The sequence below is a fragment of the Fodinicola feengrottensis genome, assembly GCF_010993775.1.
Lineage (GTDB): Bacteria > Actinomycetota > Actinomycetes > Mycobacteriales > HKI-0501 > Fodinicola > Fodinicola feengrottensis.
This window is the reverse complement of sequence record NZ_WOTO01000015.1, coordinates 55,662-109,266: the sequence shown is the minus strand read 5'-3', so window position 1 is coordinate 109,266 and position 53,605 is coordinate 55,662. Positions and strand designations below refer to the sequence as shown.

The following is a 53,605-nucleotide window of genomic DNA, read 5'->3' as shown; positions in this document are numbered from 1 at the left end:
GGCAATGGATCACCCTTGAAGCCAACGCCAACGGGGTCTGGGGCTGGCTGGCCGAAGAATGCGACCTCCCCATCGCAGACGCGATCGCCGACTGCCTCACCGCAACAAATCTGAATGGTGACAGCAAAACATGAGCACATCAGAAAACGACACCACAGCCGGCGGCGACAATGGCGCGTGGAAGAAGCACGCTGCGGCCTTGGCGGCCGTGTTGGAGGCTGAGGGCGTGGTGCCAGACCCCCCAGCTGGAAACACGCATTCGCCAGCATTCCCCGGCACCTGTTCACCCCGCACGTGTTGACCGGAGACAGTTCGGGATTCATCGAGTTGCCGACCGGCACCCCGAGCTGGTGGGCGGAGGTGTACTCCGACAACGCGCTGCTGACCCAAACCGCGTCAACCGGTGCCGGGACCGCGCGGCAGGACCTGCCGACCTCCTCGTCCAGCCAGCCATCGGTCATGGCGGTCATGCTGGACCGCCTCAACATCAGCGCCGCCGCCCCCCCCGACACCGCGACCGGACACCAGGGGTGCCGGGTGTTGGAGATCGGTACCGGCACCGGATACAACACCGCGTTGTTGGCGCACCGCCTTGGCGACGCGAACGTCGTATCCGTCGACATCGACCCGGCGCTGGTCGAAGCCGCACGCGCCCGGCTCGCCGGTCTTGGTCTGCACCCGGCGTTAAGGGCGGGAGACGGTGCGCTGGGCTGGCAGGCAGGACCAGGCTGGGTGTGAAGTTGGTCCAGCAGATCGGGCAGCTTCGGGTTTCGTTGTCGTTGTTAGGAAGCATGAGCGTTGACTGCCTTGCGGAGGGTGTCGGCGGTGTGTTGGTGGTGGCGGAGTCGGTAGCTGGGTCCGTCGATTCCGATGACGGTGGCGCGGTGTAGCAGCCGGTCGAGCATGGCCGCGGCGACGGTCGCGTCACCGAAGGCGGTTGCCCAGTCGGCGATTCCGACGTTGGTGGTCAGGATGGTGCTGGATTTGAGGTATCTTTGGTTTATTACTTGGAAAAGGGCGCTGGCGCCGTCGCCGGGAAGCGGCAGATAGCCCAGTTCGTCGATGACCAGGAGTCGGGGTCCGGCGAAGAACCGCATGCAGGTCGCCCAGCGCCCTTCCAGGGCTGCTTTGTGGCAGCGGGCGGCGAGGTCGGCGGCGGTGGTGAAGTGGACCCGGTGACCGGCTTCGGCGGCGGCGCGCGCCAACGCGGTGGCCAGCATGGTCTTGCCGACCCCTGGAGGGCCTACCAGCAGCGCGTTGGCCGCGTCGTCAACGAACCGTAAGGTCGCAAGGTCGCGGACCAGAGGCTCGTCGACGCCGGGTTGGGCGGAGAAGTCGAAATCGGCCAGGGTGTGCGGATTGGGCAGGCAGGCGAACCGGAGCCGGGAGGCCAGCCGGCGGGCTTCGGTGGCGTTGACCTCGATCTCCAGCAGCCGTTCCAGCGCGGCGGTCACCGAGAGGTTTTCCGCGCGGGCGGCGTCCAGGATCCGCGGTAACGCATCGGCCGCGTCGGCCAGTTTCAGGTAGGACAGGTGGGCTTTGAGCTGCTGGTAGCGGCGCGCTTCGCTCATCTGCGGCGCGTTGAGTGTGCTCACGATCGAGTTTCCTTTCTCTGGTCAGGAATTTCCTTGTTTCTTCTGGCCGGCGCGGGTCGCGAGCCGGTCAGCGGCATTGACGTAAACGGAGAAATCGATCACCACCTTCGATGCCGGGTCAGGGGTCGAATGGCCGCGTAGGCGATCAGCTTCGGCTAGCGCGGCGGCCGACGGTGGTCGGCGGGTTTTGTGTTTGCAGGGCGGCTTATCGGTGAACCCGGCCAGGACCTTCTTCTCTAAGGCCGCCACGTGGCCGTCGTCTCGGACCACCCGCCCCGCGCCGTCCAGGGCGCGCGTGTGCGCGGCCACGACCGCGCCGGTGGGGGTGGCGATGCGCACCAGTTCGGTGCCCAACCGGTGCGTGAGCAGCACCCTGGCACCGGTCAGGCCTGGCGGCACCGAGTAGGAGTTTCCACGCCAGGACACCAATCCTTGCGCGGTCACGGTCCGCTCATCGGACAGCTCGGCCGGGAACACCACCCCCGGCGGGGGACGCAAAGGTTCAGCGTCAGCCAGCGCGCCGACCGTGGTCGGCGCCCCGTCGAGCATCCGCTTGCGGGTGTCCAACCGGGCGGTGAGTCGATCCAGCAACGCCTGAGCCTGGGCCGGCGTGGTCTCGTCCGGTAATGTTCGCCACCATCGTTGCGCGGCGGAATGATTCGCCTTTTCGACAACGCCTTTGCGGTTTCCCCGCCTCGGTGGGCAAATAACGACGGTGACTCCGTAATGTTTCGCCACTTCACCGAAACTGGGCAGTACCGCACCGGTCGGTGGATAGCAAACGGTGGACATCCGGTCGAACCGCCACACCTTGGTCAGCCCACCCAGGCGCGCCACGACAGCGTCCATCGCCTCGACCAGATGCGGGAAATCCTCACTGGTAGCCAAAACTCCGCGCCACCGCGAGGAATGCGCGAGAGCGCCGACCAGTAGATGCGCGTGCTTTCCCAGGCCCCACGCCGATGGTGGATCAGGAAGTTCCAACCAATCCCATTGCGTCTCCGCGCCCGCCGGGTGCGCGATCACCGCGGTGTCACGGCCCTTGGACCGGTCACACGCCTCGCAATGCGGACGCAGCCCCAGATCGCGGATCGCCGCGGTCAGCGACGGATACGAACCAGTGAACCCCAACGCGACGACCTCGTCGAACAACGTCGACGCCCACAAATGCGGATCATCAACCAGCCGCTGCCGGCAATACGGCACGAACTCCGCGATCACCACCGGCTCAGACCGGACCCGCTTACCAGGCTCCCGAGCGCCACTCAAATACGCGCGGATCTTATGCCGAACAACTCGTTATGCCGCGTGCGTCCGCGCGGACAATGAAAAAATCCGGGTGCGCGGACAGTTGAGTCCGGGTTGGTGGACATGATTCTTCCGGGTGTATGGACACGAGATTTCCGGGAATCGCCCAGGTTTTGTTGATCGCCGCGTGGGATCCCTCCGGCCGGTTTGGCTCTGGTTGCCGATCAGTGCCAGCGACCGTCCGGAGGGATCTGTGGCTAAGTCTGACAGGGACGTTATGGAGATCTTGGAAGCGTTCGATTTGACCCGTTGTGCGCATTCAGCGGCGAAGCTTGCAGGATGTGATGAGAAGACTGTTTCGCGGTATGTCGCGTTGCGGGACGCCGGTCTGGACCCGGTGGCGCGGACCAGGCGGAGTCGCGCGGTGGACGAGTTCGTGGAGAAAATCGAGGAACTGGTGGAAAAGTCCAGCGGCAAGGTTCGCGCGGACGTGGTGCACCAGCGGCTGGTGGCGATGGGGTTCACCGGCACCGACCGGTCGACCCGCCGTGCGGTCGCAGAGGCCAAGCAGGCGTGGCGAGCCGGCAACCGGCGGGCGTATCGGCCGTGGGTGCCCGAGCCAGGTATGTGGCTGCAATTTGACTGGGGCGAGGGGCCGCGGATCGGCGGGCGACGCACGCAGTTGTTCTGCGCGTGGCTGTCGTGGTCCCGGTTCCGGGTTGTTTTGCCGGCCTGGGACCAAACCCTACCGACATTGATCGCTTGTGTCGATGCCACGTTGCGGATACTGGGCGGCGCGCCGACGTATTTGTTGACTGATAACCCCAAAACTGTCACGGTCGACCGGATCGCCGGCGTCCCGGTCCGGCATCCCGACGTGGTCGCGCTGGGCCGGCACTATGGCTGCAAGGTGGAAACGTGTCAGCCGTTCGACCCGGAGTCCAAGGGCGGCGCGGAGCACACGGTCAAGAGATCGCCAAGGCCGACCTGGTGCCCACCACCGCGAACCTGGCATCCGCCTACGCCTCGTTCGCCGAGCTCGCGGACGCGTGTTTTGACTGGCGCGAAAGGATAAACGCCCGTCCGCACCGGGAGACCAAGGCCGCCCCGGTCGACCGGCTGGCGACTGAGCGCGCGGTTCTGCACGCACTGCCGACCGAACCGCACACCACCGCGCTCGGTGAGGAACGCCTGGTCGATGACGACCAGACGATTCGGTTCTCCTCGGTCCGGTACTCCACCCCGCCCGGACATGTGGGCACCCGGGTGTGGTGCCGGGTGGTCGGCGACGAGCTGGTGATCACCGGCATGACCAGCACCGGGCTGACCGAGATCGCCCGGCATGCCCTGTCCACGCCCGGAAACCCGCGCATCGACGACGAGCACTACCCGAACCACCCCGGCGGCAACGAACCCCGCCCACCGCGGGTCCGGCCGCGCAGCGAGGCCGAGGTCGCGTTCTGCGGCATCGGTGAAGGAGCGCACCGGTGGCTGATCGAGGCCAGCGCCACCGGAGCGCAGCGGATCCGGTCCAAGATGGCCCGCGCGGTCGAACTGGCCACCATTCTGGGCGCGGAGAAGGTCGACACCGCCCTCGGGCTGGCCGCGATGGCCGGCCGGTTCGGTGACACCGACCTGGCCGCCATCCTGGACCACCTCGCACTGTCCGGCGCGCCCAGCGACGTCGTCTACGCCGACGAGACGCATTCGGCGCAACCGGGCACCAGCGGCTGGGAAGGGTTCGGCGCATGAACACACCCACCGCACCCGCCCTGCCCGTCGATCTGGAGCAGCTGCTGCGCCGGATGCGGCTGCCCTACCTGCGCAAAGCAGCCCCAGACGTGCTGGCCACCGCCCGCGCGCAACGCTGGGACCCCGCCGAAGTCCTGCGGGTGCTGATCACCGAGGAAGTCACCGGCCGCGACTCCGCGACCCGCCGGATGCGCCGCAGGACCGCGAATTTCCCCAACCGGTAAGACATTCTCTACCTGGCGGGCCGAGGAGTCCTCGATCTCCGAGGCCACCCAGAACTCACTGTCCACACTGGAGTGGATCAGTCGCGGGGAGAATCTGGCGGTGGCCGGCCCGTCCGGCACAGGCAAGAGCCACTTCGTCGAAGCGCTCGCTCACGCCGCGATCGAGCAGGACCTGCGGGTCGCCTGGTTCACCCTGGAAACCCTCACCCAGACCATCAGCAAGTCCAAGGTCGACGCCTCGATCGCCCGCACCGTCGCCCGGATCTGCCGCTGCGACCTGATCGTGGTCGATGACATCGGCATGCTGCCCGCCGGCCAGGACGCCGCCGAGGCGTTCTACCGGATCGTCGACGCCGCATACGAGCGCCGCTCGATCGCGGTCACCAGCAACATCCATCCGTCAGGATTCGACACAATAATGCCAAAAACTCTGGCCACAGCCACCGTCGACCGGCTACTTCACCACGCGCACCTCGTCCAAACCACCGGCGAATCGCACCGACTCGCCGAAGCCCTCGCAGGGAAAGGAGTCACACCCCTGAAACAACCCTAAACAACCGGACCCCCGTGTCCACCCCCCCGGAGAAAACCAGTCCACCAACCCGGAGAAGAAAAGACCGCCAAACCGGAGGCACAAGTGTCCGTTGACACGGCGCACCACCGATAAAAATACAGTCCCCGATGGGAATCCTGCGGTGGATTGAGCGTCCGTGGTGACCCTCTTGGTGGGTGCGTTGGTGTACTCGCGGCAGAGGGGGAGCCGCGGAGCCCACATTGACACCCACCCAAGTGAAGAAATACGAATCTACCCGGGCTACCAGCCTTGTGGTGTCTGGCTACCGACTCGGTGTATAGGCCAGTACCACCGCGCCGTTGCCGATGTCGGTCACGCCCGTGAGGTTCATGGGGGTCGTGCTGATGCCCGACAGCAGCGAATCACCGGAACCCGCGACAAAGGGGGAGATGCTCAGATGCAGTTCGTCCAGCAGACCCGCGTCCAGGAGTGCCCGGCTGAAAGGGCCGTTGCCGTACTTCACCAACGTCCCGTCGCCGGATTCTTTGAGCTTGGCGATGGCGTCGATGGCGTTGCCGGTGAGCACCTCGGCGTTCCAGGTGGTCTCGGTCAGGGTGCTGGAAGCGACGTGCTTTGGCAGGGAGTTGATCTTGTCGGCGAGGTCGCCGGTCATGGTTGGCCATGTTGCTGCGAAGACTTCGTAGGTCACCCGTCCGAGCACGAGACCAGCTGCTTGTTCCAACAGTCGGAGCTGATAGTCGAAGTGTTTGTCGTTGGGGGCGACCTTCATCTGTCCGGCGGAGAAGGCGTCGCCGGTGAACCTCCCGTCGATCGAGAGGTGGTTGTATTCGATCAGTTTTCGCATCCCCGGAGACAACCAGTCCGATGATCGACCGTCTTGTATCGAACCGAATCCTGCCGGCTCCGAGGTGCTGCCCAAGCGGGTGAAGGCAGCTCAGCAGGTCGGTCCAGGGGATCAGAACGCGAGGAACGAGGTGGCCGACCTCAACTCGCCCGGGGTGTGGCCGGTGGCCCATCGCATCGCCCGCGCGAGCTGCGGCTGGTCGTAGTAGCCACCGACGATGACCGCCTCGGCGATCGATCCGCCAGCCGCGAGGAACTGCGCGGCGCGCTGTGCCTGCTCGATGCTGACGAGCTGCGAGCGCGGCGTGATACTCCAACGGCCCGGCGGAACCGGATTTGCGCTATCCGTTCCGACATGGCTCGTGGTCGTTCGCCGTGACGGATCTCCTCGACGAGTGGATCGAAGATCAACAGTCCTGCACGTACAAGCCTGTTGACGAAGACGTCGACGTTCTGCTTGGTTGGCATCTCCCAGTCTCGGTTGTCCAGCAAGATCCGGTCCCCTGACAGGGTCGGTAACAGAGCATCGTTCAGGTTGGCCAGACCCGACGGCGGGAACAGCGGCAGATAGGCACCGACGAACTGCAGCTCGACGCCGAAAAACTCCCAGCCCTCTGGACAGGTCAGGTGTGTGGCCCTGGTCTCCGGTCCACGTACATGCACCGTCCACTTGTCACCATTGCGCGCAAACGCGATCATGGAGGAGCCTTTGACCGTCGAGGTGAAACCGGTCGTGGCGTCACAGCTTGCCGACCACACTCGTTGCATCAGTGGGAGTTCGCCAGCAACAGCGTCGAAGTTGAACCCCATAACCACCGAGTCTAGGTGGCTGGTGCCGAATGGGCTGTTTGTGGGTCTGGAGGGCCGTTCTGTACGGGTCCTCCCTGTCGTTGAGGGGATGGGTTCGTGGTCATTTGTCAGAGGCTAGCGAGCCCCGATTAGCCGCCGGTAATTCGCGGTACGCGCCAGGTAAATCTGGCCTGGATGGCGAGACCAGCATGTGAGGAGGGTCGATGAACTCTCCTGCAGCAGGTCGATGTTCAGCAGCCGGTGGAGACCGAGGCGTCACGTGACCTGTACGCCAGTGTCAAGCCGAATCTTGGTGCGCAAGCGGCGGCACCGGCGCTTGCGCGGGGTCGAGAACATGGTGATGTCATTGTCCGCGATGGGATTGACCCTGGGGATTTCTCCGCGTATCTGGCCGAGCTGTAGTGCGTCGAGGTATGCAAGGCCGCGATCGCTGTCCCGGTCGTGGAGAGCTGGGGCGGGTGGCGAGAACCGACTTTGCGAGTCCGGGGGCGGATTCCATTGCTGGGTCGATTGTCAGGACCCCGCCGTGAGGTCGGTGTCGGTGAGTCGGGGGGGCCCGGCACGGTGACTGGTACGGGCAGTGCGAATATACTGAGGTTTGTCATTGAAAATTGTGACATCTGTCCATTGTCGGCGTTGTTGTCAGATGATCTACTCTCGAATAGGTCGAATTCGAGCCATCCCTGCGCAATGTCCGCGTGGGACCCATACGTGCGCCCAGCGCGTGCAGAGATCCTCGCGGATAGTCGTGTGAGCTGTTAAAGACAGGTACCCGGTTGCCCTTCAAAAGGGGTCGAGACTCTCGGAGTTTTTATGACGCTGGGTGGGCAGGTTGGTTCGACCGCCACGGCGGTCGCCCGTACTCTCACGGGGCCGGCTTTGCGGTCTGTGGTTGACCGGCTGCAACCGGATCTCGCATTGTTGTGCGGCTATCATTTCGGTTGGAGCGGGCCGCACGGTGAGAGCCTTCCCGATGGTTCGGTGCCGGCGGGAAAGAGCACCCGGTCAGCGTTGTTGTTCGCGGCAGCGCGGGGAGTGGGTGGCTCCGAGGAGATCGCCCTTCCTGGGGCGGTGGCCGTGGAGCTGGTGCATAACTGGACTCTTCTGCATGACGACATCATTGACCGGGACACTGAGCGTCGGGGCCGGGAGACGGCTTGGTCGGTGTTCGGTTCGGGATTGGCCATGCTCGCCGGCGATGCGCTGCTCTCGGCCGCGTACACGACCCTTGCTGCGGCCAGGCCTGTGAGTCAACACGCACTCCAGCTGCTCTGCGACGCCGTTGACCGGCTGATCGCCGCGAGCCGCGGAACTGTCGCTCATTACCCGGCCGGGCGCCGGCGTGGATGACTATCTCGCTGTCGCCAGGGGGAAAGCCAGCGCGCTGGTGGAATGCGCGCTCGGACTGGGAGTGGCGCTCAACGCAGGGTCGGCCAAGGCGATCGAGGCGCTGAGTGTGGCCGGTGGTTATCTCGGTATTGCTTGGCAGGCCGCGAACGATGTCGAGGACATCTGGGGTTGTCCCAGCATTACCGGCAAAGCCGCCCGCGGAGACCTTCGCGAGGGCATCCGGACGTTGCCGGTGCTGGCGGCGCTGGCGTCCGACACAGCGGCCGGCCGACAGCTGGCGGCGGAATGGGGTGTCGGTCGCCCGGACGACGCCTTCCTTGACCGGGCGAGCGTACTTATTGAAGAGGCAGGTGGGAAGGCGACGGCTGAACGTGTTTCCACGGAGTATCTCGACCGTGCCGTACGGGCGTTGTCGAAGGCGGGCTTGTCCGCTGCATGTCAGGACGAGAGATCGGCCAGCTTTTCCGACTGATTGTCATCAGAGACTCGAGGAGCATCGCTTGATCGACCTGCAGAACATCATCCGCAACGACTACGAGCGTCTTCTGAAGATCGAGTGGGACGAGAAGACCGACGACCAGATCAACCTGCTGCTCGGAAAAGAGGACGGGCTGGTCCATCACCACTATGCCGTCGGTGACTACGATCACGGCATTCTCGACCTGCCGCCCAGCGTCCGGGAACAGGCGATCCTCGACGAGATGCACCGCATGGAGAACGAGCAGGTTGGCTTGGTGCTGGACGGTCTTGTCGGACTGCCGCGCGGATCGCGGGTTCTCGATGCCGGTTCGGGTCGAGGCGGCACCAGCATCGTAGTCAGCAAGGAACTCGACGCGGAGGTTGTCGGGGTGAACATCTGCCGGCACCATATCGACTTCGCCGAGAAAGCGGCGCACGACCACGGCGTGGGAGAGAAAGTCAGCTTCCATTACGCGAACATGGCTGACACAAGGCTGCCGGAAAAATCCTTCGACGCCGTCGTCACCAACGAAACGACTATCTATGTCGATCTGGACGAGGCGTTTGGTGAGTTCGCCCGACTGCTGAAACCAGGCGGTCGGTACGTCATCGTGACCTGGTGTGGCAACGACATCGTCGGTGGACGCGACGAAATCGAGGCAATCGACGCACACTACGTCTGCCACATTCACAACCGGTCGCACTACTTCCAGATGTTGGCGAAACACAACTTCGTCCCGATCCGGGTGTCGAACCACACCGTCGACGCTATTCCGTATTTCGACCTTCGGTCGTACTCGAACCTCGCGGCCGGCGTGGAGAAGCCCTTCCTGGATGCCTATCGGGCGAACAAGATGAACTACATCGTTATTGTGGCGGAGTTCGGCGGCCGTGAGGGCGCTGGGCGATGATGTGCACTTCTTTCGATGCGCGCCGGGAAAGGCGTGACTGTGGACGGCGGTGAGCTGATCCGTGCTCTGCGTACTCTCCAGGGGGACGCGCCGACCCGTACCCGCTTTACGCCCAGCTGAGGAAATTGGCACCGGTGTGGGCCGAGCAGACCAACGACTGGGCGGTGGCCACCGGATATGCTGCCTGCGGCCAGGTTCTGCGCAGCCCCGACTTCGGGGTGGATGACCGAGCCGAGTTCGACCGTTCGGATCCGAACTGGCGCGAGTCGCCGGTGCTGCGCCGGGCTGCCAACTCGCTGCTGCATTTCATGAACTCCCCGGACCACGAACGGGTACGCAGGTTGGTCGCCGGTACGTTCACTCCGCGCCGAATCGGCGACATGCGGGTGGCGATCGAGACCGCGGCGAGCCGGCTGATCGACCGGCTCGCCGAACGCGGAGCCGACGGGGCTCCGGTTGACTTCATCAGCGGTTTCGCCTTCGAGCTCCCCATCACGGTGATTTGCGACCTGGTCGGGGTTTCGCCCGCCGACCGGCATTGGTTCCACCAGCGGGTGAACGCGATCGTCGCCGCCCCCCGCGCCCACCGCTGCGCACCGGACGCGCCCTGCTGGAGTCCGACGACAAGCCGCGGTCGCTCGCTGCCGTGGATCAGACAACAGTGGAGCTGCGGGACTATTTCGCCGCGCTGGTGGCCGAACGCCGCGAGTCACCGCAGTCGGATCTCACCAGCGCACTGGCCGCCGCACACGACGCGGAGGGCACAATCAGCGAAGAGGAGCTGTTGGCGAGCCTGGCATTGGTGATCGCCGCTGGCTTCATTACCACCATGAACCTGCTCGGCAATGGCTTGGCCATCTTGCTTGACCACCCCGACCTGACTCGCCGGCTCCGCCTGGACCCGTCGCTGGCGCCCGCGTACATCGAGGAAATGCTCCGCTACGACTGCCCAGTCCAGGTGCTTGCCCGTCGTACGCTCCGGGAAACCACCCTTGATGGGCTCCGGCTGCCGGCCCGCGCTTCGGTCGCCGTCCTGGTGGGCGCCGCCAACCGGGACCCGGCCCGGTTCGATCAGCCGGACACGTTCGATCCACTGCGGACAGTCAAACAGGCGCTGAGCTTCGGCGCCGGCCCGCACTACTGTCTGGGCACGATGCTAGCCAGGCTGGAGGCCGAGATCGCCTTCAAGATGCTGCTCGACAGGTTCGAGGACATCACCCTCGCCGGCGAGGCGAACCGGCACAACCTCCTGGTTCTTCGCGGCTACACAGCACTTCCGATCTCGGTACGGCAGAGCCGCCACGTACGGGGGGCGCAGGTTGCGGGGAAGGCGTTGTCGTGATCACTGAACTGGAGCTACCGGCGATTTTCCAGGATGAGCTCTATCCGGCCATCGACCTGGAGATCGACTCGGCGGTCGATCGGCTGGACGACTCGCTGGGCCTGACCAAGAAGGTTCTGCACCAGTTTCTTGAGGTACGCAGAACAAAGCAGGTCATGCGAGCCGTGCCGCTGCTGATTTTCGGCGCACTGACAGGTGACCTTCGGCCGGCAGTACCGATCGCGGCTGTCAACATCCTCTGGTACACCGCTGGTCGGCTCATTGACAACACCACGGACGGTGCGGTCGAGGAGGCCTCAGCTGGGCTGGATGTCGCTGAGGCCATGATGGCCGCAATCCTTTGCCTGCATTCGGTGCCGGCCGAGATTATCGCTCGACTGGACCTGCCGGCGAGCACCCTTTCACTACTGGCCGCGGACCTCTCGTACGGGTCAACATCTGGTGTCGAGGGTCAGCTGCGGGAGTTCCGGGCCACCCCGGAGACAGTCCGGCCGGTCGAGGTGTTGCGGTGCTACCGGCGCAAAACCGGTGGCGGTTATGCGATGGCTGGCGCGATGGCTGCCCGGCTGGCCGGCGCTGACCAGCCGGTGGCAGAGCGATGGCGAGATTTCGGCTTCACCTTCGGTTCGCTTCGACAGCTTCGCAACGACCAGGAGGACCTGGCCACCGGTCGCGAGGAGGACCTACGCAACCAGGTTCTCACGTTCCTGTTCGCCTCCGTGCTGACCCGGTCGACTGGCTTGGACCGCGGCCGGCTGCTCGCACTGCGTGCCCAGGCTCCGCTGTCGGCGCAAGCTCGCGGCCAGCTCAGGGAGCTGCTGCTGACCACCGAGAACGTTTGTCTTTACGTCCAGGAGATCGAGAAGGTTCGGGCCCGGGCGCACGGGCTGCTGGACAGTTTCGGCGACCGGGCGCCGTGGTTGGCGAGACTGCGCGACTTTGTCGACGTCTCGGCTCGACCGCTGCCCTTGTTCCAGCAGATTCTCGGACAATCGTGAAAGGACTGTCGTGACCGATAACAAGGTGTCCTGGGTGGATCTGCCGATTCAGGACTTGGACGGCGCCCAACGGTTCTACGGCGAGGTTTTCGGGTGGTCCTTCCAGGCGTACTCGGATGAGTACATGACGATGAAGGACGCGGATGGAAAACAGTTCGGGGCGTTGGACAAGGTGCTCGCCGACCGGCAACTCGCAGAGGGGCGACGATCGCCGCGTGTGTACGTGAAGGTGGACGACCTGGAGTCGACCTTCGCGAAGGTTTCCGCCGCGGGCGGCAAAATTATCAAGGGGAGGATGGAAATCCGGCCCGCCGCCGAGCCCGGCTGGTGGGCCGTCGTGCATGACGCGGAGGGCCTTGAGCTCGGCCTGTGGACTCTCAACCCGCCCGTTGACTAGTGCGCTGGCCGGGCGAGTGGCTTTGGTGAGCGGAGCTGGAAGTGGGATCGGCGCGGGCATTGTCCGACGCTTTCTGGATGCCGGCGCGCGCGTCCACGGCGTCGGCCGGCGCCTTGATGCGGTTCGGTCGACCGCACCGGACGCGGTGACCGGCGGCACGTACGTCCCGCATTCGCTCGACGTCACAGACCCGGTCGCCACCCAGGCACTGACCGGTGAGCTTGCCCGTGAGGATCCGATCGACATTCTCGTCTGCGCCGCAGGAACCAACGTCACCCGCCGGCGGTTTCATCAACTCACCGAGGAAAGTTTCGATGAGCTGGTACGGACAAACCTCACCGGCATCTTTCGGGCTCATTCACGGCACTCTCGACCAGATCCGCGAACGGGAGGGTGACATTGTCCTGATCTCCAGCATCTCGGCAGCCTGGCCTTCCCACAGCGGCGCCGCTTACAGCGCAACCAAAGCTGCTCTACTCGGCCTGGCCAGAGGGCTGTCGCGCGACGAGCACGCGAACGGCGTCCGCGTGTGCACGATTCTTCCCGGAATGGTGGACACCCCCATGCTGGATCGCCGACCGGTGCCCCCACCGGTTGAGATGCGCAAGCTGTGCCTGCAACCCGAAGACGTGGCCGACGCGGCCTTGTGTGCGGTCAGTCTTCCCGGACGCGCCACCATAGCCGAGATCAGCATCCTCGCCACCCGCCTGCAGTCGTTGGGATACACCCAGCAAGCCACCCCGGACATCCCGGACGGACTGTGAAACCGCCGGGGTACGCGTTGGAGCATGTCGTTCTTCTCGACGAGGCAGGGCACGCCTTGGGTACGGCCGAAAAATCAGCAGTACACCACAGGAGCACGCCGCTGCATCTTGCCTTTTCTTGCTATGTCCTCAACCCCGGTGGCCAGGTCCTGCTCACGCGACGGGCGCTGACCAAACCTACCTGGCCGGGGGCTTGGACCAACTCGTGCTGTGGCCATCCGCTACCGTGCGAACCCATCGTCGAAGCGGTGCAGCGCCGGCTGCTTGTCGAGCTCGGCATGGTCGCGACCAGTATCGACCTGTTGCTTCCGAGGTTCCGCTACCGCGCCACGATGCCCAGTGGGGTGGTGGAAAACGAGATGTGCCCGGTCTTTCGCGCCACCGTCGACACGCGGCCTGACCCGAATCCTGACGAGGTCAACTCATACCAATGGATCACCTGGGATGCACTGGTTTCCAGCATCGACCAAGGACATTTGGCGGTATCACCCTGGTGCCTGGAACAGACCCACCAGCTTCGCCGGCTGGGTCCGCTGCCATCGCAGTGGCCCACCGCGTCTTGCCTCGACTTGCCAGTCGCCGCGCGCCTCCACACGCCGCCACCCAAGACGCCGCAGCGTCCCACGCCCGAAATTCGTTGAAGATACTTGCCGAGAGTCGAGGATGTCCTAGCCTGTCTTCTTCCATACGAATGATTTGGGGACCTCGTTCCAGGCCCCGTACGACCAACCCACCACCATAGCCCGGTCCACACCCCTGGCCGCGAGAATGGCATCAACATCCCGAACCGCGGCCTCGAAGGAATAGTCAACTGACTTCCCCGATTTTCTGCCGCGCCTACGCTCGTCAAAAGTGATGTGCCGCCACCCCGTACCCAGATCAGCGATGACCCGCCGCCAATATCCCTGGGTAGCGAACTGGCCATTGAGGTAAACCACCGGAATACTAGGACCGCCAGTGTCACTGACGGCAAGGGCCGTGTCGTCAACCGACATCATGCCGGTCCACGTCGTCATCGAGGCGTCTCTTGTTCGGCGCGCGTAATGGCGTCGGTCAGCTGTTTCCGCGCGCGCGTGCCCGGTACCACCTTCCGAGTAGTTCTGGGCGATTGCCTCGACGAATTCCGCCGGGTCCTTCCCCGCGATCTCGCGGATTGGTGTTCCGTTCGCCGCGGCCTGTTCGAACAGGTCGGCAAGGTCTTCGAACATCGCCGCATTGCTGTCGCCGTCGGTCGGTACGAAATGCATCAGATACCGTTCGATCGCTTCGACCGCCGTACGGTAGTTCTCGGGAAGCTGGCGCGAGCGTGTCTTGTACGCTCTCCAGCGTTTCTTGGGCCTGATCATCTTCGAGATGAGGCCGCCCTTTTCGACATCGGACATGGCCATTTTTCTTCTTTGTGGAGCCGTTCGAGCCGTTCAGCGAGAAAGTTCCAGGTCGTTCGGAACTCCTCGAGATGTTCCTGTCCCTGAGCGTTCAGGGAATACCCCTTTCGCGGCGGCCCCTTCTCCGACGGGACCTTCTCCACGTCGACGAGGCCACGTTGTTCGATCCTGACCAGCAGCGCGTAAATAGTGCCTTCGGCGATGTCGGAGAAGCCCTGGTCGCGCAGCCACGCCGTGATTTCGTAGCCATACGCGGACCAACCATACAGGATCGCCAGCACGAGGCCCTCCAGCGTTCCCTTGGCCATCTCCGTTACCAGGTTGCCATGGGAGCACCCCTCACTATCTAGTGACACTGACTACTAGTAGATAGTAACACTGACTAGCGGAGCTGCAAGCCCGCAGGATGATGGAAACGCGTCTCTCTCAGCCGTCGATCGCCCGGCTGCGGTATCTGTCAAGTCAGATGAGACAGCTATTTTGGGTTTGTTTGGGGTTGGTTTGGGGTTCGGGTGCTGGTTGGTTGATCCAGGACTCATCAAAGACTCGGGTAAAGTGGATTAATTATTCGTAGCCATATTGGCCGCGTATGCCGTCGGCGGTTGCGTGCATGAGCGCGGGTGCGCGATGAGGCAGCCACTCCGGTTCACTAAATGTGATACCCGCGTGGCCGGGTCATCGTGCACTTGTAGCTGACCTGACGTACTGAACTTGCGAGGTCACTTTCGGTACATATTAGTAGCCTTCTCGAATGCGTTCAGATGCAATTGCCGCTGTCCCAACGAGGAGGCTTTAGTCAGCGTCGTGCACGGAAGTGATAGCCATTCAGTGGCCACATGAGGAGATGGATGAGGTTGTATCGGCGTCGGGTAACCATTGCAGCAGCGTTACTGGTCTGTGTTCTTGTGATCACACTGGCACCGGCCGTGCCGGCTTCCGCGGATCCAACAACACCACCGTCCGCTCCGAAAGCGGAGCTTTGGAACTACGCGACCGGCAAATACCTAGCATTCGTGGATCCATATCTTCTTCAACTCCAAACCAATCCGCCCTACGATATGTTTGGAGAATGGAGCAACGATCAATGGGGGAATCTCACTGGCGGGTATATGGGACACCTCCAGACGGGTCCTACCGAGGCTCCTCGCTGTCTTGACTATGTGGACAACAAGGTCACCATCAGTACGTGCGACGCGGGTACCACCAACCAGCAGGACTGGCAGATTGTCACTTACCCTTACTCGGACGGCCGCATGCTCATCGAGAGTCGTAGCCAGGGTCTTTGCTTGTCGGCGAACGACACTTCCGCTGTTCTTGACGGGTGTTCGGATACAGATCCAAAACAACAGTGGGCCTATAATCCGGCACCAGCTCCAATCATCCTTCAGAATGTGTCAACTGGCGAATACCTCCGCCCCTTAGACAATGAGGGCATACTCAGTCCCGATGTCATCCTCTACTCTAGTAGTCAAAGGTTGAGAGGCGATCCACGGACCGGGTTCTGGGGCGACGACAGCAACGGTGGCGAGGTGCCCGTGCATTCAGGATACATAGGCCAGATACACGCCTTTCCGAATTCACCCTTCGAATGTCTGGAGAGTGATGACTTAGGGGCTTTCGCGGGTTGCGGTGATGCGAACGATCCACCGGGTAGATAGATGGGGCGTGTGGGGGAACGCGAATGGTCCGGGTTATTTCATTGCCAACCCGGCTATGGGTTGCCTGACAAGAGTGCTCTATCAGGGACAACCAGCTGTGGTTGCGGAGACCTGCAGTGGGACAGATAGCACCCAGTGGTGGACGTTTGTGACCACCACCTCGTGACGCCCCCGGTTACCACCGCAGCGCCGACTACGATTAGGGGCTATCGTCGCTGTACCGCCAGACAAGTTTGATCAGGTCAGGGGCGAATCCTCGAGCCTTGCCCTTCCCAGCTGGCACGATCACTGACCAACCCGGCCAACTCTCGGCGCTACGCTGACGGGTGCTGGTGTCGACGCCCCCATCGGCACCAGCCTCGATGGTGCGGCACTGTCTGAGCGATAAGGCCACTGATCTGTGTGCGGCCATCAGGCGACCCTACTGTCTCCGATGGTGTAGTGCTGGGAGCGGCGATGACACCTGTCCGCGCCAAAAGAAAGTTCCCCACGGGCACTAGATCATTTTGGGCCGAAGAAAAACCGGGCGGCCGCTGAGCGGCGCCCGGCTTTCCGGTGTCGCCTCAGGCCGCTTCAGTGACGTCTTTCCTTGTCTTGGTCAGATAGACGACCACGGCCAGAATGGTGATGAGGAAGATCCCGCTGGTAGCGACTGTGCCCAGCCCTAGACCGCCGTCGTCATGGGACTGGGAAAGCAGATCGCCCAGGGAGGCGCCGAGCGGGCGGGGGTAAGGATGTAGGCGATCCAGAAGGCCAGAACAGCTCCCAACTTCAGCGTGAAATGAGTCAGCGCGACGATTCCGATGAGTCCGGCGAAGATGAGCGCGGACGGCAGATATCCCAGGTTCAGCTGTTCGGCCAACAGGTCGCCAGCTGCGGTGCCCAGGGCGAAGGTGAACAGGATCGCCAGCCAATAGAATGCTTCTCTGCGGTACGTGTAGATCGTGTGAATAGAAAGGGTTTTCTCGCTCGCGTACCAGATCCCGAAGGTGACTGTGAGTGCGATGGCGAAGACAATGGTGGTGGTCGTGAGGCTGACGCCGAAGTTATCCGTCAGGTTGTCGGTGATGAGTGTACCGACAATGCTTATCAGGACCACCGCGAGCCAGTAGATCGCGGGCACGTATCTGCGTACCCGGAACTGGAAGACCAGCACTACGACCAGCACTGCCCCGATCGCGTACGTGGTACCTGTCAGTCCGAGACCCAGCGTGGTGTTCAGGAAATCGGCGGCGGTTTCGCCGACCGTGGTCGCGAGGATCTTCACGATCCAGAAATAGAGAGTGATCTCCGGAACTTTGTTGAGAACCGTTCTGGTGCGGACAGAAGTGGACGGTGACTGATAGTTCGTGGCCATTTGTCGGAGGCTAATGGCCACGCGATTAGCGCCCAGGCAATCAAAGGTTAGCGCCAGGTAAAACCAGCGGTCGCCGGTGCAACGGCCGTGGCACACGGTTATCGATAAAATTCCCGCAGCCGCAACCCCAGATTCATCAACCGCCAGAAGGTCATCGTCTCCACAGTGGACCCGTCCGCGGAGACTCTGCCGGAACTCTCGTACGACGGCGGCCTGGTCGAAATCTGGCCGAACCCCGAAAGACGGTGAGGAGAAAACCTCACGCACGTGTCAGGCGACCTTGCCGAACCAGGCGTCCTCGGGAGTGGTGAAGCCGACCTTCTTGCGTCCTCGGTTGACCACGGACGGGAGGTGCCCGGCGGTGGCGTGCCGGAGAGCTCTTGTGTTCCAGTCGGCGTAGAGGATCGCGCTGTCGTCCATGGCTCATAGGATGCGCAAGAGGTCCATTGTCAGGAAAGGCGCCCTGCCCTCGATGGAGAATCGCATGGCGTTGCGGTCTTCGTATCGCAACAGCGCGGCCGGGCTGTGCCCGGAACAGATCGGCTCGAGGACGGCGATCGTGGCCTTCACGCTAGGCCGCCATCGCTGAATGTCGGGTGAACGTCGGCGGCGGGAAGCAGGATCGTGAACACCGGTCCGGGGCCGGGTCTGCTGAGGGTCAGCCGGCCGCCGTCGGCCTCGACGAGGTCGCGGGCCAGCCGCAGTCCCAACCGCTCACCTCCCGGGCCACCGAACAGCGCGGTCTCGACCGCCGGTCCAGGTCCGTCGTCCCGTACGTCGATGGCGACCGCGGAGCCGGCATCACGGGCGCGAACGACAATGGTTCCGGTGCCGTGCACCGTGGCGTTGTCGACCAGTACCGCGACCGCCTGCCGGACGGCTCCGATGCTGCCGAGGACGGGCGGCAGGTCCTGGTCACGCCCGACCAGCAAGGCCCGGCCAGTTACCGTCAACGCGCCGACCCGGGCATCGCGGAGGTCCTCCAGCAGCGCGTCGATGTCCAGCAGGGCCCCCTGAGCGTCACCGTGGCGGGCGAGGTCCAGCAGCTCGTCGATCGTCCGCTCCAGCCGGTCGATAGTGTCCAGCGCGCGGCCGACCGCGACCGGATGAGGGTCGTCGAGTGCCGACTCCAGAAGCAGCCGCAGGCCGGTCAGGGGCGTACGCAGCTGGTGCGACGCGTTCGCCGAGAACGACCGCTCGCGGCGCAGCAGGTCACCCAGGCGGCCGGCGGTGCTGTTCAACGCGGTCGCGACCATGTCGATCTCAGCCATGCCACTGTGCGCCGATCGCACGCTGAAGTCACCTTCGCCGAGGGCATGAGCGGACCTGGCCAGCCGATCCAGTGGTGCCGCGATCCGGCCGGCCTGGCGGCGGGCGACGATTGTGACTGCGGCCAGGGCGAGCAGCGCGAGACCCACCATCGCCGCCCAGGTCCATGCGGTCCGGGTGGTCGCATTGTCCTTGGACGATGTGACGATGACGACCGCGGCCGTCCGCGCAGCGTTCGGGACGGCCATCGCGACAGTCACGTGCGTCGCGGTCTCGGTGTCCACGGTCTGACCGGCCAGCGCGGCCGGCAGCAATTGGTCAGCCACGGCGGAGGCTGGCCCAGCGACCAGTCGGGCGTCCCCGGTGTAGAGGGAGATGGTGGTGTCACCCTCGACCGCGGGCAACCGGATCCGGGCCAGTGCCGCCGGATCGGTTCTCCATCCAGGATCGGCCGCGACCTGGCCGACGCTGCTTCCGGCAATCCGCGTCAGCTCACTACGTTCCTCGTCGACGAACAGCCGGTAGACGGCGGCGCCCAGGGGGAGGCCGAAGACCGTCACCGCGATCAACGCGGCGACGACCGCGACGTGCTGCACCCGTCTACGCATCCGATTCCCCCTGGCGTTGTCGCGTCAGCTTGCCCTGACAATCGACCCCGGGCGCGCTGGGCCGCGCGGTTTTTGCCGCTCGCTAACCCACAGCTGGCCGGCGACTGTCGGGCGGGTTTATAGCGTCGCCCTTGTGATACAGATCCGGTCTACCCGCTGGCGCGCGGCCGCAGTGACCATGGCCGGTGCGTTGGCCATGACCGCCTGCTCGGCGCCAGCCGCCCAGCAACCGGCACCAACGACCTCGCCGGCTGCGGCGCCGGCCGCAGCGAGCGGGCCGGCACCGCAGGAGAACAGCGCGCAGGGAGATATCCCGGACAACCAGCAGTACGTGGCGTACGCGCTGCCGTCCGGCCACTCGCGGCTGAACGTCCCCGAAGGCTGGGCAAGGACCGACCTTCCCGGCGGCAACGGCGCAACCTTCACCGACAAGCTCAACACCATCCGGATCGAGGTCCGACCGGCGCGGGCGGCCCCAACGGTCACAACGGTGCTGGCAGATGTGGCTGCCCAGAACCGGACCGCCGCCGGTTTCGCGGGGCTTGCGGTCAGCACGGTCACCCGGTCGGCGGCCGCGGTGGTCTTGGCCCGCTACCAGGTAAACAGCCCAGTCGACCCGGTCACCAACAGGTACGTGAAGGACGATGTGGAGCGATACGAGTTCTTCCGGGCCGGCAGCCTCGCGCTGATCACGCTGATCACGCTGTCCGCGCCACACGGCTCCGACAACGTCGACCCATGGCGCAGAGTCACCGAGTCGTTCCGGTGGCGGTGATGCGACCAGTCACCCTGGCCGTTCCGTGATCTCTACCGGTTCTTTCGGGCCGGCGACGAGGAAAAACGCTCGCCCTGCGCGGAGTGTCGTTCGAGGTGACCGCCGGCGAGCTGGTGGTCATTGCCGGACCGTCCGGATCTGGGAAGACCACTCTGCTCAACTGCCTGGCCGGCCTGGACGAGCCAGACGGCGGCGCGGTGTGGCTGGACGGGCGGCGGCTCAGTCACCGCCCGGAAGCCGAGCGGGCCCGACTCAGGGCCAGCGGGATCGGCGTAATTTTCCAGTACGACAACCTTTTCGCGCACCTCACGGTCGCAGGCAACGTCCGCTTCTCCCAACGACTGCAAAAGTCGCGTATGGACGTGGCCGTCCTGCTGGAAGCGGTCGGCCTCGCCGGTCGCGGGTCGTCCTATCCCGGGCAGCTGTCCGGCGGGGGAGCTGGCGCTGGCGCGGGCCGGACTCGCGGTGGCGCTGGCAGGCGACCCGGCGGTGCTGATCGCCGACGAACCGACCGGTGAGCTGGACGAGACCACCGAACATCGCTTGCTCGGGATGCTCGTCTCCCGCAGCATGCAAGGAAAAACCGTGATCGTCGCGAGCCACAGCGCGAACGTACGACGAGTGGCTGACCGGGTCCTGCAGCTGCGGGACGGGCAGGTGGTGACACCATGACGACACTGACCGAACCGGTTTTCCGGGGACAGCTGCTGCGCCGGGCCTACGGCAGCGGCAACCGGACCGTCTACGCGGTGCACAACGCGACGGCAACCGTCTGGCCGGGCGACCGGATCGCTGTCACCGGCGCCTCCGGATCCGGAAAGTCCACGCTGCTGCACCTGATGGCCGGCCTGGAGACACCCACCAGCGGGAACCGCAGCTGGCCGGGCCTGGGACGCTCGCCCGACCGCGACCCGGCCAGCATCGGCGTCGCCTTCCAGGCGCCGAGCCTGCTGTCACCACTGAATGTCGTGGAGAACGTCGAGCTCCCGATGCTCCTGAAATCGTACCGGCGGGGGAGGCACGCGAGCGGGCGTTCGCCGCCCTGGTCGACCTGCATGTAGATGACCTGGCCGGCAAGCTCCCCGAGGAGTTGTCAGGTGGGCAGGCGCAGCGGGTGGTCCTGGCCCGCGCGCTGGTCAGCCGACCGGCGCTGATCCTCGCCGACGAACCGACCGGTCAGCTTGACCACCGCACCGCCGACGAAGTCCTGCAGGTCCTGCTGGAGACCGCCACCACCTACGGGACCGCCGTCGTGGTGGCCACCCACGACCGGGAGGTCGCCGCCAAGCTGGACATCGAATGGATCATGGCTGCCGGCAGCCTCATAGTGCCCCGCGCGCAGACTCACCAATGACCGCGATCTGGGTGCGCGGTCTGCTGACCCGCCGCTGGGGTCGGCTGCTGGCAACAGCAGCCGGGGTCGCCGCCGCGGTGGCCCTGCTCGCCGCCTACGGAAGCTTCCTCGCCGCGTCTGAGGCCGCCATGACCAGGCAGGCAAGTCGTCAGGTCGCGGTGGACTGGCAGGTCGCCGTAGCTCCAGGGGCGGCCGCAGACAGTGTGCTGGCCGCGACCGCCGCGGAACCCGGCGTAGGGCGCGCTCTGCCGGTGGAGTTCGCCAGCACGTCCTGGCTGTCCGCGACGGCGGCCGGTTCGACCCAGACCACCGGGCAGCGGCGTCGTCCTCGGCCTACCTGCTGGCTACCGCACCACGTTCCCCAGCGAGATCCGGACCCTGGTCGGCACCGACTCCGGGCCGGTGCTGGCACAGCAGACAGCGGCAAACCTGCACGGCGCGCCTGGAACGACGGTGACGATCGCCCGCCCCGGCCGGCCACCGGCGACCGTGGTGATCAGCGGAGTCGTTGAGCTGCCGCAGGCGAACTCCCTGTTCCAGAAGGTCGGCGCGCCGTCGCAGTCGCAGCCCAGCGCACCGCCGGACAACGTCGTTCTGCTGCCGGGCAGCCAATTCCATCAGATCTTCGGTCCCGTCCCGAGTGTGGTGACCACCCAGATCCACGTCGCCCGGACAGCTGCTGCCGCTACCAACGGATCCGCAAGCGGCGTTCACCGAGATCACCGCCGCCGCGCGCATCACCTGGAAGCCAAGCTCGCCGGCGCCGGGACGGTCGGCGACAACCTCGGCGCGGTGCTGGACGCGGCACGGGCTGACGCGCTTTATGCCCGGATCCTGTTCCTCTTCCTGGGAATGCCGGGAATCCTGCTGGCGGTTGCGCTGACCGCCGCGGTGGCCGGGTCCGGCGCGGACCGCCGACGCCGGGAGCAGTCCCTGCTGCGGACCCGCGGCGCACTCCGGCGACAGGTCCTCACGTTGGCCGCGATCGAGGCGGTGCTGCTCGGAGTCATCGGCAGTGCCGTCGGGCTCGGTGTCGCGGCAGTGCTGGGATTGAGTTTCTTCGAATCGCCGCGGTTTGGCGCCAGTGCAGCGGCGGCTTGGTTGTGGGGCGGCCTTGCGACCGGCGTCGGGCTGGCGGTGGCGCTGGCGGTCGTGCTGGTGCCGGCGTGGCGCGAGACGAAGGCGACCACTGTCGTCGCCGGCCGCGCGACCGGCGGCCGGCGGACCGGTCCCTGGTGGGCACGGTATGGCCTGGACTTGATCCTGATCGCCGGCGCCGCGCTGGTGCTGTGGTCGACCAACAGGAGCGGCTACACCCTCGTGCTGGCGCCCGAAGGCGTGCCGAGCATTTCGGTGGACTACTGGGCATTCCTTGGCCCAGGGTTGTTCTGGATCGGCGCCGCTCTGCTGACCTGGCGGCTGGTGGACCTGCTGCTCGGTCGTGGTCGTCCGCTGGTGACCAGGTTGTTGCGGCCGATCGGTGGGCCGCTGGCGCCGACCATCGCGGCGATGTTCGCCCGGCAGCGCCGACTGCTTGCCCGCGGGGTCGTGCTGGTCGCGTTGGCGCTGTCTTTCGCCATCTCCACAGCGATCTTCAACAGCACCTTCCAACAGCAGTCCGAAGTGGACGCACGGCTGACCAACGGCGCAGATGTGACGGTCACTGAGCCACCGGGCTCGACCGTCGGCCCGGCGGCCGCCGCGACGATCGCGACGCTGCCCAGGGTCCACTCGGTTGAACCGCTCCAACACCGTTTCGCTTACGTGGGAACAGATCTCCAGGACCTGTACGGAATACGACCGGACACGATCGCTGCGGCGACGTCACTGCAGGACGGCTATTTCTCCGGCGGCACGGCGGCGCAGCTGATGAGCCGGCTGTCCGCGCAACCGGACGGAATCCTGGTGTCGGCCGAGACCGTGAAGGAATTCCAACTGCGGCTGGGAGACCGGATCAACCTCAGACTGCAGGATGCCCGTACGAAACAGCTCACTACCGTCGGGTTCCACTACCTCGGCATCGCTAAAGAGTTCCCGACCGCACCCAAGGACAGCTTCCTGGTCGCCAACGCCAGTTACATAGCCAAAACGACCGGCAGCGACGCGGTCGGGGCCTTTCTGGTCGACACCGGCGGAGCCAGCACCACCACGGTCGCGGCGCAGATCCAGGCACGGCTGGGAACGTCCCGCGACTGTCGGTGACATCGCCACCTCCCGGCATGTGGTCAGCTCCAGCCTGACAGCGGTGGACCTTGCCGGGCTGACCGACATCGAACTCGGGTTCGCCCTGCTGCTCGGCGCCGGCGCCGGCGGACTGGTGCTGGCGTTGGGATTCACCGAACGTCGGCGGGCATTTTCGATCCTGCGAACCCTGGGCAGCACCACCCGGCAGTTGGCCGGGGTCTTACTCGGCGAGGCGGTGCTGACCTTGGTGGGCGGTGCGCTGGCCGGGTCGCTGGCTGGCTGGGCATTGGCCGAGATGCTGGTCGCCGTGCTGGCCGGCGTCTTCGACCCGCCACCGGACCGGCTAGCGGTGCCCTGGGACTATCTCGGCGGCGTGTTGGTGGTGACCGTGGCGGCGGTCCTGGCGGCGGCACTCACCGCGACCGCTCGGGCGAGTCGCGCCACCGCGGGGGACCTCCGCGAGAGGTAACCAAAAAGCCACCCCGGAGTAAGGAAGCCACACGACCCGGGGCCTGGAGGGGTGGGCGGCTGGTTCTCCCCGATCACAGCCGCCCATTCCGCCTACTTCTCAAGCCGGTAGCCGTGTCCACGCAAGGTGCTGATCCCCGGCAGTTGGATGCCTGCCAACTCGGCCGCCTCCGCCAGCCTGCGGCGTACCGCCGCGATGTGTACGCCCAGGGTTTTGGTGGGGCCGAACTAGTTCTCGTCCCAGACGTCGTTCGTCAGCGTCGCCCGGCTGACAGCCTCACCCGCCGAGGCTGCCAGCGAGCCAATACGTCGTACTCACGGGCCCGCAGCGAGACCTCCGACGGGCCGAGCAGACAGCGGCGGGCGGCTAGGTCCACGACCAAGGCGCCGACCTGGATGCGGGCCGGCGCAGCACTGCCGGCCGTGCCGTCCACGGGGCGGCGCCGCAGGTGCGCGCGTACCCGGGCAAGCAGCTCGGCCAACCGGAACGGGTTGGTCCGGTAGTGGTCGGCGCCGGCCTCCAACCCGAGCACACCACGTCGACATCCTCCCGGCGCGCGGTGAGGATCACGAACACACAACCTGGTCGCATCAACCGCAGCCGCCGCATCAGCTCGACGCCGTCAAGATCCGGAAACCCCAGCTCCATCAGCGTCAACGCGTAGTCGGTGGTGCGTGCACATGCCAGTGCCTGCACACCGGCGCGGCAGCTGCCGGACAAGATCCTGCGCCCGCTGGCCGAGCAGACACCCGGAACCGCGGCCCTGGGGCGCGTGATCGCCAGCCAAGGCTGCCCACCCTGTTGAGCGTCATCCGCGAGCGGCAGGCGATCGCCGCCGAACTCAAGGAGCGCCTGGCTAACCAGCGGGTCGCGACACTCACGGCCACCGTACCCGGCATCGGCATGCTCGGCGCCGCGCGCTTGCTGCCGATCATCGGCGACGCGAGCGCCTTCACATCCGCGGACCACCTCGCCGCGTTCGCCGGCGTCACACCTGGCGAGGAAGAAAGTCCGACTCGCGCGGCGCAGGGTCTTCTTATGCGTTGCGGCCGACCGCGCTAAGACAGATGTCGTAGAGCAGCAGGTCGTCGCCGACGGTCGAGCCGCTGCGCCACCAGCGACGTAGTGGTACCAGGCCAGGTTCGACGATTCCCAGCCCGTCGAAGAGGGTGAGGATTTCGGCGTACGGGCGCATGCGCAGTTCGGAGTTCACCGATCGGTACGACTTTGCATGTTGTCCGCCATGGTGGCGAGTTTGCTGCCGTTTTTGGGGTTGTGTAGGTGGGTGAGTGCCACGTATGACCCGGTCGGTAGGTGGAGGTAGCTGGCCATGATTTGTTGCTGGTCGTGCAGGTGTTCGATGTGGTGGAAGGTTGAGTACTGGTTCATCGCGATCACCACAGTGGGCTTTTGTCCCGCCCTCGACGGCCTGGCTGTGGCCGCCGTGATTCCAGCACACCCGACCGGTTCCATTCCTCCAGGCGCGGCATACGCGCAAGACTCTGGTTTGCGGTCGGCTGCGTGGGTAGGTCGGTTCATATCGCTCGACGCCGGGTTGGCGACGCAACACCCATACTGCCCGCGCTCCGCGATCTGCATCTGCTGTTCGTGGCTGACCCACATTCGTCACAACAGTGGCCTGGGAAACACTTGCCTTTTCGATGATGAATGTCACTGGACATGGCATGTAGCGTCACATAACGTCAAAAGAACCCTTATAGTGCCTCAGAAACCATAGGACATGAATGTGCCGGCCTGGCCATTTCCGCCCGCGAGAGGAAAGAATGAGTCGATTCCTGAGATTGCTGTTCGCGCTCACCGTCGCCGCAATAGTTGTCACCGGCGGCCAGAGCGCGGCGAGTGCGTCCGATGGGGCGGTGAGCGGGCGCCTGCCGGCCACTGTCGACGCGCAACTACAGCTGCTCAAGCGCTCCGCCACAACCGTCGAATACCGTCGGGCCACCGCCTCGGACCGTAATATCGCCGGCGGTTACGCGACACTGCTCGAGCGTGGATCGGCCAGACCGAACGAAAACTGCTCGGCATTTTATCTCTGCCTGTTCGCCGACGCCAACGGCGGAGGTCTGGAAGTCATCATTCCCCAGGGTGTCAGCGTGCCGTACCTGGGAAACACCTGCGTCGGCGGCGTCTGCTACGACATGAACGACCGCCTGACATCCTGGGAAAACGTGAGCGCTTGGACGTATTGCTGGTATTACGACGCCAACTACACGGGTCAACAGCGATTCATGGACTATTTCGGGTTCAACATCCGCAATGTTGCGCCCGAGGACAATGACCAGGCCTCGTCCGTACAGGCCCTGGGGCCGAGTGACCAGCGACTGACCTGCTGAGACCGCTTGTCCGGCGCTGCCGTGCGGCTTTTTCGAAAGCCACCTGGGATCGAACTACGGAAGGAAATGACAGAATGGGCATGAGGTCATGGAAAAGTGTCTGTGTCGGGGCGATGACCCTGGCCGCGTTGTCGAGTGCGGCGGCGCCCGCCGCGGCTGCCACCGTCGGACTGAGCGGGCACACGCCAGCCCGCAGACGTTCAAGTACGTGGGGTCCTTCTTCACCTACGGCGACTGCGAAGCATACGGCTACAGCAATTACAACGGTTACAACAACACCTGGTTCTGCACTCAGTCGAACAACCCCGACACGTTGCCGTGGTCCTTGTACCACGAGGACAGTGTCTGATGTCGAGGAAGTTCGCGACCGGCATCCTGACCATAGCGCTCGCGATCGGGCTGATAGTCGCCGGTCCAGGCGCGGCCAGTGCCCACCCCCAGGCGAGCTTTAGCAAATGGTGGAGTGCGGTGTCGAGCGTCTACATCTCAGGCATCAAGTACGACCTGACCATCACTTTGTGGCAGAACAACGACAACGGGCAATTCCACGGTGAGGCGTCTGGGTATCCGGCTGGCTTTGTCGGCCTGTACGACACTGCCGGCCAACTCCTTCCGGGCGGGGTAGGCAAAAACGTTGGCTATGGCGATATCAACACGAGTGATGTCGGTGGCAATATCCAGGCCCTGCGGGCAGGCCACGCTACCCGCTGACAACGCCACCCCGGGGCCGGCGGTCTGTAGCGGAATAGTTACGTAGCCTCCGCAGGACGCTGACCTGGGCAGCGACGATGCCGCATTCCCGACCAGGAATGCGGCATTGTCATTTTCTGGTCGGCCGACAGCGCTGGCTGGAAATGTCGTTCATGGTCCCACGCCCAGTCCTGAGGTGATCCTTTCCAGCGGCTAGCTCAGGCGGGTGGACAGTGATGCCGCCGTCAACGTCTAGGGATGGCGCCGTGGATCATCCGGGCCTCGTTGAAGGCGAGGAGGGCGACGGCGTGGGCGATGTCCCCCCCAGGGATAGAGGCTCAGGCCGTTGATCGGCACGTGACCACTACGCGAAGGCTTCAACGATGCCCCCTGTCTGAGCTCAGTCATACGGCCACCTGGTGGCCGGCCCGCCGAAGTACGCCGACGGCTTCCTCAAGCCTGCGGGCCGGGACAAGCACGAGGTCTCCGTCGTAGCTCGCGGCGGTCCAGACCGGGAGTTCGCTCGCTGCGAGCGGCGCGACGATAGCGCTGAGCATCCCCGTCACTTCCGGGTCGTGCGCGTCATCGCCGTTCCACAGCGCCGTCCAGCCGTCCTCGGCGGTGTCGTCGCGCCGCATCGCCGCGCCTCCGTCTGGACCGAGCACGAGCGCGAGCGCGAGCGCGAGCAGGCCGGTTTCGGGGGCGGTCTTGCGGATGTCGGACACCCGCTCGAGGACGAAGCGGCCTTCGAGAACGCGGAGGTTCTGAGTTCGAGCGGTCGGCACCGAGCTCGTACGCCGCGCGGGCGGCATAAGCGGTAGTACAGCGCCAGAATCCGCGGGATTACCGTGGCCGTCGCCTTTATGAGTCATTCGTATGTCCTCCAATTGCGCCCTAGCGACCCGGGCAGGGCGCCGCCGTGGAAGCACCTGGCCTTCTGGTCGCGGACATCATCGACTTTTTCTGTCTCTACGTTGAACCAGCCCTGCCGTAGCGCGGCTCCAGACTGCCGTTGGCGATACCTTGGTCGACGTACGCCACAAGTTCTGCCATGCCGTTGCTGTCGAGGTCGGCGAATCGCGCGAACGCGACACTGTTGCGTCCCAGCTTCACCTTGCCGAGCCGGCCCGCGTATCGCCCGACGATGAACTCGTCATCCTCGACGTCCGCCACGTACAGGCTGATGTAGTTCTTCTGCAGCGCCAGCCCGATTCACGGGCCGGTCGACCAGCCGGGGCGACGAAGCGACCTCGTACTGGAACATTCCGTACCCGATCAGTGTCATCGACATCCCCGGACTGCCGGCCGCCGTGCCGCCGAAACCCCGCGGGCCAGCCCTGGTGCGGCCGCCCGGATCAGCGAGTCGGCCGCACGCAGGTCCGACTCCCTGGCGGGGTCCGCGGCGAAGTACGCCTCAAGCGTTGACGCCTGCACCCTGAACATCACGTCTTCCTGTCATCCGAGGAGGTAGACGCCCCCAGGACCGAAAAAAACTATCGGCGGCAGGTTCGAGTCGTCGCTTACTCGCTGAGCAGTCCGAGCGCGCCTTACCAGAGCGAGCCGGGGTTGAGGCGGTTCGGGGGTGTCGCTCGGCCCGTCAGTGGCCCCCTCACCGGCTCTCGTCCGTAACCGCAGCACGCCTTCGCAGACGTGACTGGATTCGATGCCGGACAGGACGACCTGCGCTTCTGCCCCTCCGCGGCCACCGGGGTCCGTCAGTCATCTCCCTCGGTGGTTCAAAGCTGAGCTCCAGTACCTCGACCGACGCGAACAACCTCGCCAGCGGCGTGTACGCGGTCACCGTAGGCTAAATCCGCGAGGGCTTCTGGGCTGTAGCCCGACATGGTGAGGAATACGCCGTAGGTACCGGGCAGCCGTTGCCGGACTCGTTTCTGCAGCTTGGCGATGCCGCTTTTCTCATCGGCATGAGCACACACCCCACCTTCTTCAAGATGTCAGGTGCCCGAATGTACGACCGCGGCAACGACGTTGTAGGCAGCCTCCGTGGCGTCGTACGGCCGCCGGTATTCCTTCGCGGTCGTCACCCGGATCGCACCGTACTCGACGTCGAACGTGGCCACCCATGCCTCGATCAGCGCGAGCCGGGCAGCGGATCCGAGGACGGCCGGCACGTCGTCGGCCGATCGCGCGAAAAACGTTATAGAAGCGGTCAAAATCCCGATCGTCGGTAGGGAATTTGTGCAATCCGTGTGGCCGTAGCGATCTCCGGCGCCGGACGGCGACGCGGCGTGCCGACAGTTGTGGTGAGTTCGCGATCACGACCGAGTAGGGACCGTACGTCACGTCGCGAGGATTCAACAGCAGGGGATGGATCGTCACCGGCACGCCGTCAATATGACCGTGCATCTCGTGGCCGCCCGGTGGCTCCCAGTTGGACGGAAACGACAACCCGCGCCTGCTGGCAAAGGAACGCAACTGTGCTGCCAACGCCGGCACGCGACGATGCCGCAGAATCCAGTACGGGACTAATAGAGAGGGACGACGATGACGGCGACAAACCCAAAGAAGGCACCAGCTCCTTTTAGCGCCAGCCAGTCGATTCCCTGCGGGCCGGATTGGACGATCGATCTGACGACGCCTTGGAACATTATGACGACGAAAAAGCCGACGAGTGCCGCCATCTGCCACCGGAACCGGCGAAGGACCGCGGATCGCTCTGACTTCAACGCAAGGCTGTACGAATTCCGCCTCGACGACGGCCCCCGGCGCGAAGGTACGGCGGATGGCAACGGCGCACCAGCCTGGCGAGGCGAGACCGGCGCAGCCGCGGCCCAGGTATCGGCAAGCGCATGAGCGAGGTCTATCGCCGCCGTAATGGCCGGGTAGGGCGCACGATTCTCCGGGTGACTGGTCAGCTGGATGACGCCGCCTTCGTACCCGAAGACTGCGATGCCGCTGCGCTGTATTCTCGACCTCGTCCGCGAATCGAGGACAGCGGCGACAGCAGCCGGAGAGTCGGCGTAGACCCGGAACCACCTGTCGAATCCGCCATCGTCGGTACGCACCCTTCCGATGCGATACGAGTAGGCGAGATCAGCGGCAGGCCGGCCGGCACCGGCGACCACCCGATACGGCGTACGCACCGGCAATGTCAGCGTCACTTGAGCCGAAACGCTAACGATCCGGGCCGCCCTCCCGTAGTACTGGGGAACCAGGAAAACACGGACCGCGGCATCGCCGTACTTCCCGCGAAGCTCGAACCCCTGCAGGCTTGCCGCTCCCTCCACCACAGCCAGACCGGAGTTCACCGCGATGGCCCGAAAGCCCACCTCGAATCGAGCGACCTTGACCCTATCGCGCCAAACGCTGAGCGCGATCATGCCGAGCGGCAGACCGCTTATCAGAAGCGGCACGGTGACGACGGAAAGTATCTTCGCCGGAAGCGTCGGTGCGGTCTCCCAGCCGGCGATGCTGATCATGATCGTCGCAGGCAGCAGCAAAGCGATGGTGATCACTATCCACGGTGTCCGAGTCACCGGCCGAGCCTACTTTCCTTCGTCTGCTCAGCAACTGGCCTGGTGCGAACCATGTCCTTTCGCCTGCGCCGACAGGCTCTTTAGCGCAGCGCAGCGCCGCGTCGTACCTCGGTGAGGACGGCCGGGGTCGATATTGTCGCCGCTGACGATGGCGACCACTCTCGGTGATCTCGTGCTCCTTCATGCGTCCCCACGTAAATCTCGGCGACGGTCCCCACACCCCCGTAGTCACGACTCTTGGCGGCGGGGATGCAACTTTCGGACCGTGCGGTCATCACTTTGTGGCAGTACGTTCCACCTGGGCGCGTCGGCAGAACAAAAGAAGGCGCGACAGAGCGAGGAAGAGCGCAGCTGATGAGCAAGCTGAAAACGGGAAATCGGGCTGCTGCCTGGGTTTTGGTGATCCTGACGCCGCTGATCGCGGAGCTCGCGTTCGGCAGTACGCCGCTGCACCTGGGCTATCTGGTGTTGTTGTGGACGCCAGTTTATGGCGCCGGCATTTCGTTGGTACGCGAAGCCGTTCATCGAGCCGGTCGCGGCTGGCCGAGCATTGTCCTGTTGGGCATCGCGTACGAGCTGATAGAGGACGGGATCGGGCTGCAGGCGCTGTCCAGTCCGCATCTGTACGGCGCGGCCGGCTGGGCGCCACGGCTGTTCGGTCTGAAGACTGCGTACTGGGAGCTGAATGTCGTCTATCACGTGATATTCAGCGCGGTCATCCCCATTCTCATAGTCGACCTGCTGTTTCCCGCTCATCTGAACGTTCCCTACTTGAAGAAGACCGAGACAGTCATCACTGCGATAGTCGGCCTGCTGGGGATCGGCCTTCTGCGTACGGTGTCGGCGTCCAATGACCCTGGCTACCTGGCCCCAATTGGGGTATTGGTCGGCTGTGTGGTGGCGATCGCCATTATCGCAGTGATAGCACTGAAAGTCGTTCCACCGCGGACGACCGCTGTTCGTACGACCGCGGCGGTTCCGCCCATCTGGGTTCTTGGGTGATCGGAGCGGTCGGCACATTGATTATTCTGGGTCTGATCTTTCCCTTTGGCGGAGCCAAACAGCCATCGTTCGCGCGCGGCGCATGGGCGCTGGTACCGATGGCGATAGATGCGTTGATTGTCGCTGGCGCGTACGTTTTGGTCCGCCGGTGGGGATTGTCCACGGCGTGGACAGACCAGCATTCGCTCGGCTTGGCCGGTGGTGCACTTGTCGGTCACACGCTGTGTGGGGTGGTGATCGCGCACACGGCGTTCGATCGCTACGGGCTGGTCGTCATAGCGATTCTGACCGTCGCCCTGGTCTACCTGTTGAGCAGGCGGATCACCAAGCGCGCCACAACCGAGTCGGTGGCAGTGCCTGTTTCATAACCGCCCGCAAGGAGCTCCGGCTGGCCTACGGTGGGAGGCGGGGCAACGAAAGGGGTTCAGGTGCGAATGCAGGAGATTGTCGGGGATTTGCCGACCGAAATCGGCTCCGGGCGGGTTTTCAGAGACCCGTACGAGACGATCGACGGGACAACCGTCATCCCAGCCATGAAGGTCCGCAGGGTGTGTGGTGCCTTTATGGCGAAGCCGGCCGGCGCCGTTGTCGTGAAGGACGGCAAGGCTTCCTGGGTGGCTGCCGTCGACGAGACACAGATAGCTCTGGGAGGAATACTGGTTGGCCTCGCGGCGGTCGTGTTGTTCGGCGTCGCGGGGATTCGCCGTCCGCCGTGGCCCGACGTACGAGTCTGGGTCACCCGCAAACGCTAGATAGCAAAGCTGGGTTCGTTGATGTCGCAGGTGGCGGTCGCGGTGCCGGCGCCGGTGCAGCCAGCTGGCAGACCCTGCCAGACCAGCGTGCCGGCGCTGGTCTGGTGCAGTGTCGAGGTCGACTGATGCTGTACGTAGTGGGTGGTCGGCCGGGCGAACTTCGCCGAGGTGGCGGAGCTGGTGAAGGTGCCGGGGGGGTGTCGCCGTGTGCGTTCGGCGCGACCTGTTCGACGGCGCCGCGCCGGCGGCGTGCAGGGTCGAGGTGACCGAGGTGGTGACGACCAGGCCGGTGCCGCAGCTGACCTCGCTACTGTACGTGATCGCGACCTTGGCGCCGGCCGGCCAGCTCGCGCCCCAGCTGCCGAGCATGCACGAGCCCGCCGGTGGTGTCGCGGCCGCGCTCACGCCATGCTGATGGTTTGCGGTGGCGTAGCCCACCAGCGCGACCGAGCCTGGCTGACCGGCGACGGAGCTGTTTTCGGCGTGTATCCCAAGCGGTGGCGCAGGACTATCGTGGCGGCCGCCTCGCCGGGCAACCTGTCGGATCTGGTCGAGTGCTGGTTCACCCGGTGAGCGCCGGACCGGGGTCAGCCGGTGAAGGCGGTTGGGGTCGATTGGGGGGAAAGTACCGGCGCGGGTACGCCGACAACCTCGGCGAGCAGTCGATAGGAGGCCACCCGGTCGGCATGCTCGGGCGTAATGGTCAGCGCCATCAGTTCACCCGCGCCGGAGGCGGCGACCAGGTCGGCCGCCTTCTGCCCGACGGTGTCGGGGCCACCGATGATCTGCCGGTCCGCGAAAGCCTGGGTCAGCTCACGCTCCTGCCGGGAGAAGGTGTACGCGTCAGCCTCTTGCTGGGTGGGAAACGCATCGAACCGGGCTGTCCCGCGCATCTGGATCTTGGCGAGAAGGTACGGACGAGCGATCCTTTCCGCCTCCGCGTCGAAATCCGCCGCGATCACCACCGCAGAGACCAGCGAGGTCGGCTCGGCAAGGTGCGCAGACGCCTGGAAGGTGTCTCGATACAGATGCAGCGATTCCTGCGTCGCGGCCGGGTTGACGTGATGCGCGTATGCATAGCGCAGACCCAGCCGGGCCGCGACGGCCGCGCTGGACGGGCTGGAGCCCAATAGCCAGATCGGTGGATGGTGCTCCCTGGCCGCGCCGGCGTCTATCGGCCCACTGCGGGCACCCGCGAAATAGCCGGCGAGCTCCGCGATCTGTGCCGCGAACTCCTCTCCAGTCCGATGGCCCACCCGCCGCAACGCGGTGGCAGTGGCCGGATCGGTGCCGGCAGCGCGGCCGACGCCCAGGTCGACACGTCCAGGATGGAACGCCGACAGCATGCCGAACTGCTCGGCGACCACCAGTGGCGGATGGTTAGGCAGCAACACCCCGCCGGATCCGATCCGCATCGTGGACGTCGCCGTCGCCAGCTGCGCGGCCATCACCGCCGGCGCCGACGCCGCCGCCAGGCTTGGCGTGTTGTGGTGCTCGGCGGCCCAGAAACGCGTGTAGCCGAGCGCCTCCACCCGGACGGCGAGGTCAACCGAAGCACGCAACGCCGCGGTCGCCGAACCGCCACGCCAAACTGGCACTACATCCAGCACTGACACCTTCGCCACGACTGGGTCGCCCGGCCTGGTTGCCTTCATCGCACCCCATCCTCTAAACGCCGAACGACAAGAACTGTACTGGGGCGCAGAAATTGTGGACGGTCCGATATCACGACGCTTCGCTTGTTCGCGGCATGTCTGGCAACCCACGCCATGTCCTGACCGGCACCGGCCGAGACGCAGATGGCGCGCTCGAACGCCGGTATCGACAGTGATCACTCGACACTGGTGTACACATGCCGTGAAAACCGGAGATGACATCTTGCCTGCCGTCGAGCTCGGTCGGGAATCCGTCCACGGGGACACGGCACGGTGAAGGCCACGTCGGGGCGCCACAGCTGTGCCCAAGCGTCGATGTTCTTCGCCGACAGCACTCGAAATCTGCCGGCACTCGAAATCCCTCAGAGGAGCCTCCTCCCGTTCGCTGGCCAATAGGCGAGCCGGGGCACCCCAAAGCGGAATTTACATTTGTCATGATATTTACTGGTGCTGCAGTCGCTGCTGTCTTTCGGCACGGAAACCGCTGAAATTGGTGACGATTGTCAATTGCGGGTGACTTCCAGTCTCGCCGTGAGATCACCACTGCCTATCTGTTCGGCTACGCCGGACCCTTGACTGTGCTCGGAGAATGTTCTATGAAAATCCTCGCGAGAATCTCGAAGGTCACCGTGACTGCGGCTATTTTGGCGGCCGCACTGTCGATCACACCCAGCCCCGGTAGCGCATCCACAGCGTCGCCAGCTATCCAGAATACCGCGTGCGACGCCAGTAACTCCTTCCAGTACTTCACCTTCTACGTTGCCGGGAACCCCGTGTGTTACACCGACAGCGGGACCATGACCATGCATCTGGCCCCTGTCGGACTGTGGTACGCGGAAAACAACTATGGCACGTTCACGTATATCCTCCCGGACCGCTGCCCGCCGCCGGTCGTGTTCGGCCGGAACGAGTCCGGTAGCCTTCCGCCTGACGCCATCATCATCAGCCTCACGATCTACTGACCTCACGGCTGGACCCTGACGAAGGAGTTCGAATTGATCCCGAGACGTTGGTTGGCTAGCTTGGTTGTTGGCGTGGTGACGTGCGGTGCTCTGCTCACGCCGCTGACGCCGCCGCGCGGCAGACGGTATCTGTTTCAACTCGTTGGACCCAGGCCAGCCGTTCGCTGGCTGTGAGTTCGAAGGCAGCTATTTCGACCACAATCGGTGTGCCACCGATGGAGCAGACCTGGTCCGCCATGACCCGGCCGCCATTGGCTACGCCTGCGACGTGGTCAATTCTGGCGAATGGTGGCTCTATATCCGTTATCCTGCTTAACCCCACCTTGCCATTCGTCATTATTTCTCGAAATCCGAGAACGGAACCAGTGATGGGAAACTCGTGCGTAAATTGTTGATCGCGATGACAGTCGCGGCCGTCGCGCTCGGACCTACCGTGCCAGCATCGGCGGCACCGGCGGACACCTGCGGTGTGCATCAGCAGGTGGACGACAACGGAAATTCGTGGTGGGTAGCCACCAACTGCGACCCCAACGGCTGGGGCCAAGACTATCAATGGAACCAGGACGGGCAGGTCCACGGGACCTGCATCGCGGACCAGCGCACCGGACTGTGCCCCAGTATCGGTGGTCGACCGCTCCCCCTGGCTGGCGTACCTGACACATTATTGTTAAGTCTCCACGTGCCGCATCTTGAGATCAATACCAGCCTCGCTGCGCCGCCGCGGCCGGTTTTTGATGTCGGCGTGGCCGATTCGAGGTCGCGCGTCTGCGGACCCGCCCGTTAGCTGGTCTCGCGCGCCCCCAGACGTTCAGGAAGTGCTGAGTGTGGCGTACGCGTAGACGTCGTTGGTGTTGGTAATGCGCCCATAGGCTGTGAAGTTGTCGGTTCCGGCGGCAGTGGTCACCAGAGTCACGATGATGCTCGCGGTGGCGCCGGGGGCCAATAACGAGTTGCCGCAATAGATGAGGCGTTGGAGGTTGCGTCGGGCGCACCCGCTTCCACCCACCCCGGTGATCTTCTGCGACGCGTACTGAGGATTCTCAATACCCAGTGCCGCCGACACCGTCGCGGAGGTGTTGTTGGTGAGCGTTGCCGCCACCGTGACCTGATCACCGACCACGGCCGTGGCCGGGGTCACCGTCAGCCCGACAAGCGGGATCGACACGGTCGGTGCGGCGGCAGCAGGCGTCACCCATGCCGCCAACCCGGTTCCGACGCATAACATGGTGGCTGCCAACTGCCTGATACCCATTGCCGCCTCTTGATCGTCAACGATGCATGAGTGTCGCAGACGTTGTACACGATACTCGTAGCGGCGGACGGCCTACCCCACAACTGCCCAGAGATGGTCCAGGCAAATGCGTCACCAAGGCCGCGCCCGCCAGCGTGGCTGCACTCAACCGCCTGGCACGCTTGCGCGCCATCGCACCTCAGGTCGTGTTCGCGGCCCTCGGCGGGGGGCGTCCATTCATTCCACCTTCTACGAGGTAACCGATGTCGATCCACAATGGCGGAGCATTCCGCACGGGCGCCCATTGGCGAACCAGACCACGTTCATTCTCGATCCTGCTGGCCAACCAATGCCTGTTGGCGTGTCCGGCGAACTCCCTCGGTGGGGTCAGGCTCGCACGTGAATCTCTCCACCGCCCAAGCCTCACTGAGACGAAATTCATCCGCTGGCAGGCGCCCGACGGACATGATCACCGCCCGGCTCCGTACGGGCGGTTCTGCTCGGTGCGCTACTCCACCGTACCCGGACATGTCGGCACCCCGGGCATCGTCGGTCGTAGGGTTGCCCAATGCCGCGTTTTGAGGTCACCACTAGCATCAGCGCATCTCCGCAGCGTGTCTTTGAGGTTTCATTGGAGGTGGAGGTGCATACCGCTTCGATGGCCGGTGCCGCCGAGCGCGCTGTCAGTGGCGTCACGTCTGGTCGTCTGACGCTCGGTGACACCGTCACGTGGCAAGCCAGGCATTTTGGCCTGCCGTGGCGGATGACCTCCCGGATCAGCGCCTTGACGCCACCGGGATACTTCGTCGACGAGCAGGTCCGGGGACCGTTCAAGCGCTGGCACCACGCCCACCACTTCGAGCCGGACAAGCAGCGGCACCTTGATGCGCGACGTGGTCGACTTCGCTGCTCCGCTCGGCCTCCTGGGAGCCGTCGCCGAACGGGCGGCACTCAATTGGTACATGCCCCGGCTGATCAACATCCGGAACAACCATGTCAAGAAAATCGCTGAAACCACCCGCTGAGCGACTGAACGCTTTCGGCTCAGCTAAACACAATCGTCAGCCAAGATTTCTCACCAGGACACACAGGCCATGCCGAGCCCGGCCGCGCTGACCTCCAGCTCCGTTGACGTTGAACCTGAAACCGATCCGGGAGCCGACCTCCGCAGGGGCTCGGCTCGAACAGTCGACACATACCAGACCCACCGCGCCCATCGCTCGCGATGACTTTGCCGTGGCGTTTACCTCCGCGGGTCACAACGGATGTAACAAAACCGCTGTCCGGCGTGGTGTGCCGGGTATGCGTACGGACCGGATCCCCGGTGGTCATCAGCCGATCCCGAGGACGGCCTTGGCGGTGGTCCAGTTCCAGCATCGCATCGTCTGCTGCGCGGCCGCGAGGGTGACCTGTCGCGCGCAGACTGCTTTCTTGACGGCGTTCTCGACGCTGTCTTTGTTGTAGGAGTTGTTGTTGCCGACACGTGGATCTGGCAGCGCCCGAGGTTTGGAAGTCGGGAATCAGCAATTCCGGGACTGACGCATGAGTGAGCGAGATGACGGCGTCCGTCAGCACGTGATCCCAGCCGCGGCAGGATGATGACTTCCTATGTGTCGTCTCCGCGAGCCAGGAAAGTACAAGCTGTGGCGGTGGGCGGTACTGCGTGGGGATGCGTGCAAGGTGACTTCCGGTGGTGGACGCGGCGGCCGTCGGGATAAGGGAGGGTCGGCAGGTCAGCGTTCACAACCATGATCTCTGTTCGTTCAAGATCTGTAGCTGCGTTGCCGCATCCGGCCCACTATTCTGGCCGTGATGGACGAAATTAATTACCTACCTACCTAGTGGGGCGACGGATGCTGTCGCGCATAGCGGCGGGAGTGTCATCGCCGCACACGTCCACGACCACGATCAGATCGTCTATGTGAGTGCGGGGGCCTCATCGCCGTGACGACCAGCAACGGTGTGTGGTCGGTGACGCCGGATCGCGCTGTGCTCATCCCTGCCGGTGTGTGGCATGAGCATCGAATCTTCGGGAATACCCGAGTCCACGCCCTTGAGTTGACTGATATAGCCGCTGTCGAGCGCGACGTCGATGTTCCGAGCGTATTCGCGGCGAGCGGGCTCGTTCGCGCGCTACAGATGGAGCTTACCGAGGCGCGAATACCGGTCGCCCTGCAGAGGGAGGCGAAAGCACTACTCTCGGGGCTCGTCGCGATCGCCCCTCGGACTGGTATCCGCCTGCCGAATCCGCGCGATAGGCGTTTGGCGAGAGTATGCGCGATGGTCGAGGCTGATCTGGGTCAGAATATGCCGCTTTCGATTCTTTCTAACGCCGTGAATTTGAGCGAGCGATCGCTGAGCAGGTTGTTTCGCATCGTTCGGGGTGACGTATCCACAGTGGCGCAGCTTGGTGCGGGTATTTCATGCATCGGCCGCGCTCCTTGAGGATGGCGGGTCCGTGACCGAGATTGCCGCGCGATTTGGGTGGGCTACGCCGAGCGCGTTCATCACGACATTCACTCAGTTGGTTGGGCAAACTCCGGCGTCCTACCAGCGACGGTATCGCGATACGAGGGAGGGGGGGGGTGAGGTCTAATCGGATCAGCAGGTGGCTCGGTGACTGGCGGCCAGGGTGCGCCATGTCAAGAAGCCGTGGGGTAACCAGATCAGTTGGTCTGGGTGGCCTCGACGGCTCGACGGCGAGCTTCCACGGTCTCGTCATCGACGAACCTGTGCCGGGCGGCGAGCCAGCCGGTGATGGTCGTGATGGCAAGGGCGACCCACAGCAGCGACAGTGGGGCGGTCCATCCTCCGGTTGCGCTGTACAGCGCCCCGAAGAGCAGCGGCCCGGTGCCCGCGATCAGGTATCCGATTGCTTGTACGAACGCGGAGGTTGCCGCAGTGGTTTGGTGCGTGCGCGCCCGCATACCGATCATCGTCAGACTGAGCGGGAACAATCCGGTGCCCACCCCGAAGAGCACCATCCACACCCATGCACCGCCAACCGGCGCGATGCCCAAGCCCACGAACGACGCCGCGAGGCAGGCGACGAGCGCGCGACGATCACCGTGCGGTGCCTGGCTCGCGGGATGATCGGGATGCCCATGGCCACCGGGATACTAACGCCGGTCATGACGGCGACCATCGCCCCGGCGGTCGCCGCGGAGATGCCATGCGCGCCCATGTACGGCGCCATCCAGCCGAACCCGATATAGGCGATCGCCGACAGCGATCCGAAGAACAGCGTCAGCATCCACGCGGTCTGGCTGCGGACGAGATCCCGGCGACCGAGCTTGCGAGGTTCGGTCGAGATCACGGGGGCTGGCCGGGACTCGCGTCGGATCGTAGGGAGCCAGGGCAGGATCGCCAGAGCCGGGAGACGGCCCACACCGCCAGACCGACCCGCCAACTTCCGCCGGCATCCGCGATCGGGACCGTCAGACCCGCTGAGATCGCGGTCCCGAGGCTCAAGGCGGTCGCGTATACGGCGGTCATGTGCCCTATGCGGTCCGGGAAGTGCAGCTTGACCAGCGACGGGAGCAGCACATTGGCCACGGCCGCGCCGGACAGGGTCACCACGGACAGAACAAGGAAAACGATGATGTCGGGGGCGAACGAGCGGCTGACGAACCCGATGCAGGAGACCGCGAGCGCGAGCACGGTCGCTCGGTGCGCCCCCAGCTTCGCCGACAGCGCCGGTGCGCATGCGCCCAGCAGGGCGAAGCACAGGACGGGCAAGGTGGTGAGCACACCTCCGACGATGCTGTTGGTGTGCAGATCATGTTGGATGTTGTCCAGGACCGAACCCACGCTGGTCACGGCGGCCCGCAGGCCGAAACCGGTGACGGCCAGCGCGATCACCAGCAGCACGCGATGGTGCGGCCGTGCTTCGGTGCGGTGCTGGTTGGATGGGTCGTGCGTGGGGGCGTTCTCCGTTTCATGGCCCTAATCGTGATGGAGTGCCGTCCCGGCTGCTTCCAAAAATCCGTCCGTAAATATCAAAAAACAGCCGCCAATGTTGAGCGCCGCGAGGCATGCGCCAGCACCTGGCGGATACTTGACATAACGCGGCAGAATATTGAAAGCGGACAGCTCGGCGGTTTGTCACCGTCATCAGGTGACAACGCCGACGCTCGCCGCACCACGGTCGACCTGGTCCCGGATGCGGATCTGGGCCAGCGCGCATGCGGTCGACGACTTCTACCAGGGCCTCGTTCCGACCGCCGTGCCCTACTTCGTGCTGGAACGTCACTTCGGCTATCTCGCCGCGTCCGGCCTAGCCACGGCCGCCGCCCTCGGCAGCGCCATCCCCCAACTGGCCATCGGCGTACTCGCCGACCGGCGCCGCCTGCCGTGGATGGCACCGCTGGGCATCGGCCTCGCCGGAACCGGCGCCGGTCTCGCGGGTCTGCTCCCGCAGTACCCACTGGTCTTCGCTTTGCTACTGCTCTCAGGGTTCGGCGTGGCCATGTTCCACCCGCCGGCGTCCCGGGACGCGCGCAGCGACGCTGGCGGCAGTGCCACCGCGATGAGCTACTTCGCCGCTGGCGGTAGCGTTGGCTTCTTCGTCGCACCCGCCATCGCTACCCCGGCCCTGGACCACCTCGGCATCGGCGCGACCGCGCTGTTCATCCCGCCCGCCGTACTCATGGGCGTGATCCTGTTCCGTCACCAACATCGAGTCCACGCCACCGCCAGCACAAGGACGACCGTCACCAACGGCGTCAACCGGCCCGGCCGGTTCGTTGCGCTCACCTGCGTGGAAATCATCCGCTCCAGCGTGTCCTTCGGGGTCAACACCTTCGTCTCGCTGTACTGGATCACGCACCTCGGCGCATCCACCGAACTCGGCGGCACCGCACTCGCCCTGGAACTGGGTGGTGGCGTGCTCGGTACCGTCATCGGCGCTCGCATCGGTGACCGGATAGGTCTCGTGCGCACCGTCCAACTCGGCAACACGCTGCTCCTACCCGCACTCGCCGCGCTGTTGTTTTTTGCGACAACAAGTACGCGGCGCTGCCGCTGGTGCTGCTGGTCGGCCTGGTTGCCAACCTGCCCTTCGCCGTGCTCGTCAAGCTCGGCCAGGACTACTTGCCAACCCGACCAGGAACCGCGGCCGGCGTCACACTCGGCCTCGCCGTGAGCGCGGGCGGCCTGCTCATGCCAGTGCTCGGCATCGTCGCCGACCATACCGGCCCGTACGGCGCCTTCGTCGTGCTGACGCTCATTCCACTGATCGCCATCGCGATCTCGACGACGCTGCGGGAACCGTGACGGCGCAGTGCCTGACTGACGCCTTCTTCCGCCGCCCACATGTCCGCGTACGACCTGGACAAGGGCAATAGCGTGTCTGCTAGATCCCCTGAATATGCTGGTGTGATTGTGAGGGGTATCTGTCACATGTGAGCGGTAGCTGTCGCTGCCGCCTGCGATGGTGCATCCGCGTGGTATCCATCTCACTGCGTAAACTGTTGGCTCGTGTGCTTGTCTGTGATGTCACCGTGCACACTGACGGTTTCCCGTTCGGCCGAAGGACCGGGCCGTGACCGACCTGAGATTGTCTGCATCTGCGGCTCTACCCGGTTCGTGGACGAGATGCGTGCGGCGAACCGCGATCTGACCTTCGCGGGTGTCATCGTCGTCGCGCCGGGCGAAGCAGACGAGTTGGTCACCAATGAGAGCAGAAGACTGCGCTGGACGCATTCCACCTGCGCAAGATCGACCTGGCTGACCGAGTTCTGGTCGTCAACCCCGGCGGGTATATCGGCGAGTCCACGAGCAGGGAGATCGCATATGCCGATGCCATCGGCAAGCCGATCTCGTTCACCGATCCCCGTCTGACCAGTAGACGCATCCCCGTGACGGTATCCCGATTCGCACATGGCTGGCCGTTGCCCGCAGCTCGCGTTCAGCCGGTGACAATTACCGCTCACATCAGGTGACAGATACAGCTTGTCAAGCGGCACGCTGAACCGAGCCTCGACGTTCGACTCGGTTCAGCGTGGGCAGCTCGGCGGATAGACGCGATGACGGCCCGCGTCCGAAACAGCAGACGCGCGAGTTCATCGCAGTCACGCCCGAGCCGGACAGCTGGGCAGTTCTGGGTTAACGCATCAGCGCCGGACACCAACCCGCAGCAGATCGATCTGGGAGTAGAGCGTGGACAGTCCCGCATTGCGGATGTTCGAGCCGACCACCTGCAAGTTGCGGCTTTCGACCACCGGCAGCATCGGCCAGTTTGTCGACAGGACTTGGTTGGTGAGGTCGTTGAACTGCTTGCCGACCTGGGCCGGATCGGCGCTCGACGAGGCCAACTCGGCGATCTGCCCAGACGTGGTCGGGTCGTAGTAGCGGGCGAGGTTCGTTGAGACCCACTTCGTGCCGCTTGCGTCCGGGCCAAGCACCGCAGGGATGATTGCGGCGGCGGTGGGCCAGTCCGGCTGGAAGCCGGAGACGAACAGATCCGGTGCCTTGTCGTCGTTGTGCAGGGTCTTGCTGTAGGAGTCGGTAGGGATCTCGTCGATCACGACGTTGATGCCGATTGCCTTGAGGTCGCTTTGCACCTGCGCCGCGATCGCCTTCTGTTTCGTCGAGGTGCTGGATACGCCGAAGTGCAGGGTCGGTACCGGCGTGCCGTTCAGCGCCTTGGCCGCCGCCACGGGGTCGCCGGTCGGCTTGAGACCGAGATCGATGGAGTTCCGCCCGGCGATGCCTTCGGGGATGATCGTGTTGGTCAGTGAGCCGAACGCTGGGCCGCCTTGTGCGGTCAGGACGGCCTGCCGGTTGATCGCCAACGCGATCGCCTTGCGCACCTGCAGGTCCTTGATCTTCAGTTCGTTGAAGACGATGTAGAGCACCGCGTGGCCGGATCCGGTGACGACGCGGCGTTTCACGCTGGGCTGGCCCAGCTTGGGTATGTCGGCGCCCTGCAAAGTGTCGAACAGCGTGAGTGCGTTGCGGTCCTCGCCCCGATCCGCGATCAACCGTTGGCTGATCGTCGCGCGATCAATACCGAACGTCACCTCGTACCGGTCGGGCAGCGCCGGGCGGTGAGGATCGGTCGCGGGGTTCCATTTCGGGTTGCGTACCAGCGTGATCGACTTGTTCGGCGAGTAACTGTCGATCCGGTAGGGGCCAGACGCGACCGGATGCAACGTGTAGTCGCGCCCATCGTCCTTGGCCTTCGGCACCGGGGCGGTCGCCATCGACATCATCCACGGCGCGTCGGGCTGCGGCGCGGCGAAGTGGAACACGATGGTGTACGGATCGGGCGTCTGCACCGCGGCCAGGTCCTTGTTCGGATCCTTGTACGGGCCGGCGTAATGGTCCGGGTTGGCCAACAGCACGGGCAGATAAGGCGGCACGCCCGGGAGGACATCGGAGGCGAAAGTGCGCTCGACGGCGTACTTGATGTCGGCCGACGTCACCGGCGAGCCGTCCTCGTAGGTGACGCCGTGACGCAACCGGAACGTCCAGGTCCGGTCACCATCGGACGGAGTTCCGGTGTCCCGCGCGATGTCCGGCTTGATCGTCGGCTTCCGTCCAGGCGTGTCATCGACGATCGACGATCGTCAACGTGCGCAGGAACAACCGACCGAAGTCCGCCTCGTCGGCGCTGTAGAGCTCGGCCGGATCGAGGTATTCGAAGTTGGCCGGCTCAAGGATGCGAATGGTGCCGCCCTTGCCGGTGCCCCCGCCGTGGGACACCATGGCGGCGGCACGGGTCGTCGGCCTGGTCTGATTTTGAGCCGCATCGCTCGTGCGGGCCGTAGCCAGCGTGAGCGCGACTACCCCGATCACGACGAGAACGAACTTTCGCGGTAGGCGAATTCCTATTGCGGGCACGTGACATACACCTCGGCCTTACTGCTGGTAGTGGCAATGTTTGCAACTCGTCCCCTCGGCTGGTGAGGTAGCCGTGCGCAGTCGTGGCTTTCGGTGCATCGCGACGCGCACGCGTCTCTTCATTCACGGGGTGGGGGACACCGGACACGGACGATACGGGCCGTCTCGCCCGGAGGGATACCCGGGGAACTAACTATCCCGATCGGGAAGTAGCCGATGGTGCAGAACAGCGTCGCCGTGTTGTTCAAAGGCGATACGCGGTGCCGGGACGCCATCCGCGACGTGTACCGCGCGGCCGTAAGCACCATGTTGCGTAATGTCGTGCGCCATTCCTCCACCACTGCCCACACAGGACGCATCAGGCAACGCCGGCACGACGACGTTGCCCGGTCAGGCACGCCCACAATCCGGATGGTCCGATCACACCAACCCGCGGCCTACGCACCCACCGCGCGACCCGACATCGCTGTCAGCGGCAGGTGAAAACTGGAGTGGACGCGGCGTGCGAGCAAGCCCTGGCCATCCGCGACAGCGGCGCTTTCGACGGTGTGCACCTGGTGCCGGTCAGCCGATACCGGGAGGTCGTTGCGCGTCTCGAACGCGAACTGTGAACGCCTGGCAGCCATCTCACCCTGACCCTTCTCCGCTCCGATGCCTCAGCCCGGATTGCGCCGGCTGACCTCCTAGCCTGCGCTGTTGCGGTCGAGTTGGAGTAGTACCAGCAGCGGCGCCGTGGGCACCTTGAACGTGGCCCCGGTCTTGAAGACCGTCACCGGGAACTCGCCGCGGCGCACCATGGCGTACGCGGTGGTGCGGCCAATGCCCAGTGCCCGCGCGGCGGTGACCAGATCGACCACCGCCGGCAGCCGCCGCACCTGGTCGATGCTCAGCGTTCGCCCGCCGCTGTCTGCGCGGGCGGCTCCGGCGGTGGGCTCCCTGGTCGGCTGAGTCGTTGGGTGATCAAGGGCAGGTAGGTCTGGTTCTGTTCGATTCCAAGGCATCGCATGCCTTCCGCTCGGGCGGCTTGGGCGGTCGTACCGGAGCCCAGAAAGGGATCCAGGATCAGGCCATTGGGTGGGGTCATCAGTCGTACGAGCCAGCGCATCAAGTCCACCGGCTTCACGGTGGGGATACGCGAGACCGTCCGTCGCGCGGGGCCGCTCGGCGCGGTTGGCTTTGGCGTGCCACCGGGACGCTGGGAAGAACCGGGACGCGCCGCCCCGGCCCGCCGCCGCGCGACGGCAGGCAGGCGCGGTCGCCCGGCAGGTGACCATAGACAGTTCCGAACCTGTCGCTGGCTCGTCGTCGCGGGTTCGCGCCGCTGACCAGGGTGCCGCTGGCCGTGTCCAGTGCGTCGACTGCGTAGCCGAGAGCGCACGTGCGGGCGCAGTGTGGGCTGTGGCCGAGCAGCACGTTCGGTGGCGATCTGCCGGCTGAGCTGCGACCGGTGTAGGCGGGCGCGGCGCGCTGGCAGGTCGCCAACTGGTAATGGCATCGACGGCGGCGGCGGCGGGGGGAAACCGGCGGATGGTGAGTCGCGTGCGCCACGGTCGGTGGTGTACACGTGCGCCGCGTCGATGTTGAGCGCCCCGAGCCAGTGAGCGATGACGTTGTCCGCGATGGTGCCGCGCACCGGTTTTTGCGGGCGACGATGATCAGCTCGAACGCGGGTTTGAGCGCGGTCCCCCAGCCTTGCCAGTCCGCGTGGGTGTTCGTCACGGGGGCGGATTGTTGGCGGGCCGTTACGGCTTTGCCGACGTCGTGGTTTTGGGGAGGCCCTGTCCGTAGAGCCACGCGATGGTGTCGCGGATCTGGAATCCGCTGTCCTGGATGGCGGTCACCAGCCGGTGCCAGGTCCGGGCGTCGCCGAAGGTGACCAGATACTCGCCGAGTCCAAGCACACGCAGGCACTCCGTGGCCTACCGGCCACACCAGTGGCCGTACACCACGAGATCGCCGCGCGGTTCGCGGTCCCACGCCGGTTCGGAGTACGCGCACCATCGCGCGCCGCGTTGGCATCGACAGGTACGGCAGTACGGATTGCGGCTGTCGCGGTGTCCTGGCGGCTGGACATCTGCGCGGGCGGCGAAGGACGTTGTGTGGATAGGCGAGACGGTCCAGGGACGGTCCCAGTCCTGTCCCATGAGCTCCAGACCGTATGGCGGGTCGCAGACCACCGCGTTCCACCGACTCCGCGCCCAACTCCGGCAGAACGGTCAGGCAGTTGCCGTGGACGACGGTGATCTGAGAATCGCGGTAGACGACCGTCACAGGGTTCCTCACAGGATGTACCGGGGCCGGACGCCATTGCTCCGCTGCGGCTCCGGCGCGGCCGGGTCGGTTCGACGTTCCAGGAAAGTGACGCTGTCGGGCAGCCGGCCTGGCCGGGCGTCGCGGCGCCCGTAGCGGAGCCACCACCGCCGTTAATCGGTATGTGGCTCGCTGGCGCGAGGCGGCATTTCGGTGTTCAGCCGGCGCCGTGTCAGGTCGAGGTAGTCGGTGTTGAGGTCGATGCCGATGTAACGCCGATCGAGAGCTGCCGGGCCGCGACCGCTGTGGTGCCGGAGCCTTGGAACGGGTCAAGGACAACACCGCCGGTCGCGCTGCCGGCGGCGATCGCCCGCAGCGGCAGGTCGAGGGGAAAGGTGGCGCAGTGCGCGTGCCGGGTGGGTCTGGTCTGGTGGGGATGGACCAGACGGTGCCGGGGTTCTTGCCCTTGGGATGTCCGTACAGGTGTCGCCCGCCGACGTTGAGGCCGGCGTACCGGTATGCGTGGGGCAATTGCGGGTTGCCTGCGGCGTACTTGCCGGTGCGCCGCTGTTGGGGGTTCGCGGTCCTGTCCCGGGCGTGGGGTGATGCCGGCGGAGCGGTGCGGGATGCGGATCGCGTCCAAGTCGAAGTCGAAGTCTTCAGCTTTGGTGAGCAGCAGCACGAACTCGTGTGTCACCGAGAGCCGGTCACGTACGGATTCGGGCATCGCGTTGGGCTTGTGCCACACGATCCCGGACCGCAGCCACCATCCGTCGGTCGGTCTGCAGTGCAAACGCCAGTCGCCACGGGATTCCCAGGAGGGGTCTTGGCCGGCAGACCGGTGGCGGTTCGGTGCCGGCGACTGGGCCGGTCCGGTTGGGTGCCGGCGAGTGATGTCATTATGACGTCACTATGCCATCATTGTGGCGGCGCCGGATAGGGCGAGACCACGAAAAGTGCAACAACGCGATGGCCCGACACGAAGTCCGCGAGTAGGTCGTTTTTAAGAAAATTAATCTCAACATCTTGAAAGTTGAGAATTTGCCGCGTACAACTTAGATATGACAGAGCGAGGGATGGATTGGCAAGAACTCACAAACCTGACCCGCGGTCGACCGTTTGCCGTCGAGCGGGTCCGCCTGGTCGGCAGTGGTGTCGTGATCGAGGGTGAGTTCGAGCTGCCGCAGCTGGCTCAGCTCGGCGTCGAGGATCAGGTCTTCGTCACGGCGTTCGTGCGGTGTCATGGCTCCATCAAGGAGATGGAGCGGATCTTCGGAGTGAGCTATCCGACGATCAAGTCACGACTGAACCGGATCAGCCAGATGCTCGATTTCGTCGAGACAGATCCGGCACCGTCGCGGGCCGACGTCATCGATCGGTTGCGTCGCGGCGACATCAACGCACAACAGGCATTGTCCGAATTGGAGGCTGGCACATGATGCCGCAGTTGGTGACCGTACGGGTCACAAACCCCGACGGTCGTCCGATCCGGTTCTGGGTCCCGATAATCCCCGTGGTGCTGGTGTTCTCACCAATCCTGGTGCTGGCCGTACTCGTAGCGGCCGTGGCCTGCCTGGCGTACCGCATCAGCGTGCTGCGAGCACTCGTCAGCGGTTGGCGTTTCATCTCCGCGCTGCCTGGCACCCGAGTCGACCTCAAGGAGGGCCACACGGCCTTCCTGGTCATTATCCGATAGAGAGGTTCTGATGAACGAACAACGCAAGGACATCCTGGACATGCTGGCCGAAGGCAAGGTCACCGCACAGGGAGGCCGAGCAGCTCATCACCGCACTCGAACGAGACCAGCCACCGGTCGCGTCGAGTCTGGACGCCCGCCCCAAAGGCAAGGCGAAATACCTGCGAGTAGTGGTGGAGACGCTGGAGGCCGGCGAGCCGGGCCGGGTCAACATTCGCGTGCCGCTGCAACTGCTGCGCGCCGGCGTACGGCTCACGGCCCTGGTCCCACCGCAGGCACTAGAACGCGCCAACGCCGAAATGAGCAAGTCCGGCGTGCCGTTCGACCCTGACCCAAATCAAACCCGAACAGCTCGAAGAACTGGTGGAACACCTCGACGACGTAACCGTGGAAATCGACCAACCTGACGCCAAAGTCCGCGTCTTCTGCGAATAGGCCCTGTCCAGGTTTTGGACAGGTCCCCGAGAGCGTGCTCGAACACCCTCCCGAGGCCGCACCTGCCAAGCGGAGCACGGTTGAACTGCCAATCCAAAGTCTAGCCGCTTATCGACGCATAGCGGAGGGGCCACTCGTACAGTGGCCCCTCCTGCCTATCAAAGACGCCGCAGTCGCCTGTGAAATTCCGCAGCTCCGTACTCGGGACCGTGTCAGCTCGATGATTGTCCGGTGCCAGGACGCCATGCGATCGGCGCTGCGTACGACGATGTCACCAGCTGCCAACGCTGATTTCACTTTCGGTTCTCGAGAAAGGGAAGTCCATGACCATCGAGCAATCCGCCTGGACCGGCATGTTGCCAGTCAACAGCACCGCGCTGTAAGTGCGCGACACCGACCCTCAAGTCGACAGGAGGAAAGTGCGTTAGTACCGCAGTAGTTGTAGCGGGTACTTCGGCGGTTCCCGGTCCGACGTGAGCAACGGGCGTTGCGACCGCCCCGCGAGCGACTGTTGCGGTGCCGTTTCGCGGTCAGAAAAAACTACAACGACTTTGTCGTACCCACGCGTTAGTGTCCCTTAGCGTGACTACCGACACGGGAGATGCGCCGCTGATCGAGGCGCATGGGCTGACCAAGAAAATTCGCAGCTTCACCGCGGTGGACGGCATTGATGTGTCCGTTCGGCGCGGCGAGGCGTTCGGCTTCCTCGGGCCCAATGGTGCCGGCAAGTCGTCCACGATGCGGATGATCGCGAGCGTGTCGCCGCCGACCGGTGGGACGCTGCGGATCCTCGGCATGGACCCGCGCACGGACGGGCCCAAGATCCGCGCCCGGCTCGGCGTGGTGCCGCAGCTGGACACCCTCGACGGCGAGCTGTCCGTACGAGAAAACCTGGTCATCTACGCGCGCTATTTCGGGCTGTCCCGCAAGGTCGCGAATGCGCGGGCCGATGAGCTGCTGGAGTTCGCGCAGCTCACCGAGCGGGCCAACAGCGTCGTCGAGCCGCTGTCCGGCGGCATGAAGCGGCGGCTGACGATCGCCCGCGGGCTGGTCAACGAGCCGGAGATCCTGCTGCTGGACGAGCCGACCACCGGCCTGGATCCGCAGGCCAGGCACGTGCTGTGGGATCGGCTGTTCCGGCTCAAGCGGTCCGGCGTAACGCTGGTGATCACCACGCACTACATGGACGAGGCCGAGCAGCTGTGCGACCGGCTGGTGGTGATGGACGGCGGCAGGATCGCCGCCGAGGGCAGTCCACGCGAGCTGATCGAGCGCTATTCCACTCGCGAGGTGCTGGAGCTGCGGTTCGACGACGAGGACCACGCGCCGTACGCGGAGAAGGCCGAAGGCCTCGCGGATCGCGTCGAGGTGCTGCCGGACCGACTGCTGCTCTACACCGACGACGGTGAGAAGGCGCTGGCCGGCATCCAGAAGCGCGGCATGAACCCGCTGTCCAGCCTGGTCCGCCGGGCCTCGCTCGAGGACGTGTTCCTGCACCTGACCGGCCGGAGGTTGATCGACTGATGGCCACCCAGATGCTCGAAGGTGGCTGGTTGCCGTGGCGCTCCCTGCGATTCTGGCTGGTCAGCTACAAACGTACGTGGAAGGGCAGCCTCTTCTCGTCCTTCCTGTCGCGCTGCTTTTCCTTGGCGCACTGGGTTTTGGCCTCGGCTCACTGATCAGCAAAAGCGGTCACCCGACCATCGCCGGAGTGCCGTATCCGGTTTATGTCGCCGGTGGCGTGCTCGCCGCGAACGCGATGATGACCGCGGTCGGCGAGTCGACCTGGCCGGTGCTGGGCGCGATCAAGTGGTGGCGGCAGTACGAGGCGATGCTCGCGACTCCGCTCAGCGTGACCGACGTGTTGATCGGCCATCTGGGCATCGTGCTGATTCGCGCGTTTGTCGCCAGCAGCGCCTTCGTCATCGTCGCGACGCTGCTGGGGGCGGTGCCGTCGCTGTGGGGCATCGTGGCGATCTTCGCTTCCCTGCTGGTGGCGATGGCACATTCGGCGCCGATCATGGCTTTTAGCGCCACCCAGGACAAAGACACCGGCTTCAGCCTGCTGTTCCGGCTCGGCGCGACCCCGATGTTCCTGTTCTCCGGCACCTTCTTCCCGGTCGAGCAGCTGCCCGCGGTGCTGCGCCCAGTGGCGTACGCGACTCCGCTCTATCACGGCGTCGAGCTGTGCCGCGGTCTGCTCGCCGGCCACCCCGCGCCGCTGCCCGACCTCGTTCACGTCGGCTATTTACTGCTCTGGCTGGTGGCCGGTTTCCTGGTCGCCCGCTTCACGTTCCGCCGACGGTTGGTGGTCTGACAGATGAGTACGAACGTGCCGCCGGCGCCGGTCCGGCTGATGGCGCGCCTGCTGCCGATCCCGGCCGGCGCGGGCCTGGCCCGGATGCTGTTCGAGCGCAACGTGCTGGTTTACCGGCGGGGCTGGGTGGCCTTCGTCAGCGGTTTCCTGGAGCCGGTTTTCTACTTGTTCTCGCTGGGAATCGGGCTCGGCGCGCTGATCGGCTCGGTGAACTACGGCGGCGGCAGCTCGTGCCGTATGCGTCGTTTGTCGCGCCCGCCATGTTGGCCACCTCGGCCATGAACGGTGTCGTTTTCGACATGGTGTTCATGCTGTTTTTCAAGCTCAGATACAACAAAATCTATGAGTCGGTGCTGAACACACCGCTGGGCGTGCGAGACATCGCCATCGGGGAAAGCGCCTGGGCGCTGGTACGCAGCACCATCTACGCGACGAGTTTCCTGATCATCGCGACGATCGCCGGTTTTGTGCACAGTTGGTGGGCGCTGCTCGCCGTGCCGGTCGCCGTGCTGATCGGCTTCGCGTGCGGCTCACTCGCGATGGCCGGCACCACCTGGATGCGTACGCACCAGGACTTCGACTACCTCAACCTGGTCCTGATGCCACTTTTCCTGCTGTCAGCGACTTTCTACCCGCTGTCCACCTATCCACCGAGCGTGCAGTGGCTGGTGCAGTTGTCGCCGCTCTACCACGGCGTCACCCTCGAACGTGACCTGATGCTCGGCTATATCCACCCCGGCTTGTTCGTACACGCCGCGGTCCTGGCACTGGTCGGCCTCCTTGGCCTCGCCATCGCTTCACGCCGGCTGGAAAAACTTCTCCCTCTCGTAGCAATCCGCTGATCGCGTCGGGACGAACGTTGTGGGTTAGGTGTCGTCCAGCGGACGGAGGGCGGATCGTGGAGACGATCAGCTTCCTCAGCAAGGGTGTGCGGTACGACGCGTGGCAGCTGGTCGACTTCCTGACTCGCCGGCTGAGCACGGTCAGCGCGAACCGATGACCCGCGAAGACCGCGTCTTCATCTCGGCCGACAGCCGGTGCGCGGCCTGGTTTTACCCGCCGCCGGCTGAGCCAGCCCCCTGTGTCGTTCTCGCCCACGGTTTTGGCGCCACCCGCGAAGCCGGCCTTGATGCGTACGCGCGACGGTTCGCTGCGGCAGGCCTGGCCGTGCTCGTCTTCGACTACCGGAATTTCGGTGCCAGCGGCGGCAAGCCTCGGCAGGTGCTGGACATCCGCAGCCAACTGCAAGACTGGACCGCGGCCGTTGCGTACGCGCGCAAGCTGCCGGAAGTCGACGCTGGTCGGATTGCTTTGTGGGGCTCGTCTTTCAGTGGTGGACACGTCGTCACCACCGCGGCGCACGATCCAGCGATCGCGGCCGTCATCGCACAGGTGCCGTATTTGGGGCTGGTACGCCGTCGCCGGTTGCCGCAGGCCCGGATCATTCGGCTGGCGCTCACGTCGATCCGCGACAATCTGCGCGCGCTAAGACATTCCTCGCGTCCACTCCTGATCCCGATCATCGGCGAGCCGGGATCCAAGGCGCTTCTGCAGGGCTCACACGCCCTCGCCCAGTTCCACGAGCTGCTCCCGCCGGACGCCCACTGGGTCAACGAGGTCGCCGCCCGAGTCGTCATCCGACTGCCGTCGTACCGGCCCGTGTCGGTCGCCAACCAAGTCCGCTGCCCGATTTTCTACTGCTCCTGCTCAAAAGACAAAATCACCCCGGCCGCGTTGGTGGCGACCGCAGCTGCCGCGTCCCCGCAGGGCTGGCTGGCCGAGTACGAGGGTGAGCATTTTGAGAGGTCTACAGCGGGCACCTGTTCGATCGAGTGGTCGACGATCAGGTGCAGTTCCTCCAGGAACACCTATCAGCCGCGCCGACAAACGGGCCGGTCAAAAACCGATAAGGCACGCCAGATATTCACCGGCAGGTTGAGCTGAGCTCATAGTGCAGCGTCCGCGTACGCATGAGTTTGTGCGCCATCGGCACCCCAACCCCGTGCAACAGCGGATGCTTGCGAGCGAGTCTGCGGGCCGCGGCCTTGGCTTCTGATCCGGCCAACAGCCGCGCCCGGGCCAGCACATACGGGCCGGTGGGAACTCCGCGTACGGTCGAAGCGCACACCTGGACGTCAGGGAAGTTCCGCAGCCGCTTGCTCTTCCACGCCTTTTCGTACGTACGGATATAGGCCAACTCTCCCTCGACGGCGATATTCACCGGCGTGCCAACCCACGTCCCGTCCCGCTTACGGGTCCGCAGCAACACTGTCTTCTGCCGCTGGAATGCTGCCAGTGTCACGACCTACCTCCCGATTCGTCGATCACTATCCTGGACGAGGCGGCGACCCTGATCGTGACGCTGGACAGCGCCGCGCCGGCCAGGCACCCTCTGCCTGAGAAACTGGAGGCACCAGATGGCCAAGAGCGCGCTGGACGTCGAGCGTAACGGCATCAATGTTATCGACGAGGCGGAACGCAAGGGACGACCGGCGGGGCTGTTCTGGCCTTGGTGTGCGGCCAACATCTCCGTGTTGGGGATAAGCTACGGCGCTTTCCTGCTGGGCTTCGGGTTGAACCTGTGGCAGGCACTGATCGCCGGCATCCTCGGCACGCTGGCTTCCTTCCTGCT

The 53,605-nt window shown here is 64.8% G+C and carries 72 protein-coding genes and 4 pseudogenes (2 of these 76 only partly in view); 46 read left to right on the top strand and 30 right to left on the bottom strand.

All coding sequences use genetic code 11. The annotated features are described in order from the left end of the window. Both GNX96_RS16210 and GNX96_RS52280 read left to right on the top strand, forming a co-directional pair. A protein-coding gene (locus tag GNX96_RS16210; protein ID WP_279580514.1) for an MvdC/MvdD family ATP grasp protein crosses the window boundary here: on the top strand, positions 1–134 show its 3' end. The gene continues 880 nt to the left of window position 1, outside the view; only the last 134 of its 1,014 coding nucleotides appear in the window; its start codon lies beyond the left edge, outside the window; the stop codon is at positions 132–134. Between the two features lie 163 nt (positions 135–297). After that, positions 298–738 carry a methyltransferase domain-containing protein gene (locus tag GNX96_RS52280; protein WP_279580513.1) on the top strand — a complete coding sequence of 147 codons (441 nt, stop codon included), beginning with the start codon at positions 298–300 and terminating at the stop codon, positions 736–738. 44 nt (positions 739–782) lie between these two features. On the opposite strand, the gene istB (GNX96_RS16200) is transcribed toward GNX96_RS52280, so the two are convergent. Together istB (GNX96_RS16200) and GNX96_RS16195 are read right to left on the bottom strand one after the other, a co-directional pair. After that, positions 783–1,571: an IS21-like element helper ATPase IstB gene (gene istB, locus GNX96_RS16200; protein WP_163568760.1), complete on the bottom strand. Its 789-nt coding sequence runs from the start codon at positions 1,569–1,571 to the stop codon at positions 783–785. A 45-nt stretch (positions 1,572–1,616) separates the two neighbouring features. Continuing rightward, positions 1,617–2,816, bottom strand: coding sequence for a Mu transposase domain-containing protein (locus tag GNX96_RS16195; RefSeq protein WP_163568718.1), 1,200 nt, complete (start codon positions 2,814–2,816; stop codon positions 1,617–1,619). Between the two features lie 304 nt (positions 2,817–3,120). Between GNX96_RS16195 and istA the strand changes: the two are divergent. Then, a pseudogene (gene istA, locus GNX96_RS16190) lies at positions 3,121–4,595 on the top strand (IS21 family transposase). Next, positions 4,592–5,372 (top strand): annotated as a pseudogene (gene istB / locus GNX96_RS16185) (IS21-like element helper ATPase IstB). Before istA ends, istB (GNX96_RS16185) begins: the two co-directional pseudogenes overlap by 4 nt. Before the next feature lie 283 nt (positions 5,373–5,655). On the opposite strand, the gene GNX96_RS16180 reads toward istB (GNX96_RS16185), so the two are convergent. Beyond that, positions 5,656–6,198: a dihydrofolate reductase family protein gene (locus GNX96_RS16180; RefSeq protein WP_163568717.1), complete on the bottom strand. Its 543-nt coding sequence runs from the start codon at positions 6,196–6,198 to the stop codon at positions 5,656–5,658. A gap of 140 nt (positions 6,199–6,338) precedes the next feature. Beyond that, positions 6,339–6,896, bottom strand: a complete 558-nt coding sequence (locus GNX96_RS16175; RefSeq protein WP_163568716.1) for a hypothetical protein — start codon at positions 6,894–6,896, stop codon at positions 6,339–6,341. A 924-nt stretch (positions 6,897–7,820) separates the two neighbouring features. Between GNX96_RS16175 and GNX96_RS16170 the strand changes: the two genes are divergently transcribed. The 10 genes from GNX96_RS16170 (at position 7,821) to idi (ending at position 13,869) form a co-directional block, all read left to right on the top strand. Then, complete coding sequence (locus GNX96_RS16170) at positions 7,821–8,357, top strand: polyprenyl synthetase family protein (RefSeq protein WP_279580512.1); 537 nt, start codon at positions 7,821–7,823, stop codon at positions 8,355–8,357. After that, positions 8,350–8,829, top strand: a complete 480-nt coding sequence (locus tag GNX96_RS16165) for a polyprenyl synthetase family protein (protein ID WP_163568714.1) — start codon at positions 8,350–8,352, stop codon at positions 8,827–8,829. Before GNX96_RS16170 ends, GNX96_RS16165 begins: the two co-directional genes overlap by 8 nt. A 28-nt stretch (positions 8,830–8,857) precedes the next feature. Continuing rightward, a complete protein-coding gene (locus tag GNX96_RS16160; RefSeq protein ID WP_163568713.1) occupies positions 8,858–9,727 on the top strand; it encodes an SAM-dependent methyltransferase in 870 nt (289 codons plus the stop codon). A 134-nt stretch (positions 9,728–9,861) separates the two neighbouring features. Then, the gene (locus GNX96_RS52275) at positions 9,862–10,533 is read left to right on the top strand and encodes a cytochrome P450 family protein (protein WP_279580511.1); all 672 of its coding nucleotides are present in this window, start codon (positions 9,862–9,864) and stop codon (positions 10,531–10,533) included. After that, entirely contained in the window at positions 10,419–11,069 is a 651-nt protein-coding gene (locus GNX96_RS52270) for a cytochrome P450 (RefSeq protein WP_279580541.1), read from the top strand. Before GNX96_RS52275 ends, GNX96_RS52270 begins: the two co-directional genes overlap by 115 nt. Next, positions 11,066–12,067 carry a polyprenyl synthetase family protein gene (locus GNX96_RS16150; protein WP_163568712.1) on the top strand — a complete coding sequence of 334 codons (1,002 nt, stop codon included), beginning with the start codon at positions 11,066–11,068 and terminating at the stop codon, positions 12,065–12,067. The genes GNX96_RS52270 and GNX96_RS16150 overlap by 4 nt, the downstream gene beginning before the upstream one ends. A 10-nt stretch (positions 12,068–12,077) precedes the next feature. After that, positions 12,078–12,464 (top strand): VOC family protein, encoded by a 387-nt coding sequence (locus GNX96_RS16145; RefSeq protein ID WP_163568711.1) that lies wholly within the window; start codon positions 12,078–12,080, stop codon positions 12,462–12,464. A gap of 16 nt (positions 12,465–12,480) precedes the next feature. Next, positions 12,481–12,861, top strand: a complete 381-nt coding sequence (locus tag GNX96_RS52265; protein WP_279580510.1) for an SDR family NAD(P)-dependent oxidoreductase — start codon at positions 12,481–12,483, stop codon at positions 12,859–12,861. Then, positions 12,779–13,228 carry an SDR family oxidoreductase gene (locus GNX96_RS52260; RefSeq protein ID WP_279580509.1) on the top strand — a complete coding sequence of 150 codons (450 nt, stop codon included), beginning with the start codon at positions 12,779–12,781 and terminating at the stop codon, positions 13,226–13,228. Before GNX96_RS52265 ends, GNX96_RS52260 begins: the two co-directional genes overlap by 83 nt. A 17-nt stretch (positions 13,229–13,245) precedes the next feature. Beyond that, positions 13,246–13,869, top strand: a complete 624-nt coding sequence (idi, locus tag GNX96_RS16135) for an isopentenyl-diphosphate Delta-isomerase (RefSeq protein ID WP_163568759.1) — start codon at positions 13,246–13,248, stop codon at positions 13,867–13,869. 27 nt (positions 13,870–13,896) lie between these two features. On the opposite strand, the gene GNX96_RS52255 is transcribed toward idi, so the two are convergent. Both GNX96_RS52255 and GNX96_RS16120 read right to left on the bottom strand, forming a co-directional pair. Next, on the bottom strand, positions 13,897–14,610 hold the full coding sequence (locus GNX96_RS52255; protein ID WP_279580508.1) for an alpha/beta fold hydrolase: 714 nt from the start codon (positions 14,608–14,610) through the stop codon (positions 13,897–13,899). Further along, positions 14,571–14,921 carry a PadR family transcriptional regulator gene (locus tag GNX96_RS16120; protein WP_163568710.1) on the bottom strand — a complete coding sequence of 117 codons (351 nt, stop codon included), beginning with the start codon at positions 14,919–14,921 and terminating at the stop codon, positions 14,571–14,573. The genes GNX96_RS52255 and GNX96_RS16120 overlap by 40 nt, the downstream gene beginning before the upstream one ends. Positions 14,922–15,449: 528 nt before the next feature. On the opposite strand from GNX96_RS16120, the gene GNX96_RS63675 reads away from it, so the two are divergent. Further along, entirely contained in the window at positions 15,450–16,271 is an 822-nt protein-coding gene (locus GNX96_RS63675) for a ricin-type beta-trefoil lectin domain protein (protein ID WP_390624023.1), read from the top strand. 563 nt (positions 16,272–16,834) lie between these two features. On the opposite strand, the gene GNX96_RS61160 is transcribed toward GNX96_RS63675, so the two are convergent. The 4 genes from GNX96_RS61160 to GNX96_RS16100 form a co-directional block, all read right to left on the bottom strand. Continuing rightward, entirely contained in the window at positions 16,835–16,969 is a 135-nt protein-coding gene (locus GNX96_RS61160) for a hypothetical protein (protein ID WP_313885680.1), read from the bottom strand. After that, positions 16,936–17,895 (bottom strand): COG4705 family protein, encoded by a 960-nt coding sequence (locus GNX96_RS16110; RefSeq protein ID WP_313885679.1) that lies wholly within the window; start codon positions 17,893–17,895, stop codon positions 16,936–16,938. The genes GNX96_RS61160 and GNX96_RS16110 overlap by 34 nt, the downstream gene beginning before the upstream one ends. Before the next feature lie 3 nt (positions 17,896–17,898). Beyond that, the gene (locus tag GNX96_RS16105; protein WP_163568708.1) at positions 17,899–18,048 is read right to left on the bottom strand and encodes a hypothetical protein; all 150 of its coding nucleotides are present in this window, start codon (positions 18,046–18,048) and stop codon (positions 17,899–17,901) included. A 146-nt stretch (positions 18,049–18,194) separates the two neighbouring features. Next, positions 18,195–19,505, bottom strand: coding sequence for a HAMP domain-containing sensor histidine kinase (locus GNX96_RS16100; protein ID WP_163568707.1), 1,311 nt, complete (start codon positions 19,503–19,505; stop codon positions 18,195–18,197). 178 nt (positions 19,506–19,683) lie between these two features. Here GNX96_RS16100 and GNX96_RS16095 point away from each other — a divergent pair, with 178 nt between their 5' ends. The 8 genes from GNX96_RS16095 (at position 19,684) to GNX96_RS52230 (ending at position 24,287) form a co-directional block, all read left to right on the top strand. Continuing rightward, positions 19,684–20,280: a hypothetical protein gene (locus GNX96_RS16095; RefSeq protein WP_163568706.1), complete on the top strand. Its 597-nt coding sequence runs from the start codon at positions 19,684–19,686 to the stop codon at positions 20,278–20,280. 83 nt (positions 20,281–20,363) lie between these two features. After that, positions 20,364–20,798: an ATP-binding cassette domain-containing protein gene (locus GNX96_RS16090; RefSeq protein WP_279580507.1), complete on the top strand. Its 435-nt coding sequence runs from the start codon at positions 20,364–20,366 to the stop codon at positions 20,796–20,798. Further along, positions 20,770–20,952: an FtsE family protein gene (locus tag GNX96_RS52250; protein ID WP_279580506.1), complete on the top strand. Its 183-nt coding sequence runs from the start codon at positions 20,770–20,772 to the stop codon at positions 20,950–20,952. The genes GNX96_RS16090 and GNX96_RS52250 overlap by 29 nt, the downstream gene beginning before the upstream one ends. Continuing rightward, positions 20,949–21,341 (top strand): ATP-binding cassette domain-containing protein, encoded by a 393-nt coding sequence (locus GNX96_RS52245; protein ID WP_279580505.1) that lies wholly within the window; start codon positions 20,949–20,951, stop codon positions 21,339–21,341. Before GNX96_RS52250 ends, GNX96_RS52245 begins: the two co-directional genes overlap by 4 nt. Further along, entirely contained in the window at positions 21,281–21,634 is a 354-nt protein-coding gene (locus GNX96_RS52240) for an ATP-binding cassette domain-containing protein (protein ID WP_390624030.1), read from the top strand. The genes GNX96_RS52245 and GNX96_RS52240 overlap by 61 nt, the downstream gene beginning before the upstream one ends. Further along, positions 21,631–22,146 carry a hypothetical protein gene (locus GNX96_RS52235; RefSeq protein ID WP_279580503.1) on the top strand — a complete coding sequence of 172 codons (516 nt, stop codon included), beginning with the start codon at positions 21,631–21,633 and terminating at the stop codon, positions 22,144–22,146. Before GNX96_RS52240 ends, GNX96_RS52235 begins: the two co-directional genes overlap by 4 nt. Then, a complete protein-coding gene (locus GNX96_RS16080) occupies positions 22,088–23,836 on the top strand; it encodes an FtsX-like permease family protein (protein ID WP_279580502.1) in 1,749 nt (582 codons plus the stop codon). Before GNX96_RS52235 ends, GNX96_RS16080 begins: the two co-directional genes overlap by 59 nt. A gap of 19 nt (positions 23,837–23,855) precedes the next feature. Then, complete coding sequence (locus GNX96_RS52230; RefSeq protein ID WP_279580501.1) at positions 23,856–24,287, top strand: ABC transporter permease; 432 nt, start codon at positions 23,856–23,858, stop codon at positions 24,285–24,287. 253 nt (positions 24,288–24,540) lie between these two features. Here the strand turns inward: GNX96_RS52230 and GNX96_RS16075 are convergent, their stop codons facing one another. After that, a complete protein-coding gene (locus GNX96_RS16075; RefSeq protein ID WP_163568705.1) occupies positions 24,541–24,819 on the bottom strand; it encodes a response regulator transcription factor in 279 nt (92 codons plus the stop codon). Between the two features lie 269 nt (positions 24,820–25,088). On the opposite strand from GNX96_RS16075, the gene GNX96_RS16070 reads away from it, so the two are divergent. Further along, positions 25,089–25,349: a transposase gene (locus tag GNX96_RS16070; RefSeq protein ID WP_163568704.1), complete on the top strand. Its 261-nt coding sequence runs from the start codon at positions 25,089–25,091 to the stop codon at positions 25,347–25,349. Here the strand turns inward: GNX96_RS16070 and GNX96_RS52225 are convergent. Continuing rightward, the gene (locus tag GNX96_RS52225) at positions 25,324–25,500 is read right to left on the bottom strand and encodes an SAM-dependent methyltransferase (protein WP_279580500.1); all 177 of its coding nucleotides are present in this window, start codon (positions 25,498–25,500) and stop codon (positions 25,324–25,326) included. The two genes, GNX96_RS16070 and GNX96_RS52225, sit on opposite strands and share 26 nt — an antisense overlap. Then, positions 25,497–25,676: a hypothetical protein gene (locus tag GNX96_RS52220; protein ID WP_279580499.1), complete on the bottom strand. Its 180-nt coding sequence runs from the start codon at positions 25,674–25,676 to the stop codon at positions 25,497–25,499. Before GNX96_RS52220 ends, GNX96_RS52225 begins: the two co-directional genes overlap by 4 nt. Before the next feature lie 413 nt (positions 25,677–26,089). Between GNX96_RS52220 and GNX96_RS16060 the strand changes: the two genes are divergently transcribed. The 3 genes from GNX96_RS16060 (at position 26,090) to GNX96_RS16050 (ending at position 27,352) form a co-directional block, all read left to right on the top strand. Further along, positions 26,090–26,641: a peptidase inhibitor family I36 protein gene (locus tag GNX96_RS16060; protein WP_163568702.1), complete on the top strand. Its 552-nt coding sequence runs from the start codon at positions 26,090–26,092 to the stop codon at positions 26,639–26,641. Positions 26,642–26,729: 88 nt separating this feature from the next. After that, the gene (locus GNX96_RS16055) at positions 26,730–26,990 is read left to right on the top strand and encodes a hypothetical protein (protein ID WP_163568701.1); all 261 of its coding nucleotides are present in this window, start codon (positions 26,730–26,732) and stop codon (positions 26,988–26,990) included. Further along, positions 26,990–27,352, top strand: a complete 363-nt coding sequence (locus GNX96_RS16050; RefSeq protein WP_163568700.1) for a hypothetical protein — start codon at positions 26,990–26,992, stop codon at positions 27,350–27,352. Before GNX96_RS16055 ends, GNX96_RS16050 begins: the two co-directional genes overlap by 1 nt. Before the next feature lie 383 nt (positions 27,353–27,735). On the opposite strand, the gene GNX96_RS16045 is transcribed toward GNX96_RS16050, so the two are convergent. From GNX96_RS16045 to GNX96_RS16020, 5 genes are all read right to left on the bottom strand, one after another. After that, the gene (locus GNX96_RS16045; protein ID WP_163568699.1) at positions 27,736–28,143 is read right to left on the bottom strand and encodes an ACT domain-containing protein; all 408 of its coding nucleotides are present in this window, start codon (positions 28,141–28,143) and stop codon (positions 27,736–27,738) included. A gap of 157 nt (positions 28,144–28,300) precedes the next feature. Next, positions 28,301–28,504 carry a hypothetical protein gene (locus GNX96_RS16040; RefSeq protein ID WP_163568698.1) on the bottom strand — a complete coding sequence of 68 codons (204 nt, stop codon included), beginning with the start codon at positions 28,502–28,504 and terminating at the stop codon, positions 28,301–28,303. Positions 28,505–28,612: 108 nt separating this feature from the next. Next, positions 28,613–28,774, bottom strand: a complete 162-nt coding sequence (locus GNX96_RS16035; protein ID WP_163568697.1) for a hypothetical protein — start codon at positions 28,772–28,774, stop codon at positions 28,613–28,615. A 512-nt stretch (positions 28,775–29,286) separates the two neighbouring features. Continuing rightward, the gene (locus GNX96_RS16025) at positions 29,287–29,505 is read right to left on the bottom strand and encodes a hypothetical protein (RefSeq protein ID WP_163568696.1); all 219 of its coding nucleotides are present in this window, start codon (positions 29,503–29,505) and stop codon (positions 29,287–29,289) included. Positions 29,506–29,817: 312 nt separating this feature from the next. Then, a complete protein-coding gene (locus GNX96_RS16020; protein ID WP_163568695.1) occupies positions 29,818–30,828 on the bottom strand; it encodes a hypothetical protein in 1,011 nt (336 codons plus the stop codon). Positions 30,829–31,182: 354 nt separating this feature from the next. Between GNX96_RS16020 and GNX96_RS16015 the strand changes: the two genes are divergently transcribed. From GNX96_RS16015 to GNX96_RS52215, 5 genes are all read left to right on the top strand, one after another. Then, entirely contained in the window at positions 31,183–31,830 is a 648-nt protein-coding gene (locus GNX96_RS16015) for a hypothetical protein (RefSeq protein ID WP_163568694.1), read from the top strand. Further along, positions 31,827–32,198 carry a hypothetical protein gene (locus GNX96_RS16010; RefSeq protein WP_163568693.1) on the top strand — a complete coding sequence of 124 codons (372 nt, stop codon included), beginning with the start codon at positions 31,827–31,829 and terminating at the stop codon, positions 32,196–32,198. The genes GNX96_RS16015 and GNX96_RS16010 overlap by 4 nt, the downstream gene beginning before the upstream one ends. A gap of 66 nt (positions 32,199–32,264) precedes the next feature. After that, positions 32,265–32,582, top strand: coding sequence for a hypothetical protein (locus GNX96_RS16005; protein WP_163568758.1), 318 nt, complete (start codon positions 32,265–32,267; stop codon positions 32,580–32,582). A gap of 205 nt (positions 32,583–32,787) precedes the next feature. After that, a complete protein-coding gene (locus GNX96_RS16000; RefSeq protein ID WP_163568692.1) occupies positions 32,788–32,997 on the top strand; it encodes a hypothetical protein in 210 nt (69 codons plus the stop codon). Next, positions 32,997–33,155, top strand: a complete 159-nt coding sequence (locus GNX96_RS52215; RefSeq protein ID WP_279580498.1) for a hypothetical protein — start codon at positions 32,997–32,999, stop codon at positions 33,153–33,155. Before GNX96_RS16000 ends, GNX96_RS52215 begins: the two co-directional genes overlap by 1 nt. A gap of 14 nt (positions 33,156–33,169) precedes the next feature. Here GNX96_RS52215 and GNX96_RS15995 read toward each other — a convergent pair whose 3' ends face one another. Next, positions 33,170–34,237 carry an MsnO8 family LLM class oxidoreductase gene (locus GNX96_RS15995; RefSeq protein ID WP_163568691.1) on the bottom strand — a complete coding sequence of 356 codons (1,068 nt, stop codon included), beginning with the start codon at positions 34,235–34,237 and terminating at the stop codon, positions 33,170–33,172. A 596-nt stretch (positions 34,238–34,833) separates the two neighbouring features. Here GNX96_RS15995 and GNX96_RS15990 point away from each other — a divergent pair. Next, the gene (locus GNX96_RS15990) at positions 34,834–35,199 is read left to right on the top strand and encodes a hypothetical protein (protein WP_163568690.1); all 366 of its coding nucleotides are present in this window, start codon (positions 34,834–34,836) and stop codon (positions 35,197–35,199) included. A gap of 808 nt (positions 35,200–36,007) precedes the next feature. Here GNX96_RS15990 and GNX96_RS15985 read toward each other — a convergent pair. After that, positions 36,008–36,451: a hypothetical protein gene (locus GNX96_RS15985; protein WP_279580497.1), complete on the bottom strand. Its 444-nt coding sequence runs from the start codon at positions 36,449–36,451 to the stop codon at positions 36,008–36,010. A gap of 860 nt (positions 36,452–37,311) precedes the next feature. On the opposite strand from GNX96_RS15985, the gene GNX96_RS52210 reads away from it, so the two are divergent. The 3 genes from GNX96_RS52210 (at position 37,312) to GNX96_RS63670 (ending at position 39,026) form a co-directional block, all read left to right on the top strand. Beyond that, entirely contained in the window at positions 37,312–37,455 is a 144-nt protein-coding gene (locus GNX96_RS52210; protein ID WP_279580496.1) for a hypothetical protein, read from the top strand. A gap of 919 nt (positions 37,456–38,374) precedes the next feature. After that, positions 38,375–38,875: a helix-turn-helix transcriptional regulator gene (locus tag GNX96_RS15975; RefSeq protein ID WP_163568643.1), complete on the top strand. Its 501-nt coding sequence runs from the start codon at positions 38,375–38,377 to the stop codon at positions 38,873–38,875. Beyond that, a complete protein-coding gene (locus GNX96_RS63670) occupies positions 38,814–39,026 on the top strand; it encodes a helix-turn-helix domain-containing protein (RefSeq protein ID WP_390624022.1) in 213 nt (70 codons plus the stop codon). The genes GNX96_RS15975 and GNX96_RS63670 overlap by 62 nt, the downstream gene beginning before the upstream one ends. Positions 39,027–39,096: 70 nt before the next feature. Here GNX96_RS63670 and GNX96_RS15965 read toward each other — a convergent pair whose 3' ends face one another. From GNX96_RS15965 to GNX96_RS15955, 3 genes are read right to left on the bottom strand one after another with little or no spacing between them, the layout of a single operon-like run. Beyond that, entirely contained in the window at positions 39,097–39,357 is a 261-nt protein-coding gene (locus GNX96_RS15965) for an MFS transporter (RefSeq protein WP_163568687.1), read from the bottom strand. 11 nt (positions 39,358–39,368) lie between these two features. After that, complete coding sequence (locus tag GNX96_RS15960; RefSeq protein ID WP_163568686.1) at positions 39,369–39,746, bottom strand: MFS transporter; 378 nt, start codon at positions 39,744–39,746, stop codon at positions 39,369–39,371. Further along, the gene (locus GNX96_RS15955; RefSeq protein WP_279580495.1) at positions 39,743–40,291 is read right to left on the bottom strand and encodes an MFS transporter; all 549 of its coding nucleotides are present in this window, start codon (positions 40,289–40,291) and stop codon (positions 39,743–39,745) included. The genes GNX96_RS15960 and GNX96_RS15955 overlap by 4 nt, the downstream gene beginning before the upstream one ends. A gap of 301 nt (positions 40,292–40,592) precedes the next feature. Here GNX96_RS15955 and GNX96_RS15950 point away from each other — a divergent pair. Continuing rightward, positions 40,593–41,704: pseudogene (locus tag GNX96_RS15950) on the top strand (MFS transporter). Between the two features lie 839 nt (positions 41,705–42,543). Here the strand turns inward: GNX96_RS15950 and GNX96_RS15945 are convergent. The 6 genes from GNX96_RS15945 to GNX96_RS15915 all read right to left on the bottom strand — a co-directional run bounded on the left by GNX96_RS15945 (position 42,544) and on the right by GNX96_RS15915 (position 47,318). Further along, positions 42,544–43,959 carry an ABC transporter substrate-binding protein gene (locus tag GNX96_RS15945; protein ID WP_279580540.1) on the bottom strand — a complete coding sequence of 472 codons (1,416 nt, stop codon included), beginning with the start codon at positions 43,957–43,959 and terminating at the stop codon, positions 42,544–42,546. Between the two features lie 22 nt (positions 43,960–43,981). Beyond that, a complete protein-coding gene (locus GNX96_RS52205; protein WP_279580494.1) occupies positions 43,982–44,137 on the bottom strand; it encodes a hypothetical protein in 156 nt (51 codons plus the stop codon). An 821-nt stretch (positions 44,138–44,958) separates the two neighbouring features. Then, positions 44,959–45,150, bottom strand: a complete 192-nt coding sequence (locus tag GNX96_RS15930; protein WP_279580493.1) for a MerR family transcriptional regulator — start codon at positions 45,148–45,150, stop codon at positions 44,959–44,961. 11 nt (positions 45,151–45,161) lie between these two features. Then, positions 45,162–45,398: a DNA methyltransferase gene (locus GNX96_RS63665; RefSeq protein WP_390624021.1), complete on the bottom strand. Its 237-nt coding sequence runs from the start codon at positions 45,396–45,398 to the stop codon at positions 45,162–45,164. A gap of 619 nt (positions 45,399–46,017) precedes the next feature. Then, entirely contained in the window at positions 46,018–46,176 is a 159-nt protein-coding gene (locus tag GNX96_RS15920; protein ID WP_163568683.1) for a hypothetical protein, read from the bottom strand. Between the two features lie 581 nt (positions 46,177–46,757). Next, positions 46,758–47,318, bottom strand: coding sequence for a DNA methyltransferase (locus tag GNX96_RS15915; RefSeq protein ID WP_163568682.1), 561 nt, complete (start codon positions 47,316–47,318; stop codon positions 46,758–46,760). Positions 47,319–47,601: 283 nt separating this feature from the next. On the opposite strand from GNX96_RS15915, the gene GNX96_RS15910 reads away from it, so the two are divergent. The 8 genes from GNX96_RS15910 to GNX96_RS15885 all read left to right on the top strand — a co-directional run bounded on the left by GNX96_RS15910 (position 47,602) and on the right by GNX96_RS15885 (position 52,917). After that, positions 47,602–47,964 carry a DUF2089 domain-containing protein gene (locus GNX96_RS15910; RefSeq protein ID WP_163568681.1) on the top strand — a complete coding sequence of 121 codons (363 nt, stop codon included), beginning with the start codon at positions 47,602–47,604 and terminating at the stop codon, positions 47,962–47,964. Further along, the gene (locus GNX96_RS15905; protein WP_163568680.1) at positions 47,961–48,221 is read left to right on the top strand and encodes a hypothetical protein; all 261 of its coding nucleotides are present in this window, start codon (positions 47,961–47,963) and stop codon (positions 48,219–48,221) included. The genes GNX96_RS15910 and GNX96_RS15905 overlap by 4 nt, the downstream gene beginning before the upstream one ends. 170 nt (positions 48,222–48,391) lie before the next feature. Further along, a complete protein-coding gene (locus tag GNX96_RS52200; protein ID WP_279580491.1) occupies positions 48,392–48,628 on the top strand; it encodes a hypothetical protein in 237 nt (78 codons plus the stop codon). A gap of 610 nt (positions 48,629–49,238) precedes the next feature. Next, a complete protein-coding gene (locus GNX96_RS15900) occupies positions 49,239–50,180 on the top strand; it encodes an ABC transporter ATP-binding protein (RefSeq protein ID WP_163568679.1) in 942 nt (313 codons plus the stop codon). Between the two features lie 34 nt (positions 50,181–50,214). Continuing rightward, entirely contained in the window at positions 50,215–50,973 is a 759-nt protein-coding gene (locus GNX96_RS15895) for an ABC transporter permease (RefSeq protein ID WP_279580490.1), read from the top strand. Between the two features lie 3 nt (positions 50,974–50,976). Continuing rightward, positions 50,977–51,255, top strand: coding sequence for a hypothetical protein (locus tag GNX96_RS52195; RefSeq protein ID WP_279580489.1), 279 nt, complete (start codon positions 50,977–50,979; stop codon positions 51,253–51,255). Then, complete coding sequence (locus GNX96_RS15890) at positions 51,234–51,815, top strand: ABC transporter permease (protein ID WP_279580488.1); 582 nt, start codon at positions 51,234–51,236, stop codon at positions 51,813–51,815. The genes GNX96_RS52195 and GNX96_RS15890 overlap by 22 nt, the downstream gene beginning before the upstream one ends. Before the next feature lie 154 nt (positions 51,816–51,969). Then, positions 51,970–52,917 carry an alpha/beta hydrolase gene (locus GNX96_RS15885; RefSeq protein WP_163568678.1) on the top strand — a complete coding sequence of 316 codons (948 nt, stop codon included), beginning with the start codon at positions 51,970–51,972 and terminating at the stop codon, positions 52,915–52,917. On the opposite strand, the gene GNX96_RS15880 is transcribed toward GNX96_RS15885, so the two are convergent. Beyond that, positions 52,898–53,275: a PPOX class F420-dependent oxidoreductase gene (locus GNX96_RS15880; RefSeq protein WP_163568677.1), complete on the bottom strand. Its 378-nt coding sequence runs from the start codon at positions 53,273–53,275 to the stop codon at positions 52,898–52,900. The genes GNX96_RS15885 and GNX96_RS15880 overlap by 20 nt on opposite strands. Before the next feature lie 115 nt (positions 53,276–53,390). Here GNX96_RS15880 and GNX96_RS63660 point away from each other — a divergent pair. Further along, positions 53,391–53,605: pseudogene (locus tag GNX96_RS63660) on the top strand (cytosine permease) (its annotated part continues 49 nt past the right edge of the window); the annotation flags it as partial.

What these genes read in the sequence shown, in the direction of transcription:
- GNX96_RS15985 (WP_279580497.1), bottom strand. Translation starts at nt 36,451, where the DNA reads ATGGGTATCAGGCAGTTGGCAGCCACCATGTTATGCGTCGGAACCGGG.
- GNX96_RS52235 (WP_279580503.1), top strand. Translation starts at nt 21,631, where the DNA reads ATGACCGCGATCTGGGTGCGCGGTCTGCTGACCCGCCGCTGGGGTCGG.
- GNX96_RS16170 (WP_279580512.1), top strand. Translation starts at nt 7,821, where the DNA reads ATGACGCTGGGTGGGCAGGTTGGTTCGACCGCCACGGCGGTCGCCCGT.
- GNX96_RS16120 (WP_163568710.1), bottom strand. Translation starts at nt 14,921, where the DNA reads ATGGCCAAGGGAACGCTGGAGGGCCTCGTGCTGGCGATCCTGTATGGT.
- GNX96_RS16175 (WP_163568716.1), bottom strand. Translation starts at nt 6,896, where the DNA reads ATGATCGCGTTTGCGCGCAATGGTGACAAGTGGACGGTGCATGTACGT.
- GNX96_RS15905 (WP_163568680.1), top strand. Translation starts at nt 47,961, where the DNA reads ATGATGCCGCAGTTGGTGACCGTACGGGTCACAAACCCCGACGGTCGT.
- GNX96_RS16035 (WP_163568697.1), bottom strand. Translation starts at nt 28,774, where the DNA reads ATGTTCAGGGTGCAGGCGTCAACGCTTGAGGCGTACTTCGCCGCGGAC.
- GNX96_RS63675 (WP_390624023.1), top strand. Translation starts at nt 15,450, where the DNA reads ATGAGGAGATGGATGAGGTTGTATCGGCGTCGGGTAACCATTGCAGCA.
- GNX96_RS16005 (WP_163568758.1), top strand. Translation starts at nt 32,265, where the DNA reads ATGCAGGAGATTGTCGGGGATTTGCCGACCGAAATCGGCTCCGGGCGG.
- GNX96_RS16055 (WP_163568701.1), top strand. Translation starts at nt 26,730, where the DNA reads ATGGAAAAGTGTCTGTGTCGGGGCGATGACCCTGGCCGCGTTGTCGAG.
- GNX96_RS15885 (WP_163568678.1), top strand. Translation starts at nt 51,970, where the DNA reads ATGACCCGCGAAGACCGCGTCTTCATCTCGGCCGACAGCCGGTGCGCG.
- GNX96_RS15990 (WP_163568690.1), top strand. Translation starts at nt 34,834, where the DNA reads ATGAAAATCCTCGCGAGAATCTCGAAGGTCACCGTGACTGCGGCTATT.
- GNX96_RS16095 (WP_163568706.1), top strand. Translation starts at nt 19,684, where the DNA reads ATGGCCGGTGCGTTGGCCATGACCGCCTGCTCGGCGCCAGCCGCCCAG.
- GNX96_RS16180 (WP_163568717.1), bottom strand. Translation starts at nt 6,198, where the DNA reads ATGCGAAAACTGATCGAATACAACCACCTCTCGATCGACGGGAGGTTC.
- GNX96_RS16105 (WP_163568708.1), bottom strand. Translation starts at nt 18,048, where the DNA reads ATGGACGACAGCGCGATCCTCTACGCCGACTGGAACACAAGAGCTCTC.
- GNX96_RS16100 (WP_163568707.1), bottom strand. Translation starts at nt 19,505, where the DNA reads ATGCGTAGACGGGTGCAGCACGTCGCGGTCGTCGCCGCGTTGATCGCG.
- GNX96_RS16045 (WP_163568699.1), bottom strand. Translation starts at nt 28,143, where the DNA reads ATGCCGCCCGCGCGGCGTACGAGCTCGGTGCCGACCGCTCGAACTCAG.
- GNX96_RS52215 (WP_279580498.1), top strand. Translation starts at nt 32,997, where the DNA reads ATGGTTTGCGGTGGCGTAGCCCACCAGCGCGACCGAGCCTGGCTGACC.
- GNX96_RS15890 (WP_279580488.1), top strand. Translation starts at nt 51,234, where the DNA reads ATGTTGGCCACCTCGGCCATGAACGGTGTCGTTTTCGACATGGTGTTC.
- GNX96_RS16050 (WP_163568700.1), top strand. Translation starts at nt 26,990, where the DNA reads ATGTCGAGGAAGTTCGCGACCGGCATCCTGACCATAGCGCTCGCGATC.
- GNX96_RS52260 (WP_279580509.1), top strand. Translation starts at nt 12,779, where the DNA reads ATGAGCTGGTACGGACAAACCTCACCGGCATCTTTCGGGCTCATTCAC.
- GNX96_RS52195 (WP_279580489.1), top strand. Translation starts at nt 50,977, where the DNA reads ATGAGTACGAACGTGCCGCCGGCGCCGGTCCGGCTGATGGCGCGCCTG.
- GNX96_RS52245 (WP_279580505.1), top strand. Translation starts at nt 20,949, where the DNA reads ATGACGACACTGACCGAACCGGTTTTCCGGGGACAGCTGCTGCGCCGG.
- GNX96_RS15965 (WP_163568687.1), bottom strand. Translation starts at nt 39,357, where the DNA reads ATGCGGGCGCGCACGCACCAAACCACTGCGGCAACCTCCGCGTTCGTA.
- istB (WP_163568760.1), bottom strand. Translation starts at nt 1,571, where the DNA reads ATGAGCGAAGCGCGCCGCTACCAGCAGCTCAAAGCCCACCTGTCCTAC.
- GNX96_RS15995 (WP_163568691.1), bottom strand. Translation starts at nt 34,237, where the DNA reads ATGAAGGCAACCAGGCCGGGCGACCCAGTCGTGGCGAAGGTGTCAGTG.
- GNX96_RS16015 (WP_163568694.1), top strand. Translation starts at nt 31,183, where the DNA reads ATGAGCAAGCTGAAAACGGGAAATCGGGCTGCTGCCTGGGTTTTGGTG.
- GNX96_RS15910 (WP_163568681.1), top strand. Translation starts at nt 47,602, where the DNA reads ATGGATTGGCAAGAACTCACAAACCTGACCCGCGGTCGACCGTTTGCC.
- GNX96_RS52220 (WP_279580499.1), bottom strand. Translation starts at nt 25,676, where the DNA reads ATGAACCAGTACTCAACCTTCCACCACATCGAACACCTGCACGACCAG.
- GNX96_RS52255 (WP_279580508.1), bottom strand. Translation starts at nt 14,610, where the DNA reads ATGTCCGATGTCGAAAAGGGCGGCCTCATCTCGAAGATGATCAGGCCC.